A 47,311-nucleotide genomic window follows, 5' to 3' on the forward strand; every position below is an offset into this window, starting at 1 on the left:
AATCCCCTTGATACCTCAAGGGGATTTCATTGGTGGACGATAGAGAAATTGAACCTCCGACTAGGTCACAAAGGAAGTTTTATCAATTCCCTGTATAACCAATCTAATAATGGTCGCGTAATACTGCTCGAATATTTTCATGCATCTCATGCAATTCGCGGTCTTTCAATGCACCGTTTAGTGCATGGTAAATAACTCGCATTTCCCAATGATCAAATGAGCGATGTTTTAACATTTCCAAGACAGTTGTTTGAATTTGCTGGAATTTTTCTGTATCACGAAAGGGGATATGAAAAGTTTGTTCAATAAACTGAATTTCCACAACATCCATCTTCACATCCCCATACTGGTTCCACATCCAATCCACGATTTCTCCCACTTCAGCAATATTAAATACAAATCGTATTCCACAATAGTCCAAAGTTGCGTGATTCTTTTTCAACATAATCAATTCGTCTACCAGCTGATCACTCGCAGGCTTAGCTGCATTAATCTTTTTAGACAGTTCATCCTGTTGAATAAAATAATCAATTGCAAGAGGTGGAAACCCTAACATAGCACCTAGACATCTGTGATATTCAGAACCATAAGTGGTAATCAATTGGGCTTGATACTTGGACAAATAGGCCTGTTTTTGCTGCTCATCTTGAAAAAAGATCACTAATCCATTTGGAATAGCTGGGAAGTCACCACTGGAAACAAATGGATAATCTTTGCATAAATACGCATCTTTTCTATGTTCAGAAGTTAAAAAAGCAGGCTTGATACCTAACAAAAATCCCATCACATTGTCCATGTGGTATCTCCTCCATGAAGCTTTTATTTCTTTGTGGTACTAGGTAATGATTCACAGTCCATTAGGGATTTGCTTTTGGATGACTTCCTCCTATATAATCATTTCTATTTGAATAGGGAGCATTCCTTCTCATTAGAGAAATCATCCCCTTTCTATTATTGAGATTACTTCAATAGTTACGAAAAGCCAAAAGTCCATATATAAGGACTTTTGACTTTGCTATAGAAGAATTTCAATTGGCTTCTTTTGAAGTAATGAAATAGGTAGCAGCTTTTCTTTCATCCTTTTTAAAAACAAAAAACGAAGTTGAGCGAGCGCGCTCAAAACTCCGGTTTTTTGATATCAACACTCACAATAGTTCTATTAGTTCTTCCAGCTTTTTATATAACCCATCACGTATTGCTTCCTTTTCTTCTTTTTCTAGGTTCCATTTTTGCAATAACTCTATATCCGTTTCTGCTCCCAGCAATTGTTCAATCGCATGTATTTCATACTCTATCGATTCTATACGGCTCTCCATTTTCTTGAATTGTTTCTCATGAATCGGCTGTGTCTCCTCTACAAAAATCGTCTCCACCTTCGCTTTCTTCTTTTCTTTCGGTTTTTCCAGTTCTCCCAGTTTTTTCTTTGCCCAATCATAACTGCCTGGAAATCCATGTAAGGTCTCATTTGCAATCCAATACGTTTTCGTGAAAATTTTATTTAAAAAATAGCGATCATGCGAAACTGCCAAAATCGTACCTTGAAAATCTTCGAGTGCTTCTTCTAGTACGTCTCTTGTTTCAATATCGAGATGGTTTGTCAGCTCATCCAAAATCAACAGATTGATATCCTGATGCATTAATTGCGCCAAGCACAAACGCATTCGCTCACCTCCACTGAGCTGGCTGACCTTTTTGAAAACATTCGGTCCATAGAACAAAAAGTTGGCCAATATATGACGGGCTTCTTCCTCTGTGACAAAGACCTGTTCCCGAAAGACTTCTAACACCGTTTTCTTCGAAGGCTTCAGCGTAAGATGCTGAGATAAATAGCCTATTTTCACATTACTTCCTATTTGAACTTTCCCTTCATCTACCGGAACTTGATTTAAAATCAACTTCAGTAAGGTGGTTTTTCCCGTACCGTTTCTTCCGACAATAGCTACTCGATCACGAAACGATACATGAAGATTGGCATTGCTGATTAGACATTTGTCCCCAAATGTTTTTTTCACTCCTTCTAGTATGATTACATCTTTCCCACTTCGATCTGATTGTTCAAATTGAAGTCTAACCTTTTTACGTTCCAATATCGGGCGCTTTAACTTCTCCATCCTTTCAAGTGCACGCTCCATGTTCCTCGCTCGTTTATGCAATCCTTCATTTGGCGGATTCGCTTGATTCGCCCACTCCTTTAAACGCTTAATAGCTTCTTTTATCTTTTTGATCTTTTTTTGCTGTTCTTTATAAGCATCAAATTCCCACAGTAATTTTTCTTGCTTTTCCTTTACAAAATCGGAATAATTCGTGTGATACACACAAACTTCCGCGTCTTCTAAATCGATAATTTTTGTTGCCACTTCATCTAAAAAATAACGGTCATGCGAAATAACAACGACGATCCCCTTATACTCCTTCAAAAATTGCTCCAGCCATTCTACCGCTAAAATGTCAAGATGATTTGTCGGCTCATCGAGTAAAAGTAAATCCGGTTTTTGCAATAAAAGCAAACCAAGACAAACCTTTGTTTTTTCTCCTCCACTCAAATTAGCAAATGGTTGAGGTAAAAATGATTCGATTTGCAGACCTAAGGCAACCTTCATCAATTCTGAGCTCATTTCAAAACCGCCAATAAAAGAAAACCGATCTTGAATATTTCCATATTCTTGAATGAGCGACCCCAGTTTAGCTTCATTTTCTTCTGTGGACATTTCTTGCTCCATCACCTTCATTTTTGTCTCCAGCTCTCTTGCTTCAGTGAAAGCTGTAAGCAAGACATCTTCCACTGTCATACTTTCCGAGAAACTTGGTATTTGTGATAGATATCCAACTTTGCTTCCTTTTTTTATATGAATGGCACCTTGATCCGGTTTTTCGATTCCTGTTATTAATTGAAAGATGGTTGTTTTCCCGCTGCCATTACGGCCCACTAGCCTGACACGGTTTCCTTCCTGTATTTCAAATGATACATTTTCAAAAATGAATGTTCCTGCAAAGGATTTACTGATTTGATTTAAAGCACAAATGATCATATTTTCCGTACTCCCTTTCAAAATAAAAAGCCATGGGTGAGACTACGCCTCTCCCATGGCATACTTTGCTAATGGAAAAGAGAGAGCTACAGAGCTCTCTCTTCATATTGGGTGGGTAAAGAGGTCTCTCACATTTCTACAGTCATTATGCAATTGCTAAAAAAGGACATACGTATCCCGTTAACAACTGCAACATGAAAAATTGCACGGCAAATGGTAATAAAATCTAAAAATTGCACGCGCAATCCTGCAGAATTGTTCATCTCTTTACTCGCCTCCTTCGTACGGAATGTTTATTGGTATAAGTATATTCTTTTTTGAAAATAAGTTGCAAGGATTTTTAGAAAATCGCATGTATGTAAACTTTATACAAAATTAATTTGATTTGGTTTCATAGCATGGTAATATCAAGCCATTGCGCTTTTATTATATTTATAATGGAAATTAAGTGTTCAAGTGATAAGTTCCTCCAAACACTCTTAAATTTAAAACGCTGCAAACCATAAATGTAAAGGTTGCAGCGTTTTTATTAAAGCAGTAACAATATTTTCTCATTCATTTATATCTTTTCAGACTTATGTCGTTAACATATTCCTATAAAAAAGCCACGTTTTAACAGACAAACTTTGAGATTGGATTAACAGAAAACAAGCTTCTTACATATGAATTGCGTATTTTCATTCAACCCTCTTATCTCAACAAGTTCACTTTGATCCCTTTGTTTAAAATGTTTTGGTAATCAATAAACGTGTATATATCTTCATCGATCACCGAACTAATTTGTCTTAGCTCTTCCAATGTCAACTCTTCGATTGCTTTCTGGTGATCCTCGCAATATATTACGATGGAACCAACGATACTGTGAGCATCTCGAAATGCCACACCTTTACTTACTAAATAATCCGCTACCTCTGTTGCATTCAGAAATCCTTTCTTCACTGCTTTTTCCATGTTTTCATGATTGACCTTCATCGTAGCGATCATCTTGGACATGATGGTCAAGCATGATAAGACAGTATCAAGGGCATCAAAGAAAGGCTCTTTGTCTTCCTGCATATCCTTATTGTACGCCAACGGTAAGCCTTTCATCGTAGTGAGTAGTGAAGTCAGCGAACCATAGACTCGTCCTGTTTTTCCACGGATAAGTTCAGCGGCGTCTGGATTTTTCTTTTGCGGCATGATACTACTACCTGTTGAGTAAGCATCATCGATCTGGATGAATTTGAATTCCTGACTGCTCCACAAAATTAGTTCCTCACTCAATCTACTCAAATGCATCATGAGAATAGAAAATCCGGACATCAACTCCAAGAGATAATCACGATCACTTACCCCGTCCAAAAAATTGTCGACCGGCTTGGAGAATCCAAGCTCTTTAGCGGTCATTTCTCGATTGATCGCATGGGTGGTACCAGCTAGAGCCCCGCAGCCAATAGGACTCTCATCCATTATTTCGATAGCGCTTTCTATTCTTTTTTTATCACGTTTTAGCATTTGATCATACGCCAGCAAATGGTGCTGAAAGGTAATCACCTGTGCACGCTGGAGGTGTGTGTAGCCAGGCATGATGACATTGTTTTCTTTCGCCTTTGCTTGCAGGGTCTGTTTAAGATTTTCGATTCTTTCTATGACTTCAAATGCTTTGTTTTTCGCATAGAGTCTTATATCCACTGCTACTTGGTCATTACGACTTCTTGCTGTATGAAGTTTTTTTGCTGTGCTTCCGATATGCTTTGTCAGATTCACTTCCACGAAACTATGGATATCTTCATAATTCCCTTCCAATGGCAATGTTTTCTCTTCGATATCGTTGAGAACGGAGAGGAGTCCTTCGACAATTTTCTCTCCTTCTTGCTGGGTAAGGAGTCCACTCTGCATTAGCATATTGACGTGGGCGATACTCCCTCGGATATCTTCCTTGTACAGTCTCTGATCTACATGGAGAGAACTGTTGAAATCCTCCATGAGTTTGTTTTCTTCTTTGCGAAAACGCCCTCCCCAAAGTTTCATAGCCATGTTCTCCTTTTTTACATTCCTATTTAGGGTTGATTTGTGGAGCTTTTCTCAAGCTCTGCCACGTTTCCTTTTTTGTGCATGTACCACACGCCGTTGTAGACCGCCAAGTAGTAAAAGACAAAACCCGCAATTGCCACAATCAGCGACATATAAGGCTCAGGAAGAATGCTGATTCCACCAAAATTACCAAGATACGACAAGGTGATCAGCATTAGTATATATACAATCAGGTATAACCCCCCAAGGATCTCTTCAGTTTTGTATTTTCGGATAAAATGGATGATCAAATAGGCACCCACTCCGATAATTAAACCTGTAATGCCTAATTGCACCTTACTCCATTTCGTCCAATAAATAAGAAGCGTTGCAAACACAAAGGCCAGAGGAGCGATCACGTTTATTCCTGGAAGCCCGTTGTCTTTTGTCAGACCAACCTTACGGAAAACCATTACAGTTACGCAGGCTGACGCGTACTTATATATCCCAATCGCCCCCACAATAGCTACAATGGCAGTCCAGCTTTTTAGAGGAAACAGAAATAATAGTCCGATAACAAAGTTGAAAGCAAGTGCGCGAGTAGGGACACCATAGCGTTTGTTGATCACTCCGAAGTAACTTGGAAGAAAACCACTCTTCGCCATGGCAAAAACATGACGGGAAGTTCCTCCGGTATACGCAAGAGCCGATCCTGTTGGAGAAATCATGGCATCTGCGGTAATGATCCAAGACAGCCAAACCAGATTAACAATCATGGCAAGATCGGCAAAAGGAGAATCAAATTTGATTCCACTCCAGCCATTTACTAACATCTCGGGTGGAACTGCGCCAATAAAGACGACTTGCAAGAGGATATACATGATTGCGGCTATTACAAGTGAGGCAATCAACGCCAATGGAATATTTCGTCTGGGATTAACTACTTCTCCACTCATCATGATAACGTTTCCAAAACCAGTATAAGCAAAGAAAATTCCACTTGTAAGGATAGCACTTAATCCCGCACTGTATCCGTTCGGAGCAAATCCTTGGCTGGTGAAGTTCTCCACATGAAAGCCTGTCATGAAAAATGCTAGGATTGTGAGAACAGGTACGACAAATTTAATAGTGGTAATCACCGTATTTGTGATTGCAAACAGTTTTACCCCAAAATAGTTAAAAATCACAAAGAAAATCATCAAAAAGGTTGCTGCTAAAATACCGGTTGTCGTTAGTTGCTCATTCGTTACATCATAAAGCCCCGGCCAAAATTGATTCGCGTATTGGATAACTCCGGCAGATTCTACCGGTGCAGTCGCACAGTAGCCAAGCCATATCGAGTAGCTGGTCACAGTAGCCAGCATGTTTCCATGAGAATAGAGTGGATAACGTGCTAAGCCGCCTGTTTCAGGCTTGACTCTTCCCAATTCAGCATAAACCATTGCGATTAAGGTAATAACAGCTGCACCGATTACCCATGAAAGAATAGCAGCAGGACCAGCCAGTTTCGCGGTAGCCCAAGGACCAAACAGCCAACTTGAACCGATGATTCCCCCAAGTGAAAGTGCTGTGAGAGACCAAAATCCCATTTTCTTTTTCAAATATTGTTCTTGACTCATAAAAATTACCTCTTTTCTTCACAGTTTTATAGGTAATTATCTCCAAAATAGCCAAAGGACTCCTTTTTCTTTTTTGTTAAACCCAAAACGATGTCTCCTCCTTTCTTTCGTAAGGATAAATTCATTTGAAGAGTTCAAACCATTTTAGGGTATAAAAAGGGTAAATGAATTAAATGTATTATAATGTAATCAATTTTATTTTTCAATATATATTTTTTAAAAAACAAATTCTAATATTTGTTTATATTAGAGTTTAAAACTAAGGTATTTGTACAAAATATAAATAAAACGGTATATTTACACGAAAATCAACCAGCTTAAAAGGGTGAAAAATATCTATCTCCTATTTCATTGTTTCATAACAATTATTGGCTCCTATGTGCACTTTCTAATCAATAGAATAGTGATGGATAAGAAGCACTTCTCTATCAGTAAATATTTCCATATATAGGATTTTATTGTATCTCTGATCTTGTAGTTGGCTATACAACAAAAGGCTTAGGTTTTTTGTCCCTAAGCCCTAACGATTATTATTAAGTTATAAGTTTATTACATACTAGATTGTAACCAACTCCACTAGAAAATAGGATGGTTGAAAGGTCTAGTATATGAATGCAGTCTATTTCAAGCGGTATCTTTTCCCTGGTCTTCCCCTCGAAAAAGTGGATTCTTCACCGATGTATTCAGCCAAATCCTCTTCACAAAGACTCCTTATAAAACGACGTGCATTCCGTTCATCCCAATATAAATGAGAAGCCAAATCTTTGACCGTAAAGTCTTTCCAATTCATCTTCTTGATCAGTGCCGTTACCTTATGATAGTTTTTAACACTGACCTTGATCTTTTTCAGTTTTTGAATTAGTTCTTCATCATCAAATCGGTAAGAAAAACTAAGTTCATCCTCTGCTCCTGATGATTGAATGATAGTACCATCCTCACGAATGGTTACAATCCCATGTTCTGCTTTTTCCTTTGATAGTTGCAAAGCACGCTGCGCATTTATTTCAGCGGAATGGACAGTCACCCCATAGCCAACACCTACACTGATTGTATGATCCATTTTCTCTGAAAGCTGACTTACTGTGTCAAGTAGCACTTTGATTTCTCGTTCGATCGCTCCACGAGAACTAAAAATAATGTACTGCCCATTTCCTTTTTCTAACAAGGAGCCATCCAGTTTCTCACAATACCGGAGCAAGGTTTCTTTTATCTTAATTTCAAAAAACTCAAGCTGGTAAGAGCTTTTCGCTTTCTCTCTAATCTTATCAAAATGCACAATTTCCACCATCTGAACGCCAATCTGTGTATCCTTATAGAAAAAAGTCAACGTCTTTTCAGCGAGAATGCGTAAGGCTTGCTGGATTTCCATATCCGTACTAGATATCCGGTAAGTTGGGACACCTGATTTTGTCAGTGCCAGTGCTACCGCTTCAAAACAAGTTAATGCACCTTTCGTTTTTCCGCTTCGAAATAAATCTATATGGAAATCGATAAGTTCCTGGGTACTTGATTTCTCATCAAAAGTCTTTACATAAATATTCTGGGGGGCAATATCAATTTGTTGCAGAGCCTGTTCCAAATGAGAGGTAGTAATTTCGTCGATACTTACTTCACTTAGAAATTCATGCTGGTAATATCCCATATGTAAAAGACTTTTATAAATACCTGACTCTGTATGGTGAATATATACTAGCCTATCTTCAGCTTGTAAAGTATTTTTGGCTATTTTATAAGAAATCTGACCGGAAAAAAGCCAGACATCAACAGCATGATCATGTTCTAAAACGATTCTCTCCGTTTCCTGAAAATCATGATAGGGAAACGCTAAAAATTTCATTGTACTCTCATATTCTTTTCCAAGATGTAGTATGCTTTCTACTGATGAATGAGGACCAATAACCCCAACTTTAAACATAATTACCTCCTATTCAAAAAACTATAAATCCTATTTTAACCTGATAGGAAAAGAAAAAATACAGGTAGTTCCAAGATATGTACAAATAGGTCACTTCTGTTGATTGATATTTAGTCGAATCTTTTTCATTCGGTATAGATTACATTTTTGTAAGCAATCTATGATCTCCTTCTTAGAATCGCGAATATGCTCAACCAATAATCCCCACCTCTAAGCGTTATCGTAGGTGGACGGAAGGTTCAATCCAACCATTTTTAATAGTTTCCAGTGAACAAAGAAATAAATCTGTTGTCTTCCTTTTTCGAACTCCTTCCAAAGATATCCGTAATTTTTAAAGATGATTTCTTAATTCATAACCAGTAACCATTTCATCTTTCCCAATTCATTATTTATATATTTTAACCTCTCTAAGTGAAGAAAAAACTGTGAATGGTATTCCTCCACTATTATTCATTTCCTTCAAGAAGTACTTAACATGAATGATAATAGCACTAAGCTTGCTTGATACCAGTCTCTTTTTCTCCTGAATACATTCTTCTATTTCTACTCTTTTGTCTATATCTTACGGTATAGATATAGTATTCAGGTCCAATCTACCTTTTCTCTAACAGGAATAAAATCACTGATTTTTAAATTTTTTTTAACTAAAAACCATTGAGATGGGCAAAAGAATACGATGGTGATTTAAATAAAAACGAAAAGCCAAAACTCCTTACCTATCAAGGAAAATTGGCTCCCGTTTAGTGAATGTCGATTATACTTCCATAACTAACCCAGCTTAATCATTGAGTTCATCCGTGCTTTAGAATGAAATATGTGCACAGAGTAAAGAGTAGTTTATATTGCTTTTTAATCTTGTTTATTCGAGTACCCTTATCACAATCATAAAGTAAGAGAATCTGTTTTAATTGATTTGATTGCTTCCTTCTTCACTGAAATTCTAAAGATCAACGTCATGAAGATTGCAAGAATGGCCGCGCAGGCACAAAAGATGAAGTACCCATTATAACCACCGTGAGGTCCATATGTTTTAAACAGCACATTATTGACGAGAGGCATTAAAATATCTGGTAAATAGCCTATTAAGGATACTACTCCGATTGCCAGACCAAGCATCTTTTCATCAATCTTACAATCTCCAAGTAGTGACCAATAAAGACCCCTAACAGTATAAAGCATTAATCCAATCATTACGACTTGGATTTTAAAATATATATGAGGCATTGTAACTGGTATGCTTGATATTGCAATTAAAAAAGTGGCAGCTAACCCTAAGGCAATCATGAGAATGTTGCTCTTTCCGAATATATCCCCTAAAAATCCGCCTAATATCCCGCCAATTGGCCTCATCCAAAGCATGACTACAGTGACTTGCCCCACCGTTGCTGCATCGATTTTGATGTTGGTTTGTAAAAAACCACCTTGATAATATACGGCCCAAGTCACAATATAGGACAGAAATATGATGCCGCCTAACAGCCAGATAAACTTATTACTGAAAATTTGTTTGAAATCTTTCAGATTCATTTTTTTACTGAGTTCTGCCGTTTTTTTAGATGAAGATTCTTTTTTAATAGATGTCTTGTCTTCTTCAACAAAAATTAAAATAAGGATAGACACGAATATAAGCACAACGGAGTACATGTAAACAACAAATTGTAAGGCTTCTTTCTTATGAGCCAATACCGTATTGTCTCCCAAAACGTTTGTAAAAATAAATAATGCGATACTTGCCAATATGGCCTCTACTAAACCACGACCTCCATCTAATGCACCGAAAAATCTTCCTTCCTCTTCCTTTTTAGCAATTAACTTTACCAGTTTTAAATGAGCGGCCCAAAAGGTGAAGACGGAGAAAAATCCCCAAATTCCAAAAATCACTAGAACCATTGAATAGCTTGGAACTTGAGCAAACCATAATCCGGTCACTCCACAAACTATGAGTGAAATGAATAAAAGTTTTTTGGCTGAAAATCTATCAGCAAGCCAGCCACTTGGAGAATACCCCACTAGATAAGCAATACCCAAAACAGAAAATATTCCATTTAATTGGTTAAGTGTGATTCCGTAAACTTCCAATATTGTTTCTTGATAATTCGTTTTTAAATAGATAAGTGGAAAAATCGATCCTGCTGCTAAAATAATGAGGAAAAATTGAAAATAACGCTTATAATTTTTTTCTACCATAAAAATCATCCTTTTCTTAGTTGAAAATAGGATAGGATAGTTTTAGTATTTCATCTGTATGAACTCTGACATTTTTAACAACAGTATCGTTAATTGTATTGTAGAGGATGTGATTTTTTGGGTTAGGTATAAATGTTTGTTGAGTTTTAACCATTTTACTTGCAGCCTCATAAATATCTTTGTAAATCGATAAATGTTGGCATACACATATGGCAGCTCCAAGACAAGCACTACTACTGCCTGCACGTCTATAAACTGGCAATCCAAAAAGGTCAGCAATAATTTGCATCATGACATCACTTTTGGAGCCCCCGCCTATTACGATTAAATCATTTAACTTCGCATCTATTTCCGCTAACATATCGTCAATGTTGTTTTTAAGATTAAATGCAATCGCTTCCAAAATGGAGCGATATATATGATATTTTGTATGACGATCATCAAAACCAATCATGACACCTTTTCGATAAGGCATAGATGGTGTCGATAACCAGTCTAAAATAGTTATCAGACCTTCACTGCCTAAAGGAACATCTTGTGCTTTCCTATTTAAGTAATCCTCTTCCGATACACCTAGTTTTCCTGCTTCTGTAACGAGTTCTTCACCAATCAGCTTTTTAAACCAACTCACTGTCCACATACCACGTCTGATTCCATTTGATTCATAAACATATTTAAAAGGGATACAGGCAAGAGTCGGGAAAAAATGAAGGGCATTTTCCCTATATTCATTTCTTAGCAACATGGATGAAATGAATGTTCCAAGAGAAATCATGATGGTCCCTTCATCCTTCATTCCAGAGCCCAAAGCTTCTACAGCTTTATCATTGGCTGTTGCTACTACTGGTATATCTGAATTAAACCCAAACTCTTGGGCCAAATCTTGTCTTAGCACTCCTAACTTTTCGCCTGGTTTTACAAGATCAAATACCATCTCTCTTTTCAATCCATTTGTCTCGAATACTTCCTCGTCTCCAGACCAATCCAATGTTTCGCGATCTAATGGCCAGTGAACTTCATAGTTAGAAGCCGAGTCCTTAAATTCCCCTGTCAACCGAAATCCTAGATAACCAGAAGTAGTCGTCACATATTTGACTTGATCATCGGAATGTACATATGGTTTGTTAAGTCTAGAATCCATCCAGCTTATCACTGGATAAGCTAGATGGCCATCTTCTTTTAACAAAACACGACAGCATCGAATCGTACATAATCCAATTCCGGCAATATCTTTCGGATTACCAGTAAAATTGGTTAGACAATTTTTCATTGCTCCGTACACACTGTCCCATAAATCATCATCTGGATGGATAACGACACCTTGTTCAGGAGATAATGTTTCTTTTAGTTGAAATGCTCCAAATGCAACTTCATTACCTTCTAAATCATATATAGCTACTTTTGTACTTTGTGAGCCATTATCAATTCCCATTACATATCTGCTCATATATGATCACCTTATATTAACCTTTTATATATTTTAGGCCTTCTTCTTGAGGGAAAATGGTGCCAAAATTCATGATTCCATTAGGGTCAAAAGCTTCTTTTAATTTTTCCAGCATGTAGTATGCCGAACCATGTTCTTCCTCTGTCCACTCCGTTCGATATTTTCCAATACCATGGTGATGACACATGGAACCACCAAGTTTTAATGTCTCCTCAATAATAATCGAATGGATTGGGTGATGATAAATTCTCATTTCATCCTCTGGTGCACAATTAATATGGTAGTTATATACAAAATACATATTTGTTCCATTTAGATAACTATGGGATGAGTGTCCGCCAAGCATTGTAATATCCTCAATTCTGTCAAACTCTTCCCTGACCCGTTTCATTACATTGTGATAAATTTTTGTAATGTTTTCCCAATCAGCTGATACTTCTGTTGTAAAACCATCATGTTTGTGCTGTTCCACCATGGTTTGAAATTCACGATCAATATGTCCTTGCGTCCAGTTCAAGTTGTTGAACCAGTATTCGATTAGTTGATCCTCTACTTTTTCAACGATTCCATCTTGGAATTTAGAGACTGCGTTTTCAATCGCTTCATTTGTTGCCTTGACAATTCCTTTTGGTCCTTCGGACATAAAAATCAAAACACATTTATCTTTATAAAAATGTGAAAAATGTTGTCTTGCATCTTCTTCCGAATAAACGCGTGCCACAGATGGCCGAAAACCGTTTGTGATAACTTCTCTTAAAATATGAATACCTGTATCCACATCTTTTAATAAATATCCATGAAAGACATTGTTTTCAGGGTAATATTTGAAAATTTTCACCGTAACCTCTGTGATATAACATAACGTTCCTTCATTACCAATGACAATATGTCTAATATCTGGTCCTCCAGACCTTCGCGGAACGTTTTTAATTCTAGAAACATGTCCGTTCGGAAAGACACATTCTAATCCTACAACCATATCTTCAATTGCACCGTATAAAGTGGAAAATTGTCCAATACTTCTAGTTGCCAATAATCCGCCATATTGTGCAACTGGTTTTGACTGTGGAGAGTGACCTGTAGTATAGCCGATTTTACGCAGTTCATCTTCTAATGTTTCTAGTTTTACTCCTGCTTGTACAGTTGCTTGCATATTATAAGGATCGATTTTAATGATGCTATTCATCTTAGACCCATCGATTACTATTGCGATCTCTTTCCAGTTCTCAAGACCGCCTTCCGTAGCTGTTTTTCCACTTCTGGGAATCACATTGATCTTGTGCTCATTGCAGAACTGCATGAGTGACTGGACTTCTGATGTAGAGTTTGGGTATACAATTGCCATTGGCAATGGAACATCAAGAACCTTTTTTGCTTTGGCATATTTTTTATAACGGTCAGCTGAGGCATCATATAATGCTTCTTGTTCTGTAATAATTTGTTCAGCTGAAATAATGGAATGTAATTCCTTTAATAAATTTTCTTTAACCTTCGTAGTTTCTTTTAATAATTGTTCATTTGCCATCGCTGCATATCCCCTTTGATTCATTTCTATCTTTCGTTACCGAACTAAATATCCACCATCCACATTCACGAGAGTACCATTTACATAATTGGAAGCATCAGAAGCTAAAAAGACAACAGTACCCATTAAATCTAAGATATTTCCCCATCTATTTGCTGGAATATGATCTAAAATTCGTTGGTTTGCTTCAGGGTTTGCTCTTGTCTCTTCTGTAACAGCAGTAACAAAATATCCAGGTGCGATACCATTCACTTGAATGTTGAATTGGGCTAATTCATCACAATATGCTTTTGTAAAACCTGCTAAACCATGTTTCGTTGCCGCATATGCCGGAGACCATCGCCCCCCCAAGTAAGAAAACAAAGAACAAGTATTGATGATTTTTCCGCTTTTTTGCGGGATCATATACTTTGCCACTTCATGAGATAATTCAAAGCCTGCCGTTAAATTAATCGCGACCATTTTATCCCATTGAAGTCTAGTAAACTGGGTCACATCTGGTTCATTGATACAAATTCCCGCGTTATTCATGAGGATATCTATTTTTCCGTATGTGCCGATACATTCTTCAGCAATTTTTTTACAAGCACCCTCTTGTGTAACGTCTGTAATCATCAGATGATACCGAACACCTTCTGCTTCAATCATATTCTTCGTTTCCCCATTATCGTCAGCGATACTGACTGCAAAAATATCCGCTCCTGCTTTTGCAAGTGCCAAGGAAAATCCTTGTCCTAACCCAGAATTCCCTCCCGTGATAATGGCCACTTTTCCTTTTAAACTAAAAAAATCCATGGAGAAGTCTTTGATATCCATTTCTTTACCACCCACTTTTGTTCATCGATTGTTTTCCACAAGGTTATTCTACAAAAGAAATATATAAATGTAAACGATTTCAGCGGAAAATTTCTCGTTTTTTTATTATTTTATTTTTGTAACGGAAAATTTTCCATCATTCATTGACTACTGTCTATCAATGAACTAAAATATTTTTAGTATGTTAGAAAAGAGAGATCGTATGATAAATGTAAATATAGAAAAATTGAATCCACTTGAGCTTTCTGTCCATAACAAACTTTTAAAAATTATCAGGGAAAATGGTAATATAAGAATCGTAGAAGCAGCTGAGTATTGTGAGGTGTCTTCTTCTAAGGTATCGAAACTTGTAAGAAAACTAGGTTTTGAAAATTTCAAACAGTATAAGCGGTTTCTTAGAGGAGAACAAATTTCCGAAGGCAAAAAAAAATCAAGTGAACTGGAAAGACTAAAAAATTATATCGAAAACTTTGACCCTGTTTTGATTGATAATTTTCTATCTATTTTTAACAAATACAATAAAATCGTTCTTTTTGGACTAGGTCCCTCGTTTATTTGCGTAGAATACTTTGCATATAAGCTCGCTCTTTTATCAAGAAAGAGTATTTCTGTAGCCCAAAGTGAAGATTATGCCAGACGTTTGATTGACAAAGAAACGCTTTTAATTGTTTTTTCAGTAACCGGTAAATTTTCTTCCTTTGAAAATCTATTAAATGCAGTAAAGTCTTGTGGGGCTAAAATGTTACTAATATTAGAGGAGTATAATACTTCATTGGCACTAGAAATCGATAATATGTTTTATTTAACAAGATCTACTCAGGATGAAAATCTATTACCCTTTGAAAAAACTCGAACTGTATTCTTTATTTTCATAGAAGAAGTGATTGCAAAGTTAAAATCAGATCAAGACTCAGATAAATTGGAAGGATAAATTAAGGAGAAATGCAAAAGAAGCAAAACAAACCCTCAGATAACATCAAAAATATCTTCTGCTTATTATGGCACTGAGTTACTTAAAGAAAAATTTAGGTTTTTTCGGTTTACTTTCATTTGTATAGTATGAACTAAATACTTTTTGTTCCGGAATTTAAATAATCATTCATCCTATTGTTTTTCTCTTTCATCGTGATACATTTTCATAATATTGCTATAAAACAACCAAAAACGAAAAGCCAAAGCCCCTTATGTATTATCAAGGAAAATTGGCTCCTGTATAGCGAGTGTCGATTATACTTCCATATTGCTTTTACTCTCATATAACTTGTGTTATCAGGAGTGTTTGACCAAAGATGTGACCAAACATACTCGAAAGAATTCGTGTCTTTCCATTTATGAATTTTTTGATTTAGTATTAGAATGCAATATCTTCTAAGCTTTTTTCAATGTTCTTTAAAGATTTTTCTAAAAATAGTTTTAGGTCATGCAAAATTAATTCTTTGGAAATGTTCTCCCCCAGGACAAAAATACATCCATCCTCCAATGCAACTTTAGCCTTTTTCTGCATCAATTGTTGAGGCTCTGTGTCTGTGAAATTATAAACACTAAAATCAAGCCATGCCAAATACGTTCCCTTTGATCTAATCAGCTTTACTCTTGGAATTCGTTCTTTTATGAAAGTATCAATGAAATGGTATACAATAAGTTGCTCAAATCACTCCTGCTGATGCTTCCATAATAGGCTGGACCAATTTGAAATCCATGTCTGCAATCCACAGTGGAATGCTTTCTTCATCACCAAAATTTTCATGGAGAATTTTTTTAGACCATTTTATGGAATCGGTTTTTCTTCTATCTATCATTCATCAAAGTTGTATTTATTCATCATATCCTCTCCATATATTTAAAATCAGTCATTAATCTTTCTTTCGTTTGAGTGTTACTGAATATGAGTAATCCTCCAAACAGTCGTTCTTTCCATTCTCATTGAAAATCGGCAACTACTTCCTTATTGTAGGGTTCCGATTTTTCTTCCAAATCGCTTTATTTTCCCGCAAGTTTTAAGATTTTTTCTTTAAGGACAGATTTTTGATTCAATCCAACCATAGTCTCGACCTTCTTGCCGTCTTTAAACAACAGCAACGTAGGGATGCTCCGGACACCAAATCGCGAAGCCAAATCTGTCTCTTCATCGACATTGACTGTAGCCAGTGTTGCTTTCCCTTTTAGTTCATCTGCTAATTCTTCTACAATCGAGAGTTGAATTCTGCACGGACCACACCAAGATGCCCAGAAATCCACCAAAGTTACGCCGGACTGGATATGGCTTTGAAATGTTTTTTTTGTCAGTTTTGTTGCACTCATAGAGAGTACCTCCTCTTTGTCGTAATTATAGTTACACATTATATTATTATTCAATTGATCAATTGAATAATAATACTGAAAGCTTAATGGAGTCAAGCTCACAAATAATTCTTCAGGTTTCCTAAACTATTTTGTGAGTTTCATACATCGAGCTCATATTCTATTCAACTAGGCTTGTTTGCCCTTGTGCTAATTTCAACCATAGTGACCTAAAAACAGCCCCTTATTTCTATTTATTCGGAAATGCTCAGCACAGCACGGAATCGTGTCATCGCCAACTTCATCCTTTCATACGCTTTGCTAGCACGTTCCAAGGAAAAAACTTTAACATAGGCCGTACGTCGGTCAGTACACTGAACCGAATCGCGCTTCAATTTCTTTCGTTTGTCCAGTAAACGAACCTCGCACCGTATTTTGTCCTTTCAATAAGTCCCTAGCCGACAATTCTAACGATTCGCAAGAACTAGCTACAATAACGAGCTCACCTTTTGTGCCCAGTCCATGAATCAAAGATGAAATTACATAGGCATTTGGCGCAGTAGCGAGAATGAATTTGGCTTCAATTCAATTGTATATTTAAATGATTTTGTAATGGCTTATCTATGGATTGTGCTACCTTTAAACTTCACTGTATTTTGGGCATATAAAAACGCAGCTTAAATGCTGCGTTTTTTCTCTGGAACAACTGTTTTAACTCGTCCGCCATTCATATACGCCTTCTTCAATTCGATAGGCTTTGAATCCTTTTTTCTGCATTTGCTCAACGGCTTGAGTGGTAAATACACAATAAGGTCCTCGGCAATAGGCTGCAATTTCGGTATTTTGGGGCAAAGTTTGAAGATATCCATCAAGTTCTTCCATGGGAACGGATACCGCGCCTTCAATATGCTCCGTCTCATACTCGTCTTTAGGACGAATATCCAATACAAGAATGCTCCCTGTTTTCATTCTCTTTAATACATCCTTCTTGGATATAGTACGAACGTTCTTGTATTGTTCATATATATTTTGCTTGAGACGTGGTACATCAGAAAGTTGATGTTCAGAGATTTTCCACAAAGACATCAAAAATTCTGCTACTAACGGATTTGCCAAGGAATAAATAACATAGGTACCTTTTTTGGTGAATTTCACCAGATTAGCTTCCAATAATACTTGAAGATGACGTGATACATTGGCAAAACTCATTCCAGATTGATGTGCTAGAGTTTCTACAGCTTTAGAACCATTGGATAGTAAATTCAAAATTTCCAGTCTTCTTTCACTGGATAGGCATTTCCCAATTCTGGCATATTGTAAAAATAATTGTTCTTTATATATATCCGCTAATTGAGCATCTTTCATTAAATCCACCTCCCAATCCTTATTCAATTGATCACTTGAATTATATGACGACAATCTTTAAAATTCAAGTAATGCCGATAGTTTTCCTAAATTATATATCTAGTTCCGTGTATAACAGAAACAGAGCATTAATTGAGCTTTGAATACTAATAATAAACAAGCTTAATTCCTTATTCTCAAAAGTTATTGGTGTAACACTTCCTTAAAAAACCGATATTGCAATAATTGGCGTTACCAGATCATAGTGTTTTCCTTAGTGGTTTTTTGTATCTTGCGGATTAATCCCGCTTTAGAAAGCACTATAAGACAAACAATTTATCTTCTTCTAACCATTGACGTAATGAATACATTTTTAACATTCTGTATTCATGTATTTGAAGTTGAAGTAACAACCATTTCTCACTTCGAACAAACTCCATTTACTCATCGATTAATAGTTCTCTGTCCCTTATGGGTGTTAATGGAACAGAAACGGGCACAGCTGATAAATTCAGATCCTCTTGATGAACTTTCTGTTTTAGCGATTTTTTAATACTTATTGATCCGTTTACTTCTAAATAGCACTAGGCAACCTCCGGAATGGAAGAAGTTTCTAATTACCGAAGAAGGCTTTGAAATTGATTCATAGCCATTCGATTTTTCTGTTTTCTAGTCACTTTTCAGGAATCCCTCATTTTGAATATCTACATTCACTTGGAAGTCCAGCTTTAAAATAGGATAATACTTCTCTCTCCAATTTTTTAGCTTTGCCCGAGGTAGTTTTGTTCTAAAAGTTTGTCCCAATCCTAAAATGTCAGCTTGTTTTTTTTGTGTTATGGTGAGCATTCGATGAAATCTATTGGTAATAAGTGTAGATAAATCTTTTTTTATTAAATCCATCGATGGGTTTCCCTTTGTTTCTAAAATCGTTACTTTTAAATTTAATTGACTTTTCATAAATGGTTTTTCATTAATAATCATACTTTTATTGCTTTTCCAATCACTTAAAATCAAAACCGTGGCTAAATCCATCACCTCAACTATCCCTTGCGTACCTTGTCCATCAAATGCATTATATAAAAGAGTATCATTTGGAGAAATTTGACTCACCATTTTCCCGTTTTTTATAACGGCTGATCCGATGTGTTCCACTTCTGTAAGTTTCCCCGTTTGAATGATGGGAATGATAACATCTCGTGTTGAAGAATGTAGACTGCGGTAGACTTGCCAAACCCTGGTTAAAGCAATATTTGGAGTCCAACCTGCGTCTTTTTCAAAAAAATCAAGTAAGTAATCGCCAGTTGGCGGTTTTGATTTTTGTACATTGCCGAAAAAATAATCCAAGTCTTCATTGCAAATTGCCATCTGGGCATTTGGGGCTACTTCTCTTGAACGCATAAGCCCAGACATTACGTCAGTCAGTCCTTGCTTCGCGAACTGCTTATCTAAAACAATTAATTTCACATGAAATAAATCTACTCCACGATCCATATTCATACTAAGCCAATCTACAGCGTCTGCTATCGATTTACCTGTGGCCTTTATGATTTGAATTTTCATGTTATCACTTTCGAGTACAGGTAACTCTAAAATCAATTTGTATTTATCTCCGTTTTTTGATATCCCTACTACTGCTGGTAATAATCGGTGGTTGATATCTTTGTTGTTCCAACAACCAGTAGAGGTAAGAACGATACAAAGAAGGAAAAAGACCTTTATCATCGTATTACCCATTTTCTAATTTTTCCTTTCGTTTTGATCTGATACCAAGAATCAATAGAGAGGGTGGAACAATAAGTAAACAAAAAAACCGGAAAGGAGAATTAATCAAAAATAAGTCTTCAACATCTTTCCAATCTGGAATAAACAGACAACATACGAACGAAATAAAACTGATCAGGATGAGAAGATAGTTCGGACGAAACTTCGGAATACATGTGGTGATAATTTGCATGAACATCCATAAAATCAAAGAAAGGAAGAGAATAATAAAGGTAATGAGACTTAACAAAAAAAACACTGTCACCCTGTCAAACATAAGCCAATTGATATCGATGGAATCCACTGCTTCTACAAATGGAAAATAAAAATGCGGGACTGTAGAATTACCAAAAGTAAGGATAGGGATATAGACAGAAATTATCCAAAAAGGAACTAATAAAAGTACAGTATAAAGTATCTTTTTTGGTTTATAAGTGAAGAGGGGTTGTATAAATCCGATAAACAAAAATACCCCACCAATAGAAAAATAACTCATTAGATAACTTGGCTTGGTAATGAAACGGAAATCATTTGTAGTAAGAGGGAAAATATATCTCCAATCAACATTCTGAAAAGAAACAAAGCATACAAATAAGGTCAGAGGCAAGAACAAGATTGCTAGGAGAAGGCTAGATCGTAAAATACTGTCTAATCCTCTAGAACTTAAATAAGTAGCTACAAGGACAAGTAGGAACATAATCGCCCATAAGGGAGTATTAGATAGAAATACAATCGTAATGATCTCCGAATAAGACCGGATGGTAATAATAATGATCATTATCAAATAGATGGCGACTGGCAACAAAAAGATCCAAGCTATTATTTTTCCATGAGACAGGTAGATCATGATAATATTTTTTCTTGGGAAATAGCTCAACCCTTTCATATAAATAGATAAAAAAATAAAATGAATAATAATACCCAGAGTGATTGGAATCCAATACGCTTCATCAGTACTAGCAATAATATCTGTAGGGTACATAAAAAATATAAGCCCTAAATGAGTTAGAAAATATGAAATGCTTACAAACATGCTTCTATCCATTATTACTTTCATCCTTTGAAACTTGATAATCGAGATAAGAAATACCATAAACATTTATACTCGCAAAATAAGCACAGATCAAAACGGTACCTACTATTATTCCAAGTACCCCATAAATAGCTGCTAAGATAACAATTACATATTTTAATAACCGGAGCATAAGATGATTTTGAATTCCTACTACTGTTGCGTTAGCAATAGTAGTACCTGCTACTACTATTGTTAATAGATTGCTAACTAGTTTTGCAGAGATAATAGCTTGTCCCAGAATAATACCTCCGACCATCGTAAGAGTTGGTCCAATACTTTTTGGAAGTCGGACACTGGCTTCTAATATTAGTTCTAAAATAACTAACATCATTAAGACTTCCACCAGTGCGGGATAGGGTACTCCTTCTCGACTTTGAGCGATAGACAAACCAAGCTCTAGTTGCAGTACTTCTGGATTTACAGATACAAGTGCAACATATAGACCCGGCATTAGCGTCGCCACTATAACTCCTATAACACGTAAAACACGAATAAATAACATGAGAGGGATAGGGAGGTTTCGTTCGTTTTCTGTTGTAAACATGTCCCATAAAAAGTTTGGGAAAATGAGTGCAAATGGGAAATCATCTATAATCAGTACTACTTTTCCTTTTTTCAAAGAAGCAATAACTTCTGTAGGTATTTCTGTGGATTTATATTTGGGTACTATGTCCCATGCGGAAAAACCTAAGGTTTTCACTAGACTTTGAGCGTTATGGATTTCTTGATCGTGTTTTTCTTTCAATTGTGTTTCGATTTTCCGCATTAAATTTTGATTTACATGTGCCTCCAAGCCTAACAAGGCTATCTTTTTTTCCTGCTCGATACCGGTAGAAATTACTTTTGTGATTAAGAATTTCGTACGAAAATGTTTTCGAATAATCCCGATATTTGTATCTATATCTTCTATAAAGGAATCGAGTGCATCTTGAATAACATTTTCATTGGTCGGTAACTCAATAGAACGATTAAGGGATTTGGAAATTACTTCCATTATCATATATTTCTCGAAATCTGGGATGTATAAAATTATTTTCCCTTCTAAGATAGCGTCAATGATATTGTTTTGTTCCCTTGCCACTTTCACCAAATGGTGATCGATTACTTCTTGCAAAGAGTATTTGGGCATGTTCAAGTTAATTTCAATCAATTTTTTTGTTTGAGGAATATCGATTAAAGTACTTAAACCAAAAAGTATAACAGGTTGATTATACAAATAATCATGTTGTAAGAAAAAATCGTCACATTCTTTAAATACTGTTTTTATCTCCTCTAACCAAATTTTCATGTTTTTAAGCTCCTCATATATTACAACTAGACCTCACTATCAACTTAACCCAAAATGGCTATATTCCATACTTTAAAAATCAGAAATCAGACTAGTAGTGGGATTACGACACGGCTTGGTATGGAATACACGGCTTCCCTTAGTTAGAACGATAACTCTCGGTGGGGGTAACGTGGACAAAACAACATTAAAATCTACTTGTACAAGTTCACACCAATTCTAACTTTTCCCTTTCATACACAAGTAGAGAGTCTGATATAGATCAGGGTTTCCTTATAATCAAATATGGTAAATTATTATATTTTATCATTTTCTCTCCATATAAGTTTTGTTCAAATTTCATTCCATGACAATACCAAAGGAACACGAGAATTAAGAGAAATATAGCCATGACCAAGAAACCTATAGCCACAATTAATCAGAGCAAACAAAAATATTTTCAACCTCATGTGGTGGGCGAAAACTACCACGAACCCTGACAATCACCGCTAACTGTGTGGAAGTAGAACAAATACACCTTTCCGACCAAATCGAATTTTCCTCGTCGTGGCTTATCTTCCGAGTGATTGCATTGATTTTTCCCAAGCAAACGATTTCACATTAATCTCTGGTTGATATCTCTGTTTATCTAAAGATTTAGCAGGAGCAGTTTCTCGTTTTTTACTTGATATCATGCCTTGATATAACTTGCATATCATTTACCGTTTATTGATAGTTATCTTTGGAGCACTTCACATCATTTCACTTTTCGGGTTAGGCATGGTAAATTCATATTTGAAATACTCCTAATACGAACAAGAATGAATGAAATTAAAGTATGATAGACTAGGATGGATTCTTGATGAATGGATATAACTGAAATAAGTCAAACAAGGAGAGTTTTCATATGCTTACTTATCAATTTGATCCAACTATCGTCCAAATGGAAGAACGTTCAAATAATGAGGAAATCGAAATCCAAATAAAACTATTACAATCAGAACCTTATGCAAAGCACATGAAACAAGTAAAGGATTTTTTCGATAGAAATGAAATTTATACAGAAGCACTCTTTTATTTCTGTAAAAATAATGAGTACCGAATCATTGTGAGACCTGATTACTATGTCGATTTAATTTTGATGTTAATGAGACACCGTTTACTTCAAAAGGTGGAGTGGAAGTACTAGTGAGTCGTCTCTTGCCTCCTCAACTCATTTCCTTTATAATGGAATTAATATGAAACTGTATATTTTTGGAGGAGCCTGTCACATATAAACTTTCATTTTTCCTGAGGGAATGGAAAGTTTATATGTTGATGGGCTTTTATTATGTAAAAAAGGTGGGATTCTATGTACACAACCCTTTTAGCTATTGGCATTTTTTTGATTATCTATGCTCTCATTATCACCGAAAAATGGAATCGAGCCGTGGTAGCCCTTTTAGGTGCATCCATTATGGTCCTTGCAGGCATTGTAGATGTTCATCAAGTTTTTACCCATTATATCGAATGGAACACCATTGCCCTATTAATCGGCATGATGATCTTAGTCACCATTACCAATACAACAGGTGTTTTTCAGTGGTTAGCGATTAAGACAGCAAAGTCAGTGAAAGGCAACCCGATTCATTTGTTAATTATGTTATCACTACTCACTGCTTTTGCATCTGCATTGTTAGACAATGTAACCACTGTTTTACTGATCGTTCCCATTACTTTTTCGATTACTCGTATTCTAAAAGTGAATCCTGTACCTTATCTGATTTCCGAAGTAATCGCTTCCAATATCGGTGGAACTGCTACCTTAATTGGAGATCCTCCAAATATCATGATAGGTGCTGCAAACAAGCATTTAACTTTTAATTCTTTTCTCATTCATCTTGGTCCGATTGCAGCCATTATTCTTGTGGTCACGCTTATCATGCTGTATTTCATTTATCGAAATAAGCTCATGGTATCAGAGGAAGATAAACAGCAATTGGTCAACTTGGATGAAAACGAATCCATTGAAAACATTCCGTTGATGAAAAAATCACTTTTTGTATTGGGACTTACAATTGTTGGTTTTACCCTTCACTCCATCCTGCACGTTGAAGCATCTGTCATAGCTTTTGCAGGGGCTAGTCTCTTACTGTTAATCGGATTAAATGAACATCAAATAGAAAAAACATTTGCATCTGTTGAATGGACCACGATTTTCTTCTTTGCAGGATTGTTTACATTGGTGGGAGGCTTACAAGAAGTAGGGGTTATCAAACAGATTGCGAAATACGTACTGGATATTACAAATGGAGATTTATCTCTTGCTGCTATTTTTATCTTATGGATTTCAGGAATTGCGTCTGCCACGATAGACAATATCCCTTTTGTTGCTACCATGATTCCTTTGATTCAGGAAATGGCAGCCAGTCTAGGCATGGCTGTGAACGCACCTCAGATCAATACATTATGGTGGTCTTTGGCATTAGGCGCATGCTTAGGTGGCAATGGTACAATTCTAGGAGCTTCCGCTAATGTAATCGTTGCGAGCATTGCCTCCAAAGAGGGAAAAGGTTTCAGTTACATGGAATTTTTAAAAATCGGTGCCCCCATCACTTTGGTCTCCTTGATCATTGCAAATATCTATCTATTTATCCGCTATTTATAATTAAAAGATCGGGATATCCCTATTAGGAATATTTCTGCATTAAAATCTAGTTCCCATATTTTTAACTAAAAAAATCGTTAAGAGTTATTCAATGCTTAAATATAGATGGATTTCTTTCTAACTGAAACTTAATCATAAGTTTGTACAAAAAATCCATATTTTTCTAGCCATTCTGCTATAAACACATTTTTAATATCTGTTACTCCATGAGATTGCAACTGGAAAACTTTTGTATCCGCACCAACTGAAAGATAAGGAGATAAGTCTATTTGTCTATGAAACAAGTTGTAAAAACAACGAATGGGCCCATTGAATATCGATTAACTGGAAAAGGAGAATCCATGATTCTGATTCTAAATGGTGGACATTGTTCGAATTGTACTTTTCCCATCCCATTTGAAACGTTTTTAACTAATCATGGATATCAGCTAATGATTCCATCACGGCCCGGTTACGGTAATACCCCATCTTCCACTGGTCGAACGGCAGAACAGTTTGCCGATATGCTCATAGAAGTGTTGGATGTGCTAGACATCTCATCTGTTACTGTTCTAGCTATTTCTGCCGGCGGCCGAACTGCTTTACAATTGGCTGGCAGGCATCCAGATCGAGTGGAGAAATTAATTCTACAAGGTGCGCTCACCCATGATGATTGGCCAGATAAAAAAATAAAGCTTCTTTCTTATTTATTATTTAATCCTGTAGTAGAAAAGGGTCTTTGGCATTTTTTCCGCTTTCTCATTCAAAAGTATCCACTTGGAGCTCTAAAAATAATGATGAAAAGTTTTACGACTCAACCAGTAGAGCAAGTAATCAGACAAATGAGTGATGAGCAGCAAATGGAAGCAATAAGTTTTTTGCGGCTTCTTCAATCTGGCTCTGGATTTTTGAATGATATTCGTCATCGATCAGGAGATCTAAGTCGTATCCAAGCTCCTGCCTTGATTATTCATAGTAAAAATGATGGAAGTAACCCTGTTACTCATGCGGAATATGCAGCGAAACACATCCCACATGCAGAGTTATTTCTTTCAGATGCAGAGAGTCACCTTATATGGTTTAGTGACCATCACAAAATTATTAAAGAGAAAGTAGTTCAATTTTTAAAAACATAAACGCTTAACATTTCCTATGTAATTGTTTTTCTGTTCGGGGTTCCAATAAGACCATAGTACAACAAGTGGTCCAAATCCCGAAGCATGGATGGATTGGTTTGTGCAAAGAATCCTGGTTTTGCTAAGGCTTCTTTAAACATGTGAATATAAAATAAAATAGACTCCAACGAAATACCTGAATGAATACAGCCTTCTTTTTTCCCTTCTTTCACAAGTTTTGTGAAAAATGGCAGGGTTTTCGTTTGATAAAATTCTTCTATATATGTTTTGATGACTACATCATCCAAGTGACTTTGTAATAAGTTTACTTGTATATTTTCCTCTGTTTCTTCCTGATCTATCATTATCTTTTTCATTTTCTCGTGAAAAGGGATATCTTGCGATAGGATAGCTTCATACACTGCTATCCTATTTTCCATAATAAAAAATAGAGTACTGCGAATTAGTTGATCTTTACTTTCAAAATAATTGTAGATGGTTACAGGTGAAACATTTGCTTTTTTGGCTACCTCTGCGATACTCATTTTTTTTGCACCATAAGTGCAGAGCAAATCAAATGCCGTTCTTAAAATCTGTTCTTTTTTCTTTTCTGTTCGGAGTATATACCCGTTCATTTAACTCACCTCATAGATGAATGATTTGTATATTTATAATAAATTTTATTCAAAATCTATTCCCGTTCTGTCTATTTTAGCATAAAATGAATAATAAGTAATAAATTATTTCATTTCAATCAAAAGAGGTGCCCTTATGGGGAATAGAAATATGAATAGTACAAAAGATCGGAAACATATACCTGGCCCACGCTCTTTATTTGGAAGGTATATGAATTTGCTTCGATTCTATCGTAACCCTTTTACCTATTCCCGTTGGTTACATGATGAGTATGGAAAAATCGTTGCACTGGGTCAAGAAGATAATCCCTCCTATGTTTTTGCTTTTGGTTCTGAATATAACCAACAAATTCTGACTGATCCGGATTTATTCCAGATTAGCTCTTCCCTTCTGAAAATTCCAGAAGAGTCTATCCTTGGAAAAATGTTTTATAACAATTTAATCTTAATGACAGGAGAGAAACACAAAAAACATCGTCGACTCATGCAGCCAGCTTTTCATCGACAACAAATTGCATCTTACTGTAGCGATATGGTTCAATTAACACATCAACTTGGGGATCATTGGGAAACGAAAGGTCAAATCGAATTAAATCATGAAATGAAAAAATTGACACAACGGATTGCTGTAAAAACCTTGTTTGGGTTATATAACGAAGAAGAACTAGATGAAATGGGTGGATACATTCATAAGATGACAAAATCTATGTTATGGGTTACCCTTGCACCTATTAATATTCCAGGAACACCTTATTACCAAGCTGTGCAGTGTACGAGACAATTGGATACCAAAATCCGAGCAATGATTACAAGAAAACAATCAGAGGCAAACGCAACAGATGTACTTGCATCGTTAATACAGGCTCGTGATGAGGATGGTACTCAGCTAAGTGATGAAGAACTCGTTGGTCATGCTTTTACCCTCTACGTAGCTGGTCATGAGACAACTGCTAATGCACTCACTTGGTCGATATTTCTACTCAGTCAACATCCGGATATACTTAAAAATCTCTTGGAAGAACTAGATGGAATCCTAAATGGCAGTGACCCATCGCTCGAAAACCTTTCTTCTTTGTCGTTATTGGATGGTGTGATAAAAGAAAGTCTACGTCTGTTACCTCCTGCAGGTATTGGTGTGCGAATCACTTCTAAATCTTGCGAATTGGGAGGTTATATGATTCCCAAAGGAACCAATATCTTCTTTAATCAAATGATTACACATCGATTACCTGATCTTTATGAAGAACCTGATCGTTTCAAACCAGAACGTTGGGATTCTATCAAACGATCTCCTTATGAATATCTTCCTTTTAGTGCTGGGCAGCATATGTGCATAGGTTGGAACTTTGCTACACAGGAAATGAAAGTGGTACTTGCAATACTCCTTCAACGGTTTCGTTTTGCTGTAATTCCGGGTTCAAAGATTTCTCCTAATATGATGATGCGTCCCATTCATGGAATGCCTATGAAACTGGTTCCCCAAGATGGTCAATTCCATAAAGTTTCTGTTCGTGGGACAATTAACCTATATATAGATTTATGATCTTAGGGAAAATCTTGATTGAGTTGAAATCTTCTACTCGAAGATAGGGCTGTAATTGAATAGATGAGCTTTTTGTTAAGGAAGCTCATCTTTGTTTCTTACTGTGAAGTTTGGTTGATAACAAGCAGAGGATGTGCTAACCAGTTAGAACATCTTCGTTTGGATAACGAATTTTATCATGTTTCGGTGTTGCTAGTGAAAAGGCAAAAGTTAAAGGGCCTAATTTACCTAAAAACATAATAAATACAATAATAATCTTACCAATATCAGAAAGACTTGCCGTGAGTCCCATAGACAAACCTACCGTACCAAAAGCGGAAATAACTTCAAATAATATTTTTAGAAACGGATCTGGCTCCGTAATATTTAAAATAAATACAGCTAAGAAAATGAATAAAATACTAATGGTCGAAATAGCAAGTGATCGAATAACAATTTGAACTTTGATTGCTCTATTTCCAATCTTAATCTGCGTTTTTTGTCTCAAAAAGGTTAGTACGGAAAGAACAATTACCAAAAATGTAGTAAGTTTTATTCCTCCCCCTGTCGAAGCACTTCCTGCTCCCACAAACATGAGTAGTAGCATGAATGAAATCGTTCCTTCATGCAAACTCCCAATATCCAGTGTATTAAACCCTGCTGTACGAGGGGTTACAGCTTGGAAATAAGATGCCCACAGTTTATCACCTAGTGATGCTAATGTCCCTAACGTTTTAGGATTATGATATTCTAAAGCAAAAACAATCATCATTGCAAACAAATTAATAACCAGAGTACCAACTATCATTAGTTTGGAATGAAGGCTTAATTTCTTAAAACTACGTTTGTGCCAGGTATCTGATAAAACAGTAAAACCTATTCCCCCTACAATAAATAGAAACGATATCACAAGGTTTACTAATGGATCTCCTACATATCTCATCAAGTTGTCTGGCCATATCGAGAACCCTGCATTGTTAAAAGCAGATATAGAATGAAAAAGGCTATCAAACATCCCTTTCTCCCAGCCATATTCTGGAACCCACTTTATAGCCAAAATCAACATAGCAATGATTTCAATGGTGATGGAGTAGATAAATAGATTTTGAACTAATTTTATTACCCCACCTAGAGATGTTTGGTTGAGAGCATGTTGAATGATTAATCGCTCTTTTAACCCAATCTTTTTCCCTAGCATGATAAAAATGAGTACTGCAAAAGACATAATTCCTAAACCACCAACTTGTATCAATATAAGAATTACACATTGACCAAAAGTGGTATAGGCAGTACCTGTATCTACTACTGCAAGCCCCGTTACTGTCATAGCAGATGTTGCTGTAAATAATGCATCCGTCCAACTAATAAAATTCGTTGTGGAAATAGGTAATTTTAACAGGATCGTTCCTAAGATAATAAAGAATAAAAAAACAACTACTAGGAGCTGAGAAGGATTTAACTTAATATATTTAAAGTTCATTTTAAACTCCTTCTTCTTCAAACTGCAGAATGTCTTGATTGTGTCCGATAACAATTAACACATCATCTTTATAGATAACTTCTTCAGCCGAAGGAGAAATAATAAATGTACCCTGTCGTTGAATATCAACAATCGTACATCCATAATTTGCACGTACATTGAGTGATGATCCAGTTTTTGTGTGGCGATAATCTCTACCATACTATAGTCTTTGGATAGCTCAATAAAATCAATCATTTTATCGGATACAATAAGATGAGCAATCCTTTTCACCATATCACGTTCTGGATGAATGACTTTATCCACACCAATTTTCTCAAGAACTTTTTGCATGGGAATCATTTTGCGCTTTCGTCCAAACTTTACGGACACCCATATCTTTTAATAATAAGGAGGTTAATATACTGGACTGTATTTCGTCTCCAAAAGAAACGAAGGCATGATCAACGTTGCGAATCCCAAGCTGTTTTAGGATAGTTTCATCGCTTGCATTTGCACAAACTGAATGTGTGGCATAATTTACATATTCATTGACTTTTCCTTCATCTTTATCAATTGCTACTACTTCCATACCCATATCATGGAACTCTTTTACAATTGTCGCTCCAAAACGTCCTAAACCAAACACAGCAAATGATTTTTTCATCCTATATCTTCCCTACTACGTTTTTATAAAGTGTTTGTTTCTTTTTTATAAAAAACACTTTTATCTAAAAAAGATCACAAGTGATTGGTCATTCTCTAGGGATCCTATTATTGTCGATCTAAAGGTTACACCATTTTCTCCTAACGGTTACGGAGGGAAATGTTGGATTCAGCGGCCACATGTTGGATGCATTTTAACAAAAATCGCACTTCTTCTTTCAATCTGTAAAGACATTGTAATTTCAATAATTTATGATTTTGATTCATATTTATAGATAGAACCAAAAAATAAAATTTAAAAGAATAACCTTATCGATTAGAAAGACTTTTATCCACTATACCCCACTAGTGAACTTTCTTTTTGGGTAATTTTAGATGTGCACAATTTACCATTGGCTTATCTATAAATCTATATTGTCATAACAAAAGAAGTCGCCCAAAATCAGACGACTTCCTCTTTGTGCAACTAAAAAAACTTGTTAAAAATGGTGCAGAGGGCTGGACTTGAACTGGAGCAATGGTCAACCTACCGCAGAAATTTAAGTACTAAGATTGGGGAAATTAAAGGAAACATAAAGTAATGACGCTCTAGAAATACGGGTTAAGTGAAAGCATTCAATTTTTTAAGACCAAATGGTTGTGGGAAAAGTACCTTTATTTTGCTGTTGGATGAATCAACTACCTATTTGGATATCGTCCGTCTTAGAAATTATAGAGCTCGTCCAGCATCTAAATGATCGCTTTAGGATCATTGTGATTCTGGTTCTTTATGATTTGAATCATACTTGCCTTTATTACGATCAAGTGATTGTGATGAAAGAAGGTTTTATTTTTCAAAAGGGCACTCCTAAACAAGTGATGACCAAAAATACCATGCAAGAAATTTTTGGAGTGGATGCGAAGATTGGAACAGATCTGGAGACCGATAGACCTTACATACGATCTTTGAAATGAGATACAAAAAAAACTAGCAAAAAGGACTTCTATCCAACAGAAGTCCTCTTCCTATACATTTAGTCCCCATGATTAGTATGATTAGAATGATCCGTTTTCGTATCGCTACTTCCGCAACCCATTTGGATCAATCCTATCGTAAAAATAAGTATCCCTACTAATATCTTATTCTTTACCATTTTATTTCACTCCTTTTTATGAGTTCATACTGTATTTCGTTCCTTTTTCCCTTTCTTAAGGAGATAAATTACCCCTTCTATTAGGATCACCACAATCAAAGAAAGCCCAAATAATGGCATGATTAACCCTAGAACGACCATAAAAATAAGAGAACCAATCGAAAGTTTGTTTGATATTTTGGGTGGCGCTGAGAATTTCCCCTCTTTCTTGCGAGAGAGCCATGTTCGCATTCCCCAAAAAATAACAAATAAGAAAGAAAGACAAACTGCTAAGTTAATCAGTTTATTTGGCCATCCAAATAAATGCCCCTCATGCAATGGAATACCCCATGTAAACCATTTGGCTAAAATTCCATAATCTTGATAACTCACTTTGGAAATCAGGTTTCCACTATATTGATCAAAATAAGTTGTCATTTCATCGTATGGACTAACATCTAAACCTGTAACCCCAGTATTACTACCTTTGGATATGGTGTAAACCCCTTCTTCATTCTCTGGATAGATAATGGAATAAGGTTTTGAAATATGAGCTTCTTGCACCTTCGTCATCAATTTTTCCACACTCATCCTACTACTGTTAGACATACTTGGATTCGTAGACATATCGCCATGATGTGCATGGGATTTGCTTGAAGTAGGTGGTTTATTTTTACGAGTAGCCCATGGAATTTCACTCATATCCGAAGTTGGCGGCTGTTGTTTTAACATCGGAATCCCAATAGAGGAATATTTTTGAGCTGCTGAGTTTATAAAATCGCCCATAAATGCGGACCAAGGCAAGCCGGTAAAAATAACGATTATCATAGGAATGGTAATGACGGTTCCCACTAATGCATGTAATCTTTTCTTTTTTTGTCGTTTTGTTGGATTTGGCAGCTTCTTTATAGCACTTCCTTTAAATGTCATGTAAATACCGGTAAGCAGCATAAAAATCGCCCAGCATGCAGCTAATTCAACGAGGTAATTTACAATAGTACCTCCTACAAATAGAGAACTATGGATTTCTCTCATGACATTGGAAAAGGTATATTTCGCATTTTGAGTCCCAACTATCTCATTACTGTCATCTAAAAATACATATTTTTGGTTTCCATCTGCGTTAGTCAGGGTTAAACGTGTATTATATGGATCATCTAATATAATTACTTTCGAGAGAGAATATCCTTTGTGTTGCTTTGCTGCCTTCTGAATACCTTCATCTATCGTTAATTGTTGTGTCTTCTCGCTTTTTCCAAAGAATAAGTCATAGTAAGCTTTCTTTTCTACATCCGTATAAAATAAATATCCAATGCCACTGAGTGTTAATGTGATAAGTAATGGTGTAATAAATAATGCTGCATAAAAATGCCACCGCCAAAATAGGTTGTACAAATGATTCTTCTGTTGTTTCTCTTGGTTTAATTGAATATCAGAACTCATATTTCTTCCGATCAACTCCTTTTTACTTCCAAGCATAAATATAAACAAATGTACAGAATAGAAAATGACGCTATGGAGCTATATTTATGTCTAAAATATGAACGTATATTGCTATTAAAAGAGACTGCCAAATCAGGTCGCAGGAAAAAGTTCCTGCAATCACTCCCCCATCTACTCCTACACCACTTGTGTCCATCCAGTAGGAAAACATATCATCGTTCAACATAGCTTTAATTTGTTAGGTAGGAATTTTAACAAGCCCTTCATGGGGGTTTTCCTTTTTTCATGGCATTGATATCTGCTTGCTTTCAAAAGTGCTATCACTTTATTGCTTTTGTTATATATATCTTTAGGTAGTCAAAGCTTGGCTTTGTCTACAGACATTGATCTGCAATCGTCTCATTCGTAATCGTAATAGATGCATCCGCTACGAGATCTTTAAGGTCTACTTCTTTCTTTTCTCTTCATTTAATTTTTAAAAACCATTCTCAAATAATCACTCTTTTCATTGCTGATAGAGATAAACTCCCTCACATGTTCCTAAGTGGTGTAAATATATTGACCGAATCGGTTGACAGAAGTACACTAGCTGTAATAAACCGATTTGGTTTATTTTGGCATTATCGTTTAAGTTAGGCGTGAAGCAAATGGGGAAATTCCCCAACTTATCAACGGAAAAACAACAGAAAATCGTCGATACAGCATTGGCTTCTTTTGGGGAAAGTGGGTACAAAAGGACATCGATTCGCGATATTGCAGCGGAGGCAGGCATATCGAAAGCGATGATCTTTCACTACTTCGGCACCAAAAAGAAGCTCTACCTCTATTTGATCGAGTATTGCACCAACACTTTTATTCGTGAAATCAAACACAAATTCAACCCGTGCATCACGGACTTTTTTGATCGTATCGAGTTAGCAGGCGATATTAAGTTTGAAGCGATGAAAAAGCACCCCGCGATCGGCACGTTTTTGTGGAGTGTGTATGAGGAGCAAGATAGCGAAGTCAAGTCAGCGATTCAAGCTTCGATGGGAATTGCGAAGCAGAGAATTTTCGCAAGAGCATTGCCTCTACAGGGATGGATACATCTAAGTTTCGCAAAGATGTCGATCCAAAGCTCGTTTACAAAATGTTACTTTGGATGGCGGAAGGATGTTTTCGTCATGTTTCCAATTTAGAAAACGGGCACATTGAAGCCGCGTGTATGACGAGTACAAGCGAGGTTTGCAATTACTAAAAAACAGTTTTTTACAAAGACAGTTGAGTGGACTGAGCGCATGAATGCAATCGAATTAACTAATCTCACCAAACAGTATGGCACGTCACGTGGCATCATCGATGTCAATATTACGATCGAACAAAGTGAGGTTTTTGGTTTTATTGGTCCCAATGGAGCAGGAAAATCGACAACATCCGCACGTTCAAACAGATGTCTGGGAGCGCGAAGATCTTTGAAAAAAACAGCGTGACACATCCCGAAGTCCGCATAATATAAAAAATAATTCCGAGCAGTATCTATTACATATGAATTTTTACCGGGTCAATCATGTCATATACTTTTCTTGGAAATGATTTGATATATCCTTGACACGTTTGTAATTACGTAGATTTGTTCTTGTCTACAAGAGAAGCCTATTCTCTTGTTCTAAATTTGGTAAAAAAATTTCACCTGATCCGGACGAGAAATACTGTATTTTTGAAAAAAAAGCTATGAAAAAACAGAGGCGAAAGAGAGGATTTTAAGAGCGTGTAAAACTTATACTGTTTCCCCCATAATCGTTGTTATTTACAATTTCCAAGTGGATATTCAAAGTGGAAGAACCTTCAACAGGATATCCCCTACAAATCTTCTACCATAGAAAAACCCATATAATCGTGTTTCTCGCCTGCTAAAATAGACCATTTTCCATTCCTATATATTCGTAAACCATTATCCGTTGGATATAAAATTGCAGTACCATCTTGACTGATAGCCTAAGACATGTATATGTCCAAATGTTACCTGATTGTTGGAGATGAGAGAATTGGATAAACATAACTGTTGTTAGATAGTATTTCCTTATTTGTGATTCGCCTGATCCACTCACGAATACTTGAAACGGAAAACCAAACACACCTACAAAAATTCCTACTTCATCTAATGCATGGACATCTAATAAAAATAAATGGGAGCCCTAATTTTTTGCTTTCCTTACCATCCATTCAGAATTGATTAAGGAAATGCTCCTTTATCTAAATATACAGAAAAAGTATGGACCAATATTGAAGGAATTAAATCATGGTGGAACACGAAACCTATGAATTGAAAGCACTTATTAAAAATTAACAATAGAACGAATAAAATAAAACTGACCGGCATACAGGATTCATGCCGGTCAATGTCCGTGTGCTGCTTAATTTTTAGTCCAATGTTCATGCAGATAATTGAATCGTTTTAGGTTTGATTAATTCAATCCATTTTTTTATGGATGCAATTAATATGACTACCCCTAATACCAGCATAATAATGGACAAAGTTGCATTAAGCGGGCTATATCCAGCAGCTGCGGCGTTGAGATAAACATTTTTCACCATCCAATAGCCTGCATAGTTGACAGTAACATATAAATAAGCTAATGGAATAAGACAAGTTAACATATAACGCCGTTTATCACTCACTTTTAAAATAACGGTTGCACCAATAATCAGACCTATCGAAGCCATCAATTGATTAGATACACCAAAGAGTGCCCAGACAGAACCGATATCTCCTGAATAAAGCAAATATCCCCACATAAAGCAAGCAAGCGCACTAGCAAAAATCACACCAGGTGCCCAGTCAACCTTTTTCAAAGGCCGATACAATTCTCCGAAAAAATCTTGTATCAGATAACGGGCAACCCTTGTACCAGCATCGATCGCTGTTAAAATAAACACCGCTTCAAACATAATGACAAACTGAAAGAAATAAGCAGATAAGTGACTAAACCATGGGATACTAGTAAAGATATAAGTCATCCCTACAGCAAGTGTAACTGCCCCTCCGGTTCTCCCTTCCAAGTCCAGTCCAATTTGTTGGCTTAACTCAGGCAAATGGACAACGTTCATACCCAAAGTTTGAAAAACTGCTGGGGTAGAGTTAATAGCAAAATAGTCAGCAGGATGTAGGACTGTTGCAGCGATAAGTGCCATAATCCCTACTAAACATTCCACCAACATAGCACCAAATCCAACAACCTTAATATCGCTCCATTTTTGAATCATTTTTGGCGTTGTACCTGATCCAACGAAAGCGTGAAAACCTGAGATCGCACCACAAGCGATCGTAATCGAAATAAATGGCCAGACTGGACCTGCGATAACGGGCCCGCCTCCGCTTAGAAACTCTGTAAAAGCAGGAAATTGGATACTGGGATTGATAACGAAGACACCGATAATAAGTGCAATAAAGACGCCGATCTTCATAAAACTACTTAAATAATCACGCGGACTTAATAATAACCAAACAGGTAGTGCTGAGGCAAAAAAGGCATAAATCGGTAAAATAAGACTCAATGTTTTTGCATCGAACGTTAACCATTCACCAATAACGGTGGTTTGAATATAAGGACCCATAAATACACCAACCATCAAGAGGATGAAACCAACTGTAGATGCAAATTTTAAGTTACCAGTCTTTTTATAAAAAATACCTACTCCTATCGCAATTGGAATAGTAATTCCTACCGCAAATGTACCCCATGGATTTTTTTCCAACGCATGCAAAACTACCATACTCAATCCTGCCATCGTAATCGTGATAATAAAAAGCATAGCAAGACCTGTACAGAAGGCAGCAACAGGACCTAACTCATCTTTGGCTACTTCCGACAAAGATTTTCCTTGTTTCCGCATGGAAGCAAACAAAACCACAAGATCGTGTACAGCTCCCCCAATGACTGCTCCAATTAATAGCCATAATAATCCAGGGAGATATCCAAACTGAGCAGCTAAAATCGGTCCGACGAGAGGACCTGCTGCTGCAATAGCTGCAAAATGATGACCAAAAGTAACCCACTTATTTGTAGGTACATAATCTTTCCCATCATTTAATTTTTGTGCTGGTGTTTCCTTCAAATTATTAATTTTTAATACTTTTGCCATCATAAATGTTCCGTATAAACGATATGCTATTACCAAGATACAAATGGAACCGATTACAATTGAAACCGCATTCATTTTGATCTCTCCTTTGCCTATTCCTTTTTTCATTCTAATAGATTCCATCGGAAGCAAAGGTTTTTCATGTTGAATTACAGAAATCAAAGGATGAAATGAAATAAATGGAGCTCCAAATGCAACTGCGATACAATTGAATTTCTAGAAATCAAAATTTGTGCGTAGTTCTTTAACGAATGTCCGACTGACAGGGACCTTGGAATTATCTTTCATCTTTAAAAGATAAGTGGAATGAAACCATGGTTGTATCTCTACAATTGCTTCTAAATTAACAAGAAAAGACCGATGAACACGTATGATAGATGAACTAGCCAGTTTGCGCTCTAGCTTTATGAGGGTTTCATTGGTCTTATAGTGACGTTCTGATGTAGCAATCAATGTCTTCCCTTCCATGGAAGAAAGATAATAAATTTGCTCGATAGGAATGGGGTATATTCGATCTTCTACTAAGATGGTTAGTTTTTTCATCGCCTCGCCTATTTTCCATTTATTATATGTTATAGCTGATTCATTTACTGCTTTTTGTTTGGTTCTCAGCATTCTTTCAATGGTCTGTCGGATACGATCTTCCTCAAAAGGTTTTAAAATATAATCAATCGCATTTAGCTCGAATGCTTTTAACGCATATTCGTCATATGCTGTAGCAAAGACAATTTCTGGTTGAGGACGAAGGGTTAATATTTTTTCCGCTAAATCGATTCCACTCTCATTAGCAAGTTGGATATCTAAAAAAACGACATCAGGTAATTTGCCCTGGATTTGCTCCCAAGCACTTTCTAAATCCTCTGCTTCTCCAATAATTTTTACTTGGTTACTTTTTCGTAGCAAAAAAATCAGCTCATCTCGAGAAAGTAACTCGTCATCTACTATAAATGCTGTCAGCATATTGATCTCTCCATTTTTTGGTATCCATTGGTATGCGAATTATTACTTTTGTTCCAAGACCTCGTTGACTTTCAATCGAAAAAACTGCTTCTTCCCCATAGATCTCTTTCATTCGCTGTTTAATATTATAGATTGCGTTCCCTGTTCCCTGGGCTGAATCGATTTCTTGATTACCTAATTTACTTAGTAATTCCTGCGAGATTCCTTTCCCGTTATCTTCAGTAATGAACACCATCTCTTTATTTTCCGTAAAAGCTCGAATTGTCACGCACCCTTTTTGCCCGGGATCCAGCTTTGGAAAAGCATGACGAATCGCATTTTCTACGATTGGTTGGATGGTGAATGGAGGAATAAATACTTTTTTAATTGCAGGTTCAATTTGATATTCAATTTGATATTTATCAGGATAACGGGCTTCTTCAAGTGAAAGATATGCCTCGACATGTTCTAATTCTTTCTCTAATGGGATCAGCATTTGTCTAGCACCTTGTAAATTCCGACGAAAAAAAGCAGCTAACTTTATTAATAAATACCTTGCTTTTTCTGCATCTGTCCGACAAAGTGCTGAGATCGTATTAATGGCGTTAAACAAAAAATGAGGATGAACTTGAGCTTGTAGTGCTTTAATCTCTGCATCTTTTAACAATTTGCTCTGTATTTCTGCTTCTGCTAATTCTAACTGGGTTGAGATTAATTTCCCTAATCCTTCAGAAAGCTCTTGTTCGATCTTGTCCATCTGACTGATCTTGGTAAAATATAGTTTTAAGGTACCAATCGTTTTTTTATGAACTTGAAGCGGTATTACAATTGCCGCCTGTAAAGGGCAGTTTGGATTATAGCATTCTATCTGTTCTGATGAATAAGCTTTCAATATTCTTCCTTGGTCTATCGCTTTTTGTGTTAATTTTGTAGATAGCTTTTTTTGTGTTAAATGGTGATCTCCAGCTAATCCAACATGCGCCAGTACCTGATGATGATCAGTTATCGCAACGGCATTCGCATTCGTGAGAGCCAAAATAATTTCAGCTACATTTTTACATGAATCCGCATTTAACCCTTTGCGAAAAAAAGGCAGCGTTTGATCAGCAATGTAGAGTGCTTTGTTTGTTTGCAGCGCACGCATCCGTTCTTCTTCCTGTAATATGGTTTGAAAAATAAGCATAAATACCAACATACCAAAACCATTTACGATGATCATTGGCAGGCTAATAATTTGCACCAATTGCAATGCAGCTGTAAATGGCTTCGCTACCATTAAGATAATCCCCATCTGTACACATTCCATCAATATCCCAATGATCACAACAAGCCAAATTCCTTTATTGGTTTGTTTATTCAATCGTTTTCCGATCAAGCCGGTCACAATACCTGATAAAATCGTAGAGATTGCACAAGCAACATCTGTAAATCCCCCGATTGTCCATCGATGTAAACCCGCTATTAATCCGGCACCAAATCCCACTAGTGGTCCACCAAACAAACCTCCAATTGCTACTCCCATAATTCGTGTATTCGCAATTGCGCTCTCTGCCCCCAAATCTCCTTGCCAAACTTGTGAAAGGATCAGATTGTTTTCTTGAATGACAATACCGGTATAATTGCTGATCACACCAAAACCACCGAATAACAGAACTAATAATAACTTCTCTTTCCAACCATATTCGTTATGAAGAATCTGTCGAAATGAATGCATCCGTGAAAGCAAAAAAGCAACAATAATTAATAAGCCAACCCGCTCAAGCATAAGGAGTAACAAATCTATCAAACTATCACCTCCATCTTACTGTTTTTTATTATAGCAATCCTTGTAGAACTCTGTTTTCATTTTAAAGTTTACATCGATCATCTGCTTCAAGATACCATATTTTTCTACAAGACCCCACTAAAACAAGGAAATACAGAGGCTGATTCTTTAAGTATATCGAGAAACTTTCGATATTTGCAGATTCATCCACTCTTATTATTTATGCTGTCACTGGATGGCGAACTAGTCGAAATCATTGGAATAGCTACTAAGGTGGATTTTTCGCCAACCACCTAATCTAATAAAATATACATCTCACCACATAATATTATGTCCTCTCTAAACGTCAGTTAAATTTAGACATAAGAAAACACTTGTATGATCTCAAAATAAATGTTTCACAACTAAACATTTACCAATCGATTTACAAGTGCTGTTTTATTTACTAGTTTTTCTGTTAGGATTAATATTATTAATAGGATCGGGAAAACCAAACTGTATGTTGTGCCTTTTGACCACAAGTGATACAAGTTTCCTTGTTTAATGGTGGTTCAAAAGGTATATTCCGACTAGTGAAACTCGTTTCCTCTTTTACTTTTGCTTCACAAGTTTCATCACCACACCATCCAGCCAATACCCAACCTGCAATAACTTGATCCTGCTCCGACTTAATAACATGTTTATTGAGTTCATCAAGAGTGTCAATATGCACATGAGAGTGTGCAGCTTTGAATTGAAGAGCCTTGTTGTACATGTTAGTCTGGATTTCATTTAATAGACCTTTTACTGTCTCTATCAATTGATCAATAGGTACAGTTAACTTTTCCCCTGTGTCACGACGAGCAATAATAACTTGATTATTTTCTAGATCACGGGGTCCTATTTCCACACGAATTGGTACACCGCGCATTTCCCATTCGTTAAATTTCCAACCTGGAGTCTCATCACGTACATCCGTTCTCACTCGTACTTCTTCTCTTTTTAAATCAGTAACAAAATCGTCTACTTTATTCAAAACTATTTCGCGTTTTTTACCAGACCCAATTGGGATCATGATTACTTGTGTTGGAGCTACTCGAGGTGGTAATACTAACCCTTTATCATCACCATGAACCATAATCATAGAACCAATCAGTCGAGTTGAAGTTCCCCAAGAAGTAGTATGGACAAACTTCAATTTATTGTCACGATCAAGGAACTTGATATCAAATCCTTTGGCGAAATTATCTCCCAAATAATGTGAGGTTCCAGCTTGAACTGCTTTTCCATCCTTCATCATTGCTTCCACTGAATAGGTGTCTACTGCTCCGGCAAATTTTTCACTAGGTGTCTTTTGACCCATCCAAACAGGAATGGCAAGTTCTTGTTCAATTACCTCTCGGTATATTTCTAACATTTGTAAAGTTTCGTGACGAGCCTCTTCTTCATCAGCATGCGCTGTATGCCCTTCTTGCCAAAGAAATTCAGATGTACGAAGAAAAGGCATTGTCCTTTTCTCCCAACGAAAAACATTAGCCCATTGGTTTATTAAGACAGGAAGATCCCGGTAACTTTGTATCCATTGACTGTACATATGGCCTATCATAGTTTCAGAGGTAGGACGCAGTGCTAATTTTTCTTCCAGTTTTTCACCTGCTGCTTCTGTAACCCAAGGTAATTCTGGACTAAATCCTTCTACATGTTCCTTTTCTTTCTCAAAAAACGACTCTGGTATAAGCATAGGAAAGTAAGCATTTCGGTGACCTGTTTCTTTAAATCTTTTATCCATCGCCTGCTGAATCCGTTCCCATAATTCATATCCATCAGGCTTAAATACAATACAACCTCGTACAGGTGTATAATCCATTAAATCTGCTTTTTTAATGGTATCAATATACCATCTTGAGAAATCTTCAGATTGTGGAGTTATTTCTTTTAACAAACCCTTTTTCACTGACACTAATAGCACACTCCCAAGCACAAAAAATAAATGGTCTTGCCCATTTGATTTTTATCTTTCATTAACCTTTATGTAGATAAAATGTTTGAAGACAAATGTATTAATACTATGAATTTAATTATAAACTAGTTTGATTATAAAAGGAAATTAGCTGTTAAAAAGAATTTCGACTCATTTATCCTATTAAAACAAAGCAGCACTCCAATTCGAAGTAACTGCCTTGCTAATTTTATAAATTAAAAATATTAGACCAATTCTTAGACCCTACAATCCCATCTACAACTAATCTCTTTACTTTTTGAAGACTCTTTACTACTGATTCAGTTTTTGGTCCAAATATCCCACGTCCACAACAAGTCTACTGGGCTAATAAACACAAAACACTTTTAACTCGCTCATGTCCCTATGAATTATATATTACGATGTACTTATGACCAAATCTTAAAATATACGATTTTTACACAGGATATGCCTATTGTTTATTCTTTCAAGCGATAAAAAGCTCCATCATAATCCCATAGTCTATATATGTACTTACCGTCTTTATCACCCTCTACAGAGTAAATTCTAAAGGTAACATCACCATTACGAATGACTCCCAAAAAGTCCCCTTTATCTGCATTGGAGTAATTGTTCTCAAAATTTATTATATAGATTTTATTATCTATTGTTATATATTCATATTCTGTTCCACTAACGGTTCCAATTATTTTTGCACCTATTGTTTGCTTATAAATAACAAACAACAAAAGAACAATTATGCATATAGCTCCCCCTAAGACTATCGGCTTGCGTATTTTTTTCATATGGGTCGCCTCCTTGCTTTTGTCTTATGTATATTCTTTGCAAGTTTATCTTTTCTGTGTTCGTCAAAGCAAAAAACAAGAGAATTCCTTTTCTTTTATTGTAATGTTCATTTCATTCTTAAAATAATTAAAGGATAGCATCATAACCAGATCCCAAAGAACCAATATTTATTTTCATGAAATCAAAATCATGGATTAACTGCTATCATGAGATAATTCTTCTAATCGCCTGATCTCCATTCTTATCAAGCTTGAAGCCACCTTTCGTCATCTTATACCATTTAGAAATAGGAACTTTACAAGATAGCTTTTTCCATGAATGGAGCTCTTCGCTAATTCGTGCTTTCTCTTGATGAATAATACCACCAGAGAGATGGTATTTGTCTGCAGCAGAAGTGCAAATTCAAAAGAGGGAAATGGATCTGAGTATTTTCATTTTGACCGAGGGCAGCAACACTTGCAAAAGATCTCGGGTCACGCCTGTATTTGGATAAACTTGTTCATAGTTCTAACGAATTCAATGTAAAGTAGCCGAAAGAAGAAAAACGTGTAACTGAGCTGGAAGAATTATTTCTTCCATGGGGTGCTGAGTAGCCAGATTCTTAAAAATTGGGGTAATACCAACGTGACTACCTAAATTTGCATCGTTGCTATTTTCTAAACTGCGTCTAGATAATAGCTGGCCATTGACAACATACTAATGCTAATGCCTATTACTTCCGACAGCATCAGCGCAAAACTCAAAAAACGACTCAACGAGTTGTTTTTCTATGCTCAAATTCATTTAAATACAGTTGAAGTTTTAAAAGCCAAACCCCTTATATCTTAAGGGAATTGGCTCTCTTTTAGTGAGTGTCGATTATACTTCCATAACTAATCCAGTTTGATCCTATGGTTCATTCGTGTGTCTTTTGGGTGAATTATGCGCACAGTAAAGAGTAATTTATATTGCTTTTTACTCTGTTTACTTGTGTTATCTGAAGTACGTGACCAAATACCAATCCAACATGACCTATTTTACGGGGCAAAATTAACTTCATGTACAAAATAATAAGTAGAGTTATATGTTGGTTTTGTAAGTTTCGATAACGCTGAACCAGCAACCAAGCTACGAACCCAATAAATAGAAAACAGATCAATATCTATTTCAACAATGTATGTTTGTTAACTGGCTACCCCATTCCCCGATTGGCTCTAGATAACTGATGATTCGATATTCCAGCAATTCAACTAGCTTTTCTTCATATTCTTTGCGATAGGGTTTTGGTAATTCTTCCGCTAACCAGCTTTCTTTTGTACCTTGCCAGATTTCGTAAATGATTAGATCGTTTGGATTATCGATATCATCGTGGACAATTGCGTTTACAAATGTAGGTTCGCTCGACATCACTTGAATAAGCGAGAACAGAGATTCCCGGAAAACTTCTTTTTTACCTGGTTTTGTTTTGAAGCGAATGTTTAATACAATCTGCTTTGTATCAGTGGACATAGATGATATACCTCCTGTTTAATGTTTGTTTATGTGATTTCTTCTTTCTTCTAATAACAATATTATAAATATCAATGATATATTGATATCAGAATAAATATCAACATCAATATTATTATCAATAAATTTTGTTCATGGCCATTCAATCACCAACAGATTAGAAAAGGAAATCCTTTTCTTAAGACTGCCATTGCCTAAGTGAATGTATATGGAATAATCATCTACTTTATCAATGTAACCATAAAATTGATCCGCTTGATATTTCCCTGAAAAAGTAACCAGGATTGGTGTTGCTCTAGGAGATCGCTGTGTTCAATAAAATAAGACAATTCTCAAGTTCTTGCTCATCTAGCTCAGGAGAATGAAACGAGAATCCCCTTTAGAGTTTAAGGATGGTCTCTCGATGCTCTGGAAGATGCATGCGGTTGCTTTCATATAAGATATTTTCTATTCAGAATATCTCCCATCTCACCAGCATCTCCAAACTTATAATTATATATTATTATATACAGATATAAGTTTGCAAACCGCTGGTAGTATCTTCTGCTGCGGCCCCTCAAAGTGAGAATTGTTGCCATTGTGCACTCAGCTATGAGAAATCAGATGTCGACTACATGGAATTAGTATCAGGTACTAAAATATTAGTACGGACTTTTTTAGGTCAGCTGTCCCAGAGGAATGGAAATGCATCATGTCTTCTTCTGACGCCGGGGACACAGCTATGCCGAACAGCGCTCCTCTAGGACACCAGCCAAAGCGATTGACACATCCACTCTTACTTGCATCTTCGCCCGGATTTGCGGCAGCGTCGCATCAACGATGGCTGCTGTACGCTAATTAAGCCAAAATTCCAACCCAAACCAAGCAGCACCAGCACCAGAGTAAGTAGAACAGTCGAAATCGTCAGACTTAAATGCAGCCACTATGCCCACTAAGAGCAAAGTAACTTCTGATCACCTAATTTTAGGCCTGCAGGGATTTTATGGTTGTATTTTCCCAGAAAAGAGTACCTCCTTATTAATCATCAGATTCATGTAGTCGTCAAGCTCCTTGGCGTTGATCTTTTCGTGATTCTCCAACCAATAAACAACAAGAGAAGACACAGCCCCTGATATGAATGCAGTGATGACATCAATGGGAACAACCGATTTGCCCATCAGTGTCTCGATTGAATGTAACTCCTTCTTTAACGCATCCTCGGCCTTATTTTGAAGTATGCCGCTAAAGAAGTTGTTCTTCTTCTCGGACTTCCAAATAATCTTAAATAGTCTCAAATGGCCAATCGATTCAAGCGTCTGAATCGGATGAAAGAACCTATCTTTGGAGTTTTGTTGATCGAGCAATTCGCGAATCTCGTCCAGTCCGTAAGACAACAGCTGGTATTTATCTTCGAAGTGCTTGTAGAACGTGGTTCGATGAACCATCGCTTGGTCGCAGATTTCTTTAACAGTGAGCGATTCGAATTCACGATCCTCCATCAAATCCAATAGAGCGTTCCAGATCAACTTCCTCGTGAGCTGAATACGCAAATCCGTTTTTTTGGCGTTAGACATAGACAATTAATCCTCCTTTGTAGATTAAGTCTACATGTATGACAGATCTGATTCTTGACGGTCAGTCATACCAAGCATGTATAATCTTTAATATACATTTGTTTATTTAAGTATACAAGTGTAGATCAAAACAGGCAGAAAGAGGGAGTGATGCAAGCAACGAAACAGCAATACTGAAACTCATAACCGCGGACTGATCGTTGCCGGAAGCCGCCAAAACGATACAGATCAAATTGAGCAACGGAGAAACCAAGCGTCTCTCCGGCCTATCAACGAGAGTCACCTAATTTTAGTTGATCGATTTTGGGATAAATTGATCCGAGTTGTCTTTGCGAGACCACAAAGCAAATATCCCATGTAGTTTTGTTAGTGATCGTCTGAATATTTTTTTTATTAAAAAAACGATATAGGTGGATCAGAAAATTTTTGATAATCCTATGAATATAATTCAGGAGGTATAATAATGAATATCAATTCTGAAGTTAGAGGCCCCTTCATTCCTCCCAAAGGTTTATTGGAAGCGGAAACTCCGTTTCATTGGCATGAAGAAATGCGAAAGAATCATCCTGTCCGTTTCGATCCGCAGCGGAATTGTTGGGATGTCTTTCTTTATAACGATGTAAAACGGGTTCTTTCTGATTATGAATCCTTTAGTTCCCAAACATCCCTTGAACAATTTTCAATCGTTTCCATGGACCCACCGAAACATAGGCTGTATCGTTCTATTGTAAGCAAAGCTTTTACACCGAAAGCCGTTAATGATTTTGCTCCGAGAATTCACCACATTACCAATGAATTACTGGATGAAGTTACAGGTAAGGGTGAAATGGATATGATTGCGGACTTGGCTTTTCCATTGCCTACTATTGTCATTGCCGAGCTGCTTGGTGTACCTAAAGAGGACCGGGAACAATTTAAACAATGGTCCGACGAAGTGGTAAGAGGTACCGATATTGCCAATGGAGAAACACCAGAACAGCTTATAAAGAGCCAGAAACAAGTTACGCAAGAAATATTCGAGTACTTCACAAAGGTCATAGAGAACAAACGAAGAAATCCCCGAAATGATCTGATTTCGGCTTTGCTTGCGGCTAAAGTGGAAGAACAGTCTCTGAGCTTGACTGAACTGCTGCAGTTTTGTTTCCTTCTTCTTGTTGCTGGTAACGAGACGACAACAAACTTAATTGGAAATGCAATGGTTTGCTTCCTAAATAATCCGGATATCCAAAAACAACTGCGAGAAGATCTTACTCTATTACCCGGCGCTATAGAAGAAGTTCTTCGTTACCGTTCCCCGATTCAATCATTAATTCGTGTCTGTGTGCGTGATACAGAGCTGTCGGGACAAACGGTTCAAGCTGGTCAACCTGTCATCGTATGGATCGGCTCGGCGAATCGAGATGAGACTATATTTGAACAAGCAAATCAATATATCCTCCGTCGTTCGCCTAATCGGCATATCGCTTTTGGAAATGGGCCGCATTTTTGCCTTGGAGCTCCGTTGGCTCGTTTAGAATCTAATATCGCTTTACGTTTGGTATTCGAGAAATTACCGTTTATTTCACCAAAGAAAGGAATCAAACCCAATCCAGTCAAAGATATGTTAATTCATGGATATAAAAGCATACCTATTGCATTCTAAGATAAATATGTTATCCCTACCTATGACAAGGGAGTTGACGGAAACTACGATCAACTCCTCTAAAAGATTCGAACTTCATTTATGTGCCCCCCCACTTCAAAGGAGTTTTTATCATGTTTGAAAAACTATACCTAATTGATTTTTCTGTTTTATTCATATTGATTATGTCATGGGCTATTGTTGCCAATCGTTTGAGTCGTCTTCCCTTCCGATATACAAAT

General features: G+C 36.5%; 36 protein-coding genes and 2 pseudogenes. 9 read left to right on the forward strand and 29 right to left on the reverse strand.

What is annotated here, in order from left to right:
- Positions 1-103: 103 nt before the first annotated feature.
- From GSM42_RS19255 to GSM42_RS19295, 10 genes are all read right to left on the reverse strand, one after another.
- Positions 104-796 carry a hypothetical protein gene (locus GSM42_RS19255; protein ID WP_160803177.1) on the reverse strand — a complete coding sequence of 231 codons (693 nt, stop codon included), beginning with the start codon at positions 794-796 and terminating at the stop codon, positions 104-106.
- Between the two features lie 349 nt (positions 797-1,145).
- Positions 1,146-3,029 (reverse strand): ribosomal protection-like ABC-F family protein, encoded by a 1,884-nt coding sequence (gene abc-f / locus GSM42_RS19260; RefSeq protein WP_160803178.1) that lies wholly within the window; start codon positions 3,027-3,029, stop codon positions 1,146-1,148.
- A gap of 128 nt (positions 3,030-3,157) precedes the next feature.
- Positions 3,158-3,292: an RAxF-45 family protein gene (locus GSM42_RS21235; protein ID WP_338055343.1), complete on the reverse strand. Its 135-nt coding sequence runs from the start codon at positions 3,290-3,292 to the stop codon at positions 3,158-3,160.
- Positions 3,293-3,719: 427 nt separating this feature from the next.
- Entirely contained in the window at positions 3,720-5,039 is a 1,320-nt protein-coding gene (argH, locus tag GSM42_RS19265) for an argininosuccinate lyase (RefSeq protein ID WP_160803179.1), read from the reverse strand.
- A 29-nt stretch (positions 5,040-5,068) separates the two neighbouring features.
- Positions 5,069-6,640, reverse strand: coding sequence for an APC family permease (locus GSM42_RS19270; protein WP_160803180.1), 1,572 nt, complete (start codon positions 6,638-6,640; stop codon positions 5,069-5,071).
- Positions 6,641-7,259: 619 nt separating this feature from the next.
- Entirely contained in the window at positions 7,260-8,555 is a 1,296-nt protein-coding gene (locus tag GSM42_RS19275; protein ID WP_160803181.1) for a hypothetical protein, read from the reverse strand.
- Positions 8,556-9,437: 882 nt separating this feature from the next.
- Entirely contained in the window at positions 9,438-10,742 is a 1,305-nt protein-coding gene (locus tag GSM42_RS19280) for an MFS transporter (RefSeq protein WP_160803182.1), read from the reverse strand.
- A 16-nt stretch (positions 10,743-10,758) separates the two neighbouring features.
- On the reverse strand, positions 10,759-12,189 hold the full coding sequence (locus tag GSM42_RS19285) for an FGGY-family carbohydrate kinase (RefSeq protein WP_160803183.1): 1,431 nt from the start codon (positions 12,187-12,189) through the stop codon (positions 10,759-10,761).
- A 16-nt stretch (positions 12,190-12,205) separates the two neighbouring features.
- The gene (locus GSM42_RS19290; protein WP_160803184.1) at positions 12,206-13,714 is read right to left on the reverse strand and encodes an FAD-binding oxidoreductase; all 1,509 of its coding nucleotides are present in this window, start codon (positions 13,712-13,714) and stop codon (positions 12,206-12,208) included.
- Between the two features lie 36 nt (positions 13,715-13,750).
- On the reverse strand, positions 13,751-14,530 hold the full coding sequence (locus GSM42_RS19295) for an SDR family NAD(P)-dependent oxidoreductase (RefSeq protein ID WP_160803185.1): 780 nt from the start codon (positions 14,528-14,530) through the stop codon (positions 13,751-13,753).
- Between the two features lie 202 nt (positions 14,531-14,732).
- On the opposite strand from GSM42_RS19295, the gene GSM42_RS19300 reads away from it, so the two are divergent.
- Positions 14,733-15,461: a MurR/RpiR family transcriptional regulator gene (locus tag GSM42_RS19300; RefSeq protein WP_160803186.1), complete on the forward strand. Its 729-nt coding sequence runs from the start codon at positions 14,733-14,735 to the stop codon at positions 15,459-15,461.
- Between the two features lie 420 nt (positions 15,462-15,881).
- On the opposite strand, the gene GSM42_RS19305 is transcribed toward GSM42_RS19300, so the two are convergent.
- The 6 genes from GSM42_RS19305 to GSM42_RS19330 all read right to left on the reverse strand — a co-directional run bounded on the left by GSM42_RS19305 (position 15,882) and on the right by GSM42_RS19330 (position 22,278).
- A complete protein-coding gene (locus tag GSM42_RS19305) occupies positions 15,882-16,091 on the reverse strand; it encodes a hypothetical protein (RefSeq protein ID WP_160803187.1) in 210 nt (69 codons plus the stop codon).
- Positions 16,092-16,510: 419 nt separating this feature from the next.
- On the reverse strand, positions 16,511-16,831 hold the full coding sequence (trxA, locus tag GSM42_RS19310) for a thioredoxin (protein WP_160803188.1): 321 nt from the start codon (positions 16,829-16,831) through the stop codon (positions 16,511-16,513).
- 690 nt (positions 16,832-17,521) lie between these two features.
- Complete coding sequence (locus GSM42_RS19315) at positions 17,522-18,175, reverse strand: ArsR/SmtB family transcription factor (RefSeq protein WP_160803189.1); 654 nt, start codon at positions 18,173-18,175, stop codon at positions 17,522-17,524.
- Between the two features lie 648 nt (positions 18,176-18,823).
- Complete coding sequence (locus tag GSM42_RS19320; protein WP_160803190.1) at positions 18,824-19,888, reverse strand: Ger(x)C family spore germination protein; 1,065 nt, start codon at positions 19,886-19,888, stop codon at positions 18,824-18,826.
- Entirely contained in the window at positions 19,881-20,960 is a 1,080-nt protein-coding gene (locus GSM42_RS19325; RefSeq protein ID WP_237446715.1) for a GerAB/ArcD/ProY family transporter, read from the reverse strand. Before GSM42_RS19325 ends, GSM42_RS19320 begins: the two co-directional genes overlap by 8 nt.
- Complete coding sequence (locus GSM42_RS19330; RefSeq protein WP_160803191.1) at positions 20,953-22,278, reverse strand: spore germination protein; 1,326 nt, start codon at positions 22,276-22,278, stop codon at positions 20,953-20,955. Before GSM42_RS19330 ends, GSM42_RS19325 begins: the two co-directional genes overlap by 8 nt.
- Before the next feature lie 886 nt (positions 22,279-23,164).
- Between GSM42_RS19330 and GSM42_RS19335 the strand changes: the two genes are divergently transcribed.
- From GSM42_RS19335 to GSM42_RS19345, 3 genes are all read left to right on the forward strand, one after another.
- Positions 23,165-23,446, forward strand: a complete 282-nt coding sequence (locus tag GSM42_RS19335; protein WP_160803192.1) for a hypothetical protein — start codon at positions 23,165-23,167, stop codon at positions 23,444-23,446.
- Positions 23,447-23,608: 162 nt separating this feature from the next.
- On the forward strand, positions 23,609-24,904 hold the full coding sequence (locus tag GSM42_RS19340) for an ArsB/NhaD family transporter (RefSeq protein WP_160803193.1): 1,296 nt from the start codon (positions 23,609-23,611) through the stop codon (positions 24,902-24,904).
- Positions 24,905-25,179: 275 nt separating this feature from the next.
- Positions 25,180-26,019 (forward strand): alpha/beta fold hydrolase, encoded by an 840-nt coding sequence (locus tag GSM42_RS19345; protein WP_237446717.1) that lies wholly within the window; start codon positions 25,180-25,182, stop codon positions 26,017-26,019.
- Between the two features lie 14 nt (positions 26,020-26,033).
- Here GSM42_RS19345 and GSM42_RS19350 read toward each other — a convergent pair whose 3' ends face one another.
- On the reverse strand, positions 26,034-26,633 hold the full coding sequence (locus tag GSM42_RS19350) for a TetR/AcrR family transcriptional regulator (RefSeq protein WP_160803195.1): 600 nt from the start codon (positions 26,631-26,633) through the stop codon (positions 26,034-26,036).
- 136 nt (positions 26,634-26,769) lie between these two features.
- On the opposite strand from GSM42_RS19350, the gene GSM42_RS19355 reads away from it, so the two are divergent.
- Positions 26,770-28,176, forward strand: coding sequence for a cytochrome P450 (locus GSM42_RS19355; protein WP_202404999.1), 1,407 nt, complete (start codon positions 26,770-26,772; stop codon positions 28,174-28,176).
- Between the two features lie 136 nt (positions 28,177-28,312).
- On the opposite strand, the gene GSM42_RS19360 is transcribed toward GSM42_RS19355, so the two are convergent.
- Together GSM42_RS19360 and GSM42_RS19365 are read right to left on the reverse strand one after the other, a co-directional pair.
- A complete protein-coding gene (locus GSM42_RS19360; protein WP_160803196.1) occupies positions 28,313-29,635 on the reverse strand; it encodes a TrkH family potassium uptake protein in 1,323 nt (440 codons plus the stop codon).
- A gap of 1 nt (position 29,636) precedes the next feature.
- A pseudogene (locus tag GSM42_RS19365) lies at positions 29,637-30,281 on the reverse strand (potassium channel family protein).
- Positions 30,282-30,919: 638 nt separating this feature from the next.
- On the opposite strand from GSM42_RS19365, the gene GSM42_RS20870 reads away from it, so the two are divergent.
- On the forward strand, positions 30,920-31,234 hold the full coding sequence (locus GSM42_RS20870) for an ATP-binding cassette domain-containing protein (protein WP_237446716.1): 315 nt from the start codon (positions 30,920-30,922) through the stop codon (positions 31,232-31,234).
- A gap of 203 nt (positions 31,235-31,437) precedes the next feature.
- Here the strand turns inward: GSM42_RS20870 and GSM42_RS19375 are convergent, their stop codons facing one another.
- Entirely contained in the window at positions 31,438-32,835 is a 1,398-nt protein-coding gene (locus GSM42_RS19375) for a PepSY-associated TM helix domain-containing protein (protein ID WP_160803198.1), read from the reverse strand.
- 647 nt (positions 32,836-33,482) lie between these two features.
- Between GSM42_RS19375 and GSM42_RS19380 the strand changes: the two genes are divergently transcribed.
- Together GSM42_RS19380 and GSM42_RS19385 are read left to right on the forward strand one after the other, a co-directional pair.
- Positions 33,483-34,013 (forward strand): TetR/AcrR family transcriptional regulator, encoded by a 531-nt coding sequence (locus tag GSM42_RS19380; protein WP_160803199.1) that lies wholly within the window; start codon positions 33,483-33,485, stop codon positions 34,011-34,013.
- Between the two features lie 99 nt (positions 34,014-34,112).
- Positions 34,113-34,304: an ATP-binding cassette domain-containing protein gene (locus GSM42_RS19385; protein ID WP_338055344.1), complete on the forward strand. Its 192-nt coding sequence runs from the start codon at positions 34,113-34,115 to the stop codon at positions 34,302-34,304.
- Between the two features lie 943 nt (positions 34,305-35,247).
- Here GSM42_RS19385 and cstA read toward each other — a convergent pair.
- The 9 genes and pseudogenes from cstA to GSM42_RS19425 form a co-directional block, all read right to left on the reverse strand.
- The gene (gene cstA / locus GSM42_RS19390) at positions 35,248-37,032 is read right to left on the reverse strand and encodes a carbon starvation protein CstA (RefSeq protein WP_160803200.1); all 1,785 of its coding nucleotides are present in this window, start codon (positions 37,030-37,032) and stop codon (positions 35,248-35,250) included.
- A 141-nt stretch (positions 37,033-37,173) separates the two neighbouring features.
- Positions 37,174-37,917, reverse strand: coding sequence for a LytR/AlgR family response regulator transcription factor (locus tag GSM42_RS19395; protein WP_160803201.1), 744 nt, complete (start codon positions 37,915-37,917; stop codon positions 37,174-37,176).
- Positions 37,892-39,682 carry a sensor histidine kinase gene (locus tag GSM42_RS19400; protein ID WP_160803202.1) on the reverse strand — a complete coding sequence of 597 codons (1,791 nt, stop codon included), beginning with the start codon at positions 39,680-39,682 and terminating at the stop codon, positions 37,892-37,894. The genes GSM42_RS19395 and GSM42_RS19400 overlap by 26 nt, the downstream gene beginning before the upstream one ends.
- A 451-nt stretch (positions 39,683-40,133) precedes the next feature.
- Entirely contained in the window at positions 40,134-41,570 is a 1,437-nt protein-coding gene (gene proS / locus GSM42_RS19405; protein ID WP_160803209.1) for a proline--tRNA ligase, read from the reverse strand.
- 259 nt (positions 41,571-41,829) lie between these two features.
- Positions 41,830-41,940, reverse strand: coding sequence for a peptidoglycan-binding domain-containing protein (locus tag GSM42_RS21495; protein WP_160803210.1), 111 nt, complete (start codon positions 41,938-41,940; stop codon positions 41,830-41,832).
- Positions 41,941-42,079: 139 nt separating this feature from the next.
- Complete coding sequence (locus GSM42_RS19415; protein WP_160803203.1) at positions 42,080-42,406, reverse strand: hypothetical protein; 327 nt, start codon at positions 42,404-42,406, stop codon at positions 42,080-42,082.
- A gap of 1,147 nt (positions 42,407-43,553) precedes the next feature.
- Positions 43,554-43,895: an antibiotic biosynthesis monooxygenase family protein gene (locus tag GSM42_RS19420; RefSeq protein WP_160803204.1), complete on the reverse strand. Its 342-nt coding sequence runs from the start codon at positions 43,893-43,895 to the stop codon at positions 43,554-43,556.
- Between the two features lie 746 nt (positions 43,896-44,641).
- Positions 44,642-44,842: pseudogene (locus GSM42_RS21500) on the reverse strand (MFS transporter); the annotation flags it as partial.
- 33 nt (positions 44,843-44,875) lie between these two features.
- Positions 44,876-45,448 carry a TetR family transcriptional regulator gene (locus GSM42_RS19425; protein ID WP_160803205.1) on the reverse strand — a complete coding sequence of 191 codons (573 nt, stop codon included), beginning with the start codon at positions 45,446-45,448 and terminating at the stop codon, positions 44,876-44,878.
- A 463-nt stretch (positions 45,449-45,911) separates the two neighbouring features.
- On the opposite strand from GSM42_RS19425, the gene GSM42_RS19430 reads away from it, so the two are divergent.
- Positions 45,912-47,090, forward strand: a complete 1,179-nt coding sequence (locus tag GSM42_RS19430; protein ID WP_160803206.1) for a cytochrome P450 — start codon at positions 45,912-45,914, stop codon at positions 47,088-47,090.
- Positions 47,091-47,311: the final 221 nt, after the last annotated feature.

Source organism: Shimazuella alba (genome assembly GCF_009831235.1).
In the GTDB taxonomy this organism is placed as follows: Bacteria; Bacillota; Bacilli; order Thermoactinomycetales; family Thermoactinomycetaceae; genus Shimazuella; species Shimazuella alba.

Coding starts and splice junctions, on each gene's coding strand:
- GSM42_RS19255 (WP_160803177.1), bottom strand. CDS start 796: ATGGACAATGTGATGGGATTTTTGTTAGGTATCAAGCCTGCTTTTTTA.
- abc-f (WP_160803178.1), bottom strand. CDS start 3,029: ATGATCATTTGTGCTTTAAATCAAATCAGTAAATCCTTTGCAGGAACA.
- GSM42_RS21235 (WP_338055343.1), bottom strand. CDS start 3,292: ATGAACAATTCTGCAGGATTGCGCGTGCAATTTTTAGATTTTATTACC.
- argH (WP_160803179.1), bottom strand. CDS start 5,039: ATGAAACTTTGGGGAGGGCGTTTTCGCAAAGAAGAAAACAAACTCATG.
- GSM42_RS19270 (WP_160803180.1), bottom strand. CDS start 6,640: ATGAGTCAAGAACAATATTTGAAAAAGAAAATGGGATTTTGGTCTCTC.
- GSM42_RS19275 (WP_160803181.1), bottom strand. CDS start 8,555: ATGTTTAAAGTTGGGGTTATTGGTCCTCATTCATCAGTAGAAAGCATA.
- GSM42_RS19280 (WP_160803182.1), bottom strand. CDS start 10,742: ATGGTAGAAAAAAATTATAAGCGTTATTTTCAATTTTTCCTCATTATT.
- GSM42_RS19285 (WP_160803183.1), bottom strand. CDS start 12,189: ATGAGCAGATATGTAATGGGAATTGATAATGGCTCACAAAGTACAAAA.
- GSM42_RS19290 (WP_160803184.1), bottom strand. CDS start 13,714: ATGGCAAATGAACAATTATTAAAAGAAACTACGAAGGTTAAAGAAAAT.
- GSM42_RS19295 (WP_160803185.1), bottom strand. CDS start 14,530: ATGGATATCAAAGACTTCTCCATGGATTTTTTTAGTTTAAAAGGAAAA.
- GSM42_RS19300 (WP_160803186.1), top strand. CDS start 14,733: ATGATAAATGTAAATATAGAAAAATTGAATCCACTTGAGCTTTCTGTC.
- trxA (WP_160803188.1), bottom strand. CDS start 16,831: ATGAGTGCAACAAAACTGACAAAAAAAACATTTCAAAGCCATATCCAG.
- GSM42_RS19315 (WP_160803189.1), bottom strand. CDS start 18,175: ATGAAAGATGCTCAATTAGCGGATATATATAAAGAACAATTATTTTTA.
- GSM42_RS19320 (WP_160803190.1), bottom strand. CDS start 19,888: ATGGGTAATACGATGATAAAGGTCTTTTTCCTTCTTTGTATCGTTCTT.
- GSM42_RS19325 (WP_237446715.1), bottom strand. CDS start 20,960: ATGGATAGAAGCATGTTTGTAAGCATTTCATATTTTCTAACTCATTTA.
- GSM42_RS19330 (WP_160803191.1), bottom strand. CDS start 22,278: ATGAAAATTTGGTTAGAGGAGATAAAAACAGTATTTAAAGAATGTGAC.
- GSM42_RS19335 (WP_160803192.1), top strand. CDS start 23,165: ATGCTTACTTATCAATTTGATCCAACTATCGTCCAAATGGAAGAACGT.
- GSM42_RS19340 (WP_160803193.1), top strand. CDS start 23,609: ATGTACACAACCCTTTTAGCTATTGGCATTTTTTTGATTATCTATGCT.
- GSM42_RS19345 (WP_237446717.1), top strand. CDS start 25,180: ATGAAACAAGTTGTAAAAACAACGAATGGGCCCATTGAATATCGATTA.
- GSM42_RS19350 (WP_160803195.1), bottom strand. CDS start 26,633: ATGAACGGGTATATACTCCGAACAGAAAAGAAAAAAGAACAGATTTTA.
- GSM42_RS19355 (WP_202404999.1), top strand. CDS start 26,770: ATGGGGAATAGAAATATGAATAGTACAAAAGATCGGAAACATATACCT.
- GSM42_RS19360 (WP_160803196.1), bottom strand. CDS start 29,635: ATGAACTTTAAATATATTAAGTTAAATCCTTCTCAGCTCCTAGTAGTT.
- GSM42_RS19375 (WP_160803198.1), bottom strand. CDS start 32,835: ATGAGTTCTGATATTCAATTAAACCAAGAGAAACAACAGAAGAATCAT.
- GSM42_RS19380 (WP_160803199.1), top strand. CDS start 33,483: ATGGGGAAATTCCCCAACTTATCAACGGAAAAACAACAGAAAATCGTC.
- GSM42_RS19385 (WP_338055344.1), top strand. CDS start 34,113: ATGAATGCAATCGAATTAACTAATCTCACCAAACAGTATGGCACGTCA.
- cstA (WP_160803200.1), bottom strand. CDS start 37,032: ATGAATGCGGTTTCAATTGTAATCGGTTCCATTTGTATCTTGGTAATA.
- GSM42_RS19395 (WP_160803201.1), bottom strand. CDS start 37,917: ATGCTGACAGCATTTATAGTAGATGACGAGTTACTTTCTCGAGATGAG.
- GSM42_RS19415 (WP_160803203.1), bottom strand. CDS start 42,406: ATGAAAAAAATACGCAAGCCGATAGTCTTAGGGGGAGCTATATGCATA.
- GSM42_RS19420 (WP_160803204.1), bottom strand. CDS start 43,895: ATGTCCACTGATACAAAGCAGATTGTATTAAACATTCGCTTCAAAACA.
- GSM42_RS19425 (WP_160803205.1), bottom strand. CDS start 45,448: ATGTCTAACGCCAAAAAAACGGATTTGCGTATTCAGCTCACGAGGAAG.
- GSM42_RS19430 (WP_160803206.1), top strand. CDS start 45,912: ATGAATATCAATTCTGAAGTTAGAGGCCCCTTCATTCCTCCCAAAGGT.